Here is a 55,956-nt window from a genome sequence, read left to right on the forward strand (position 1 = left end):
CCCCCTCCTGGCCCCCTGTCAGGCCCCTTTGTGAAACCAGGGACGGCGAAAGGTTGGGGAGCACCGTTCAACCCCGCCGCTCAACTCCCGGCCCGCATTCGGGTGCGGCGGCCAGAGGTGAGGCTTCCCCCGGATGAACGAGACCCGCGCACAACGCGCACAAGCTGAGAACGAGGTCCTGGACCGCCTGCGCGCCGACTTCCCCGGCCATGCCATCTGGCGGTCGACCCGCTATGACGATCAGCCCGGGGACTGGGTGGCGACCCTGCGCGACCCGGCCGCCGGCGTCGACCCGACCTTGATTCGCTCCACGCCTTCGGAGCTGCGGGCAGCGCTGATCAACGAGTACGAGCGGGCACTCACGCGAGACACCGGACCCCGGTGATGGGCCGAGAGGGGAAGTCGGTCCCATCACCGGAAGGGGCCGCTCAAGGGCGAGCGGCCTGGGGGGAACAGGCAGAGGCGGCGCGGCCGATGGGCGCGTCCACCGGCGCATCGGCCGCGTCGTCTCTGTTGCGACGCTGGACGGCCTGGCGGACGAGACGGTTGCTCAGTCGGCTGGCTCGAACGCTGCGGAAGCGGGGCTGGGTGGCTGAATTGCGTTACCAGGAGACGTCGATCCTGCTGCGGGTCTTCTCGCCTGAGGTCCCCATCGTCGGCGAGAGCATCTTCGTTGTGCACGACATAGCTGGCTGGGGCTACCAAGCGAGTACGGGTGAATGGCTCGCTTACTGCTCAGAGCGGGAGCTCGCCGCCGCCAATATCGCGGAACGGTTCGTCTGCTTCGGGCTCTGGCCATCGCCGAACGGGAAACAGCCCTGATGATCACCAAGGAGGTGGGGCGGCGGCGCTGGAACAAGAGTTCGGCTGCGTGTTGTCGGCCTGGTACGGACGTGCCACGGGGAGATGGTGGGCGTTGATCACGGTGCGGCGTGACCTACGTCTGGTGGAAGCGGCCAACCCACGGGAGCTGCGCGAAGTGGTGATTCAGTCGGGCCGAGTATCACGGTCTCGGATAGTGCGCTGATCAACAGGTTGGGGTGGCGTCAACCGCTTCGATGATGTCGCGGGCGGCCTCGGTGACTTCGATTAGGTCGGTGCGGATGACCAGGTCAGCTGGTAGCACCGTCCCGCTGCCGCGCTCGCGTCGCTGCTCGTCGTCGGCCTCGTCCCACGCTCGTAGCCGGGCGGGCGTGTCGATGTCCCCGCGCTGTTGTGAGCGTTCGGTGCAGACTTGGCGGGGCACCCACAGCACGACCTTGCGCCACTCCAGCGGGATGGCCTCGGCAAGGCTTCGCATGTCGGCGAAGCTGCCCATGTGCACGACCGGCACCCGCCCGGCCTCGACCAAGTCAGCGATGTCCTGGCGGTCGACGGCGTAGCGGTTGCCGTAGCGCTCGGTCTCTACCGCCAGGCGCCCCGCATTGCAGAGTGCCTGCAACTCCTCGGGCGCGACGTAGCGGTAACCGGTGCTGCGGCCGCTGCCGACCTTGAGCTTCGTCAGCAGCGTGAACCGGCTGTCAAGGGCCGACAGGGCGACGGTGACGGTGTCCTTGCCGCTGGTCGGTGGGCCGTACAGGATCACGCCTCGGGAGGTCACCCGAGGATTTTACGGAGTGCCTCCCGCGTCTGGTCGGCGATGCTGATCGCCGCGCCCTGCCGGTTGTCGATGGTCAGGTGAACACCGGGCGGCGCGTGCTCGGCATCGACGCCGGCGATGTACTCCTCCCAGTTGGCCAGCTTCCACGCGTCGCGCGGAGCGTCGCGGAACTCGATGTGCTCCCGCATGGAGTCGACGTCACAGCGGACCCAGATCGCCGCGACGTCCATCCCCCTGGCCTTGCACCGGTTGGTGAGACGGCTCATCCACGCCTCGTCGTTCAGCTCGGCGATGAACGGGGCGATCAGGATGGTGGAGATGCCGCAATCGATGTTGTCGTTCGCGGTGTCCATCAGGCACTTGTACTCAAGGGGCCTGATCTCGTTCCGGTAGAGGTCGGTGTGGCGGTCGTGCGGGTCGCCGCCGAGCGAGACGAGAAGGCGCTCGACCAGGCGGCGCGTGAGCGAATCCTTGTCCAGGAACGCCCACCCGGTCACGTCCCCCAGGAAGCGCGCGAACTCGGTCTTGCCTGAGCCGGCGTAGCCCCCGACCAGGACGAGAACCGGGTTCTTCACACCATCGGTGAGCATCCGGCCGCGCCACGCGTTGACCACACGGTCCTTCAGCACCTCACCGGCGGCGGCTTCGTAGTCCTGCGTGCCGTCGGTGACCTGGTCAAGCCCAACAGAGATCGCTGATGCAGCCTCTTCGGTGACGGCCGGATCGGTGGCCGGCCTCGGCACCGGCAGCACAGCACTCGGGGGCGTCTGCTCACTGGGCAACGGAAGGCGGAAGCCGAGATCCGGCTCGGTGGCCTGATACATCAGGCAGTACGCACGGCGATAGTGCGGGCCTGGATAGACGGTGCCGTTCTCGTGCGACCAGATCGTCTGCAAGTTCGCGGCAAGACGCAGGTTGGCGCGGTCGGCGACATGACGCAACTCGTCACCGACGGCCTCAAGGCTCAAACCATGGGCTTCGCGGCGCTCGCGCAACCGCTCGGGATGCCAACCGGGCCGCTGCTTGGTGCTGGTCATGTCCTGCGGCCTTCCTTTCACCGCGGACCGCGCGACGGCTGGCCGCCTGGTCCGCTCGGAATGTGGAGGCGGATGTATAAACCGGCGTGCAAGAACCTAGCGAACTGGCGGTGGTGGAGGTTCGGCAGGCGGACTCGTCGATCACGCTCCGGGGCACGTGCACGTGGTCAGCGAGCAGCTCGTTGAGGACCAGGGGAGCTTCGTCCGCTTCGTCCGCTGGCCAAGGGAAGCCTTGCAAGGGTGCTGTTGGCGATCCTGCTAAGCACGAAGGCCCCTCGCGGTGATCGCGAGGGGCCTCCGTTCTGCTGTGCACCCGAAGGGATTCGAACCCCTAACCTTCTGATCCGTAGTCAGATGCTCTATCCATTGAGCTACGGGTGCCCGCCCCTGACCTTGACCTGGGGCGTTGTTGCCGGTGAAGATTCTAGCAGCTCCGTCCGTGTCGGCCGGTGCGCTCGACTCCTCGTCGGCAACACCCACAAGCATAGGGCACGTCCGGGCGTGCTCGGACCGTACCTCCTTCCTGGCACGGAGCACCGTTGGTTCGGACTATGCTGTAGTTCGCACTTTGCTGGTGAGCACGCTGACCGGTAACCTGTGCTGAGCCTGGAGGATTCGCCTAGTCCGGTCTATGGCGCCGCACTGCTAATGCGGTTTGGGTTTACCGCCCATCCGGGGTTCAAATCCCCGATCCTCCGCCCGTAACCAGGGGCTTCGCCGGAGACGTACGTCTCCGGCGAAGCCCCTGATGCGTTTCTGACGTCCACTCCATGCCCGTGATGGGCACGCCGCGCCTGCAAGGTCCCGTCTGAGCTGCCTGTATCTCAGGCTCGCTGCTCAGGGTCAACCGCTGCAATCCAGCCTGCCGCGCGGCCAGAGAGGGTCATGTTGGCCTCGTCGGCCGTCTCATCTGTGCGCTCGTCGTCGGGGAGGTGCGCTGGCGGCAGGTTTCGGCGTTCGAGTCGGTGGTCCGCTCTGGTGGCTGGGGCTCTTTGGTTGTCGTCGTCGGCTCTACGTCTTGCAGTGCAGTGTCCTGGGACGTGGGTGTGCGTCGGGAATGTGCATTGGGTCGCTTTCGCGTGTTGTGTGGTTAAGGGTGCGTTAGACGGCCAGGTTGAGCAATAAGTTCTTGTGTCCTGAGAAAGGGACGTCAGGGCGGGACTTGTGTCCTTGTGGGCCTGGAAAGGCATCACGGGGTGTTCCCATCGCAAGTGGGACGGGCGTCCCTTCCTTCGTTTGCGGGGTTCGGAACATTCTTGATTCACGGCGGACGAACCGGTCCGCCCCGTCGAGAGGAGAACGCCATGACGGTGGACACCCAGGTCCGGCCCGCGATCTACGTCGGGCAGGAGCGGATGGCGCTGGCGCCGGCGCCCAAGCTGGCGGCGTGGGAGCGCGACCTGATCGAGCGGCTCGACATCGAGTGGGACCTCCACGTCCTGGAGTCGATGCACCCGAACGAGACGATCAGCGGTTCCGGTGACGGCTGGGACGACTGCGACGCCGGCTGACCTCGTCGTACCGCACTGATCACTGATTAGGAGGGTCGCGCTCATGCGTCGCCACGAAAAGTCCGCACGGATCGCCGTCGTCACGCATGAGCGCGACCTGCACGCCCATGCCGTTAAGGCCGAAATGGAACGCCGTTATCCGGCGCGCGTCCATATCTTTGAGAGTGACCATTTCAGTCGGGCGCCTGGGTTGAGCTGGTCGCCTCTGGAGAAAGAGGAGTCGGTCTTTCCCGCCGTTGATGGGACGGCGGTGCGGTTGGGGGAACTCGACGCCATCTGGTTCCGGCGGCTGGGGAACACCCGTACGTCCGCCAATCCCGAGGTGACCGATCCCGTCGATCGTGAGCTCATCCACGTCGACACCAACGCCGCCGCGCTCGGCATGTTGACGACCGAGTTCCGCGGCCGGTGGGTGGATCGGCCCTCGGCGTTCTGGGCCGCGCAGAACAAGGTCGTCCAACTTCGGGCCGCTCATGAGCTTGGGCTGCGGATTCCTGAGACGTTGATCAGCCAGTCGCCTGAGCGGATTCGGGCGTTCTGCCGTGCGCATCCTGGTGCGATCGTCAAGGCCGTGCGTGGGGTCATGCAGGCTCCTGCGGCGACTGCGGTAGTTGGCGAAGAGTTGCTGGGTGATGAGGCGGCGCTGCGGGTCTGTCCTGCTATCTACCAGGAGCTGGTTCCGGGGCGGCGGCATGTGCGTGTTCAGGTCTTTGGGGACCGGGTCTTGGCCGCTTTGCTGGAGTCCGATGATTTGGACTGGCGGCCGAATCTTGATATCCCCGCTGTTGAGCATCGTTTGCCTGAGGGGCTCCAGGACTCGCTGCATGCGCTGTTGAAGCATCTGGATCTGACCATGGGCGTGTTCGACCTCAAGCTCACTGACGAGGGTGAGTACATCTGGCTGGAGGTCAATCCGCAGGGGCAGTGGTTGTTCGTCGAGGGCATGACGGGGCTGCCACTCATTGAGGCGTTCACTGACTTCCTGTACGGACGAGCCGTCCAGTGAACCGGCGGGTGCTGGCGCTGTTCCGGCCGCACGCGCGACGGGTGTTGCTGGTCACGCTCCTAATTCTGGTCGCGGCCGGAACTGGTGCTGCTCTTCCGTTTCTGACGCGGGAGCTGGTCGATACGGGGCTGTTCGCGCCTGATGGGCCGCGGGTTGGTTTGTTGTGCGGTCTGCTGGCGGGGATGGTCGCGCTTACCGCCTTGGGCGGCGGGCTTGGGGTGTTGCAGTCCTATCTGTCTGGGCGGATGGGGCAGGACGTTCTGGAGCGGCTACGTGGTGATCTGTACGCGCATTTGCAGCGGTTGCCGATGGGGTTCTTCACTCGGACGCGGACCGGGGAGATCCAGTCGCGGGTGATCGGGGATGTTGCTGAGGTGCAGACCACGGTCAGTACGACCGTGCCGACGCTGCTGGCTAACGTCGTGACCTGCGTGACCACGTTGGCGGCCCTGTTTGTTCTGTCGTGGCGGCTCACGTTGGTGTCGGTCGCTTTGCTGCCGGTCGCCGCCTGGCTTACGGCTAGGGTCGCCGTGCACCAGCGCCGTGTCATGGCCTCGGTGCAGCAGTCACGGGCTGAAATGAGCGTCATCGCTGAGGAGACTCTGTCGGTCTCGGGGATTTTGTTGGCTCGGGTCTTCGGCCGTGCCGATCATGGTGTGCGGCGGTTCCAGGATGAGAGCCGGCGGCTTTCGGGGTTGCAACTGCGCGCGGCGGTCGCCGCGCAGGCATTGGGTGCGGCGTTGCAGGCGCTATTTCTGATCATGCCGCCTGTGGTCTACGTCGCTGCCGGGTTCACCGATGCCGTTACGCCAGGGACGCTGCTGGCCTTCACGTCGTTGCAGGCGCGGCTCTTCCTGCCTGCGGGCCAGCTCATGCAGGTCACTGTGCAGTTCCGCGCGGCCACGGCGGTGTTCGAGCGCATCTTCGAGTACCTCGATCTGCCGCCGGGGGCTGTTGATCGGCCTGGTGCGCTTGTTGTTCGTAAGGAGGCGGTGCGGGGGGAGGTTCGGTTTGAGGGGGTCACTTTTCGGCATGACGGGCCGCCTGTGTTGCGGGATGTTTCGTTGGTCGTTCGGCCTGGGCAGTTTGTTGCTGTTGTCGGTGCCAGTGGGTCGGGCAAGACCACTCTGACGCATTTGGCCATGCGGCTGCACGATCCGGATCGTGGTTGCGTCGCTCTGGATGGGGTTGATCTGCGCGATCTGACGCGGGATTCGCTGGCTCGGCTGTTCGGTGTGGTTACCCAGGAGCCGGTGTTGTTGCATGCGACGGTCGCTGAGAACCTTCGCTATGCCAAGCCTGACGCCACGGACGCCGAGTTGGAGACTGCTTGCAAGACCGCGCTCATCCACGACCGCATCATGGGGCTGCCTGAGGGATATGAGTCGGTGGTGGGCGAGCGTGGCTCCCGGTTGTCGGGTGGCGAGAAGCAGCGGCTGGCCATCGCCCGCGCCGTCCTCAACGACCCGCGCGTCCTCGTCCTCGACGAGGCGACCTCGGCCCTGGACGCCGAGAGCGAGCGGCAGGTTCGCCGGGCCCTGGCCCCGCTGCTGGCAGGTCGTACGACGATCGCCGTCACGCACCGGCTCGACATGATCCGCGCGGCGGACGTCGTTCTCGTGCTGCACGAGGGGCGGCTGGTCGAGCAGGGCACCCATGACGAGTTGCTCGCCTTGGGTGGGCGTTACGCCGGTCTCCATCGGCTTTGGGTTGCCGATGCTCCTGCGGTCGCCGGGTAGGGCTTGGGCGGCTTCAGCAGAAGGACGGGTTCTTCTCTCGTTTGATGCCTTTGGGGGGACTGGCGGCGGCTCGTTCCAGGGCGGATTCGATCGCTCCTACGCGGTCCGCCAGGAGGCCGATCGTTCCTGCGGTCCGCGCCAGGGGGTCGTTGGACGGGCCGGTCAGGGCCTGGACGCGCTGGTACGCCGTCTTCACTTCGGTCCAGCGGCGGTCCCGGACGGCCGCCATGATGCCGCGCAGCTCCGTCAGCTTCAGCAGGTCCGGCTCGGCCGAGGGGGGCGGCCCGTCCGGGTGGTGGTCGTAGATCATGATCTCCGGTTCGTCGTCGGTCCTCACTGGGATGATCCGGTTCGGCGGCTGGTTCGCGACAGGATGGTAAAACCGCAGGTGGCCAGGTGTTTTCGGGTGAAGTGTGGTGGTTTATTCGCCTCGGTTCGCGCGGTGGGCGCCGTTGGTGGGGTGGGCGATGGCTCGTTCTATGGCGGACTCGATCGCTCCTACGCGGTCTGCCAGGAGGGCCAAGGCGCCTACTGCGCGGGTCAGGGGGTCGTCTGCTGGGCCGCCCAGGGCTTGGGTGCGTTGGTAGGCCGTTTTCACCTCGGTCCAGCGGTGGTGTTGGGGCTCCGTCAGGATGCCGCGTAGCTCCGACAGTTTTAGGAGGTTCGCTTCGGTGTCGGTGGTCAGGGTCTGGGCTTCGCCTTGGTAGTGGTCGTCGATCGTCGCTTCTAGCTCGTCGTCGTTCATGACCGGGACGATGCGGGCCGCCAGCTTGTTCATGTCGCGGTACGAGCCCTGGAGCTTGAACGGTGGTTCGGTGCGGGACTCGTCGGCTTGGGCGGCCGACGCCATGTACGCGCGGTTCACCGCTAGGACGGTTTCCTGGGCGCGGAGGAGTTTCTGCAGGACGGCCAGGGTCTGTTCCAGTTCCGTCCGGGTGTAGGGGTGCGACAGGTCCGCGGAGCGGATCGCGTCGTCGCCGGATGCCATCCGTACGAGTGGTTCGATGTCCGCTCGGTCGCGGGTGGTGAGGGGGGCCAGGGTGGGGTTCGCTGTTAGGGCGTTCTCTATGTAGCTGAGGGCGAAGACCTCTTCCCGGCCGGACAGGACGTCGCCCAGGTTCCAGACGTCGGCCCGGTTCGCCAGCATGTCCGGGATGCGGAAGCGCGTGCCCGACTCCGTGTACGGGTTGCCCGCCATGCACACCGCGAAGCGCTTGCCTCGCAGGTCGTGGCCCTCGATGCGGCGTTGCGCGTCGCAGAGGGGGATGAACTTCTGGAGCAGTTCGGGCGAGGTGTGCTGGATGTCGTCCAGGTAGAGCAGGACGTTGTCGCCCAGCTCGAAGGCCAGGTGGATTTTCTCGATCTCGCGGCGGGCTGTGGTGTTGGGGGCTTGTGTTGGGTCTAGGGATGTGACGTCGTGGCCCAGGGCGGGGCCGTCGATCTTCAGCATCAGCAGGCCCAGGCGTTCGGCCACGTACTCCAGCAGCGTCGTCTTGCCGTAGCCGGGCGGGGAGATCAGCAGGAGCAGGCCCATCTGGTCTGTGCTCGTGCCCAGTTGTTTGGCCAGGTTGTCGCCGATCAGGGGGAGGTACACCTCGTCGATCAGCCGGTTGCGGACGAAGCCGTTCATCGCCTTCGGCTGGTACTCGGACAGGCGGAGGCGCTTCTGTTCGGCGGCGATGAGGGTGTTGCGCTGCTTTTGGTAGGCGCGGAACGCCGGGACTCGTTCGGTGGTGAAGCGGCCCACCCGGGTGAGCGTCTCGTCCAGGCGGAGGGTCAGGGTCGTGTTGGTGATGCGGGGGTGTGTTCCTAGGAGGTTGGTGACGGTTGTTACTAGGGACGCTTCGGAGTTGTAGCGGGGGAACGTTTCGCCGCATAGAGCGATGGCTATTGCTTCGGGGAGGTCGGCTTCGTCGCCGTAGGCGCCTAGCCAGGCTTCGGCTAGCTGGCGGCGCGCTTCCAGGGTGTCCAGGGCTTCTAGGTCTCTGGTGAGGTTCTTGCCTTGGTTCTCTTCGAAGTTGTTGATGAGGGTGCGGGCTGCTGCGCTTGTTACGAAGCCTGTGGGGGTCTGCGCTAGCTCTTCGACTAGGTATTCGGCGGCTTCGTGGCCAGGGATGAGGGTCGCTAGTTCTTCGACTAGGGCACTTACTGTGTTGCGGCCTAGTGCTTCGCGCGCGCGTACGAGGGACGTTGCTCTGGTCGTCCAGGTGGCGCGGGTCTGCTCGTCTGTTTTGAACGCCCAGAAGAGTTGGGCGGCGGCGCGGGCTTCGGCTGAGTAGCGGAGTAGGCCTGCTTCTTCGCGCAGGTGGAGCAGTTCGGTCAGGATTTTGGCGGCGTCGTGGTCGTGGACGCCTCGTTCGTAGCCCTCGTCGTAGCGGGAGGCCGCTGCCGTGCGGACTTTGGTCAAGGGGTCGTCGGTTGGGGTGGTCTCTGGGAGTAGGGAGACCGCTAGGTATTCGGCTCTGTAGACGGTTGCGTCCTCGGACGGGAGGGGGTGTGTCCAGAACGGTTTTGTGGCGGTGAACGACTCGTCTTGTACTGGGGAGCGGTAGGTGGTGCCGGTTACTGTGAACGCTAGGGAATCGGCGTTCGGGACTAGCGTCAGCTCGAACGGGCGTGTGTTTACCGTGAAACGGTGCTTTCCCAGGCGGATCGTGTCGCCGTCGTAGAGGTCGATCCGGTCGCGTAGGGAGCGGCCCGCTTCTTGGCGGGCGGCCTTGATGCGGCCTTCCAGTTCGTCGGCCCGTGTCTGGTCGCCCAGCTCGCGCAGTTCGGCGGCGACCGTGCGCAGCCGGGTCGTCATCGCGTCCGTGGCGAAGAAGGTATTGACCTCTTCGAGTGTCGGCAGTTCGGCTGCGCGTCGTCGTGCCCCGGCCAGGATGCGGTCCGCTGAGTCGGTGAGGCGTTGTGCGCGTCGTTCTCGTTCGTCCAGTAGTGCTTGCTTGCGCGCTGCGAACGCCTCGTAGATGTCGGTGCGCTTGGTTTCGAGATTTGTTAGGTAGTCCTCGAAGTCTGCGAAGCGTGTTTCTAGGGACTCCACCTGGAGTAGCAGGCGGCCTAGGCGTTCGTCGCAGCGTTCGGGGGTGTCGGCGGTGGCCAGCGCGCTTGCGATTGCCTGGTCCAGTAGGGCGAACTCGGCGCCGAACGCGGCGCGGCCTTCCGTGTCGAGCAGGTCGCGGCGGCGGGCCGCCAGCACCGCGCGTGCCCGGTTGACGCCGCCCAGCACCTCGCCGACGTGTTCCAGGATCGTGGTGCGTACGGTCGCGTCGGCAATATCTAGGGAGCCGACGACTTCGGTGACCACTTCTAGGCCCTCGGCTTGGGCGGTGAGTTGGTCCGTTATGGGGGCGGCCTCGGCTGCGGAAGTGATTTCGGCGGCGTCGGTCGCCAGTTGTTCGATCCGATGGTGGTGGGAGGTGAACGCGGTGGTGTCTTGGAGGACGTCTGCTGCTCGGCGGCCGGTGGTCGTCAGGCCCTCGGAGAGGTCCTGTGTCAGAGTGTCGATGCGGGTGGTGTCCGCGTATCTGATTTCTCGCAGGGTTTCTACGCGGCCTTGGGCTCGTCGTAGTTCTGCCAGGAGGGTTACCCAGCCGTCTGCGCCGTTTGGTTCTTCGGTTGTGGCGCGGCGTAGTAGCGCTTCGGTCTGGTTTACGGCCTCGGCTACGGCTTTCTCGGCTTGCTCGGTTAGTGCTTGTACTTTCGCGTGTTCGTCTAGGACGAGGGTGGCGGTTTCGCGTACCTGTTCCAGTGGCGCGTGTAGGTCGCCCAGTTCTGTGTCGCCTAGCCAGTGGTGGCGGTCGGCTGCGCGTACGCATGCGGCTGCTAGTGCCCGGTAGACCTCGGCTGATGGCTCCATTTCGCGTGCGGTGCGTGTGATTGCCAGGCAGTCGGAGACGCCGCGCACCAGGTCGGCGTTGCCGATGCGGTGTAGTGGGCCCGTCCCGGCTGGGCGGGAGGTTGCGTGGGCGTCTGACACGAACGGGGTCTGCCATACCTGGAGCGGGTGCGCGCGGCCGGGCTCGTCGCTGGAGGTTCGCAGGACTGTCAGCGTTCCGTCGTCGAACAGTGCGAAGCCGTTGCAGGGGATTGGGTTGGCGACCTGTTCGCGGATCGTGTTGTAGGGCAGGAGGAGGAAACGGCCGTCGGCCGGGGCGTGGAAGACGTACAGCACGTCCTCGCCGTTCGGCGAGCGCACCACCCGTTCGTACTCCAGGCCGGTGACGTCGGTGTCGAACGTCTTGGCCGCGCCGGTGTCCAGGTAGTAGCCGCCCGGGAAGACGATGCCCCGGTCGTCGGGCAGGCGGCGGCAGCCCTGCGCGATGCCGTCGAGCCGCACCGCCTCCCCGGTGCGGGTGTTGAGGACCAGGTGCCGCCAGGCGGTCTCGTTGTAGGGGCGGACGCGCAGCAGGATCAGCGCGCCGACGCGGGCGTGCAGCACGTCGGCGTCGGCGAGGCTCTGCAACGGTTCGTCCACCGGCTCGCTGTAGACGCCGGTCGCGGTCTCGGTGTCGTCGGCGGTCTTGACGGTGAGGGCGCCGCCGATCGTCGCGACGAACGCCTCGCCGCCGATCGAGATGTGCGGGAAGCGGCCCGGGACGTGGTCGTCGCGGGTGGTCTCGGTCCAGGTGAAGTCGTGCGCGGGCGGGAACACGTCGTCGCGTTCGCCGCGGTTGTCCTCGTAGGCGACGGTGCCGTCCGGCGCGATCCGCCAGCGCAGCACCCGGACGTCGCTCAGCCGGGGGCCGGTCTGGAAGACGGCGAGCAGGCGTCCCTCTACTGGGCGCAGGCGTAGCAGGCGCGCTTGGCGGTAGTAGCGGTACAGCTCGGCGAAGTCGCGTTGGAAGCCTGGGTCGTCCAGTAGGCCTGGTAGCGCGCCGGGTGTAATGCCCTCGGTGGTGACGTGGTGTAGTGCGAATACGTCGGCGATCTGAGTGGCTGATGGTGTGTTCGCGCCGAACAGTAGTCGGCCGCCAACGGCGGCTAGGTCGCGCGGCACGCAGGGCCGTTCGGTGCGGACGGTCCGGGTGCCGGTCAGCCGCAGCTCCGCGCCGCCGAAGGTCTCCAGCCGCCGCGCGTTCAACGCCTCGGCGCGCTCGGCCAGCTCGGCGGCGTGCCCGGCCAGCCGGGCGCGCAGCACCTCGTAGGTGCCGTGGTCCAGGCCGGTGTCGCTCACGCTTCACTCCTCGTAGCAGGGGGGCGGCGGCGTCCCGGTGCCTCCGGGACGCCGCCGGGGTGCCGTCAGTTCGGGACGAGGACGCCGTTGTCCGGCGCGGTGCCGCCCAGCGGGGCGTCGGCGACGCCCAGCCGCCGCGCGGCGTCCAGCAGTTCCTGGAGCCGTCCGGTCTCCGGGCCGCCCGCCTTGATCAGCCGGACCAGCAGGGCCGACAGGGTCAGGTCGCGGACGCCCGCGGTGTCCAGCGAGCCGAGCAGCCGTCCGAGGTCGTCGGTGAGGCTGCCGGTGCCGTCCAGCCACGGGCCCGCGACGCTCCGCGCGACCTGCGAGTGATCGACGAACCCGTCCACGGCCTTGCCCATCGACACCGCCCCGACCAGCCGGTCGAAGAACAGGCTGTCGCCGCCGACGATGTCGATGTCGGCCTTCTCCAGCCCGGCCGCCAGCACCATCGCCTGCGCCTCGGCGACCTGCCGCTGCGCCTCCAGCCCGGCGAGCCGGACGTCCTTGTCGGCTTCCAGCCGCAGCCGGTACTCCTCGTGCTGGCGGGTGGCGTCGTCGAGGGCGGCCATCGCGGCGGCCTTGTCGGTGAGGCCCTCGGCCTCGGCCTTCAGCTTCTCGCGGATCGCGGCGGCCTCGGCGAGCGCGATCTCCTGCGCGGCGGCGGCGTTGGCGCGGCCGACCTTCTCGATGACCTCGGCGTCGCGCTCGCGGACCTGGACGTCGGCGAGGCCCGGCGCGGCGGCCTCGGCCTGCGCGCCCTCGGCCAGCCTGCGCCGGGCGGCGGCGGTCAGCTCGGCGGCCTGCTGCTCGGCCTCGGCCAGCACCAGCCGCTCGCGGGCGCGGTGCTGCGCGGCGGCCTCGGCCGCCTCGGCGGCCTTGATGTCCTTGACCAGGCTCTCCTGCGCCTGCGCCTCGGCCTGGATGACGAGCGCCTGGCGCTCGCGCTCGGCCTCCTCGGTGACGCGCAGCCGCTTGATGTGCTCCTCCTGCTCGGCCACGGTGCGCTCCACCGCGATCCGCTCCCGGACCACGCCCGCGATCTCCCGCTTCTCGACCTCGACCTCCTTGCCGGCGGCGATGCGGGTCAGCTCGGTCTCGCGCTCGCGGGCGATGACCTCCAGCAGCCGGTCCTTCTCGATGCGCTCGCTCTCGATCGCGATGACGCGCTCGCGGTTCTTCTCGGCGACCGCGATCTCCCGGTTCTTGTTCTCCTGCTGCACGCCGAGCTGCTCGTCGGTGCGCAGGTGCGCGGTCTGGGCGCGCAGCCGCTCCTCGGCCTGCACCCGCATGACCTCGGCCTCCTCGCGGGCCCGGACGGTCTCGATCTCGCGCTTCTGGCGCAGCTCGGCGTCGGCCTGGCGGCGCTCCAGCTCCAGGATGGCCTCGCGCGCCTCGACGTTCTGCCGGGTGATCTCCTTCTCCTCGGTGCGGGCGTGCTCGTTGGTGGCCACGTGCTGGATCGCGGTCAGCTCGGTGATCTTCCGGATGCCCTGGGCGTCCAGGATGTTGTTCTTGTCCAGTGACAGGAGCGGCGTCTGCTCCAGGTGGTCGATCGCCGCGTCCTCCAGGCTGTAGCCGTTCAGGTCGGTGCCGATGACCTGGATGATGTGGTCGCGGAACTCGTTGCGCCGGGTGTAGAGGTCCTCGAAGTCGAGGTGCTTGCCGACGGTCTTCAGCGCCTCGGAGAACTTGGCGGCGAACAGTTCCTGCAACGTCTCCTGGCCGCTGGCGCGCTCGGCGCCGATCGCCTGCGCCACCTTGATGACGTCCTCGACGGTCTTGTTGACCCGCACGAAGAAGGTGATGCGGATGTCGGCGCGGATGTTGTCGCGGCAGATCAGGCCGTCGCGGCCGGTGCGCTCGATCTCGATCGTCTTCACCGAGATGTCCATGACCTCGGCCTTGTGCAGCACGGGCAGCACCACCGCGCCGGTGAAGGTGACGTCCACCGCCCGCGTCTTGGAGATGATCAGGGCCTTGCCCTGCTCGACCTTGCGGAACAGCCGGGTGACGACGAGTACGAGGCCGAGCGCGACCAGCAGGCCGACCGCGATCAGCACGCCGATCCCTATGGTGAGGGCGTCCATGAGTAGTCCCTGTCTGTGCAGAGGGGGATGGGGGGTACGCGGGGTGGCGGCGGGGTCAGCCGGCCGGGTCGAGTGCCGTGTCGTACGGCATGACCAGGAACGCCTCTCCGGCCGCGTCGTAGTCGAAGATGAGGGCGGTGGCGCCGCGGGCGAGCACGTCGCCGCCGGTCGCGCGGACCTGCACCACGGCGGTCGAGCCGTCGGGCGCGGCGACCTCGGCCTGCCCGAAGTCGGCGGTCACGCGGCCGGTGCGGATCACGCACGTCCGTCCCACGAAGTCGGTGCGCGACGGCGCGGCGACCTCGGGGAACGCGCGCCGCAGCGGCCGCACCAGCAGGCGCGTGCCGAGCCAGGCCCCGGCCAGGGCGACCAGCAGGACGGGGAGGGCCAGCCAGGTGCGCCCGGCCCCGCCGACCGTCGCGGTGCCCGCCAGCACCTCGCCCGCCAGGCTGAGGAACCACGCCAGCGCGACCAGCAGCGACAGCACCACCGTCACCGGGACGCCGCCCAGCCCCGCGCCCGCCAGCAGGTCGCCGGCCCCGCCGCCCCCGCCGTCGACGCCGGCCCCTGTGTCGGCGTCGGTGTCGAGGACGTCGACGCCCAGCGCGCCGAGCAGCACCAGCACCCAGTACCCGGCGACGACCAGCAGCGCGAAGCTGAAAAGCACGGCCGGAAATGCGAGTGCGGCATTAAGGAATTCTCCCATGAGAACACGCTCTCCCCGAGGAAATGGCAGCGGGCATCGCGCCGATGGCGGCACTGGTGGCCGCCCGGCGGAAAGGAGGTGCCAAAGGCGTCGCCCGCTGGCGGGCATGACCGGAAACGGTCACATGGGATCAGGAAAATCGTGTTCCCGGGGCGCTTGCGCGGCGGGAGTGTGAGAGACAGGTGCCATCGGGATCCTTCGACCAGGGGCATGTCCTCATGACACGCCTCACAATGCCGACCAGACTTCCCGGCTCACCTGAGGTGAATGGTAGCGGAGTCCTTTCGGGAACGGAAGGGGTTATTCCGGAATCGCCGTTGTTCAGCCGTGCAGCGCCAGATAGGGAGCGAGCGCGAACAGGACGATGATCAGGGCGTTTTTCAGGGTGCGGGTCGGCAGGCGGTGCGCGATTTTCCAGCCGAGGAGCACCCCCGCCAACTCCGGAATGCCGACGATCGCGGCCAGCGTCCAGTCCACCGATCCGTGCGCGATGTAGCCCACCGAGCCCACCCCGGCGATGACGATCGACTGCGCCTGCGCGGCCGCCAGCGACTCCAGGACCGGCACGCCCAGCGCGACCAGCAGGGGCACGGTCAGCATCGGCCCGCCGATCCCGACGACGCCCGCGACCAGCGCCACCGCGACGGCCAGTACCGCCACCAGCGGTGCGGGCGGATGGGGACGGGTCGCCGCCGGGCGATGGTGCTCGCGGTACCAGAGCAGCGCCGCCGCGCCCGCGACCAGCGCTGCCAGGACGAGGCCGAAGGCTTGTTCGGAGACCGCCGTGTTGATCGCGACGCCGAGCGGGGTGCCGACCAGGGCTCCGGCGGCCAGGACGAGCGCGGTGCGGCGGGTCTCGGGCTCGCGGAGCTGGCCGGAGCGGGTGTAGGCGGCGGTGCCCAGGGCGCCGGTGGCGATGTGGGTCACGATGGCGGTTCCGGCGACCTCGGCGGGTGAGAGGTCGGTCAGGGCGAACAGGCCGACGGTGGGCAGCACGCCGCCTGGCCCGAGCGCGGTGATGCCGATGCCGCCGAGCAGGCCGAAGAGGGCTAGCGCGATCAGGACCGTCATGGGGTGGCCTCCGGGCTGCGGGGTTACTGGGTGGTCGTCGGGCCTCGGTGGAGGGTGGCGCGTAGCGTCATGCGGTCGGCGCGGATGCGGATCAGTTCCGCGTCCACCGCGCGGCCGTCGGCCAGGTGGGTCAGGCGTTCCAGGGCGAACACGGCTGCTCCCACCGGGATTTGCAGCAGCGCGGCGGTGTCGGGATCGGCCGTGACGGCGTGCACCGCGATCTCCGCTCGTCCCAGCAACTGGCCCGTCGTCTCCTCGATCAGGGCGAACACGTCCCGGCCCGCCAGGTCACCGGCCAGCACGCCCGCGCCGACGTCGGCGGTGAGGTAGGACGTGTCCAGGGAGAGCGGTTGTCCTTCCAGCCAGCGCAGCCGTTCCAGGTGGACGCCGCCCGCCTCGGCGGGGACCTCCAGGCGCTCGGCGAACGCGGCCGGGAGCTCGGCCACCGTCTCGGCCACCCGGACCTCGTTGGTGACGGTGCCGTGGCCCACCAGGGCTTCGGCCAGGCCCGCCAGCCGGTCCAGGCCGTGCCCGTACTTGGGCGTCACGATCGTGGTGCCGACGCCGCGCCGCCGCGTGATCAGCCCTTCGTGGCGCAGCAGGTCCAGGGCCTCCCGCACGGCGTTGCGGGACGCGCCCAGGCGGCGGGTGAGGTCGTGCTCGTAGGGCAGCACGCCGTCGGGGAAGCGGCCGCTGGTGATCTGCTGGCGCAGCACGTCGGCGACGTGGCGGGCACGTTCGGCGCGCGGGCGGGATGACACCGGCCGGTGGTGCTGGTCCATGGTGTGCACGCTAGGCGCGGGCTGTTACGCCGGAGTTACGCCACCCTGGTTGAGCTGGGGGAACGTCTGACCTGGGGTTTTGGGCGTGGGGGAAGGGGTTTCGCCGGGGTGCGGAATTGGGTTGTCCGGTCGGGGCCCGGGTTCGTAGGGTCGGTTTCGTACGTGATCTAGGTCAGGGGGTTGATGAATATGGCTGCCGTCGGCCGTGTTCGGCATGCCCTTGTCCGGTTTGTGTGCTGTTTCTAGCGCGCGGGCCGGTCATCTTCTGACCTGGAGATTCACGTGTCCTCTTTCTCGATCGGCCATGCCGATTTGATCACCGACCGCCTCGTTCTGCGGTCCTGGACCTCAGGCGAGGCCGACGCCGTCGTGGCCGAGGGCCGCCTGCCGCACTGGGCCGGGGACTTTCCCGCCGAGGGCGACCTCGTCGTCGCCGGACTGTTCGCCGACAACCCGGGCTGGCTGGGCGAGTACGGCCACCGGCAGATCATCGAGCGCGACGGCGGGCTCGTCGTCGGCTCGCTCGGGCTGTTCTGGCCGCCGTCCGGGGGTGAACTCGAACTCGGTTACGGGGTGGTGGCGTCCCGGCGGGGGCGCGGCTACGCGCCCGAGGCCGTTCGTGTCCTGACCGAGTTCGCGTTCAGCGCGCCCGGCGTCCACACGGTGTTCGCCAACGTGGAGCTGTCGAACCCGGCTTCGGTGCGGGTGCTGGAGAAGGCCGGGTTCCGGCGGCAGAGCGTTGACGGGGACCTGGCTCGGTTCCGTTCGGTGGCTCCGGAACAGCGGTAGTCCCGTGAAGGGCGGGCGGCGGGCTCGTCGTCCGCCCGCATGACGGTATGCGGTGAGAGCTGCGCTTCTGGGTACGCTAGGTGACAGGTGTGCCGGGAAGTCTGGTCGGCGTCCCATCGTCGACCCTGGAGAACCCGTGGCTACCTCACCGTCCCGCAGCAAGAAGCTCTTCAGCCGTGGCTCATGGCCCGAGGCCAGGCGGATCGGCGAGATCCTCCGCCAGGAGACCGTCGGCGGTGTGCTGCTGCTGGTCGGGGCGGTCGTGGCCGTCGTGTGGGCCAACTCGCCCTGGGCCGATTCCTATGCCTCGGTGCGCGGTTTCACGGTGGGGCCGGCTTCCCTGCATCTGGAACTGCCGCTGTCGGCCTGGGCCGCGGACGGCCTGCTGGCGATCTTCTTCTTCGTGGCGGGGCTGGAGCTCAAGCGCGAGTTCGTGGCCGGTGACCTGCGCGACGTGCGGCGGGCGCTGGTGCCGGTGCTGGCGGCGGTGGGCGGCGTGGTCGTCCCCGCGCTGCTGTACGTCGCGCTGACCTGGGGGAAGCCGGGCGCCAGCCAGGGCTGGGCGATCCCCACCGCGACCGACATCGCGTTCGCGCTGGCGGTGCTGGCGGTGATCGGCCGGTTCCTGCCCGCGGCGCTGCGCACCTTCCTGCTGACGCTGGCGGTGGTGGACGACCTCATCGCCATCGTGATCATCGCGCTGTTCTACACCGCGAAGTTGTCGGTGCTGCCGCTGCTGGGCGCGCTGGTTCCGCTGGGGTTGTTCGCGCTGCTGGTGCAGCGGCGGGTGCGGAGCTGGTGGTTGTTGCTGCCGCTGGCCGCCGCGACGTGGGCGCTGGTGCACGCCTCGGGCGTGCACGCGACGGTCGCGGGGGTGCTGCTGGGCTTCATGGTGCCGGTGGTCCGCAGCGTGCGGGCGGGCGGGCCGGAGGCGGGGCCGGGCCTCGCCGAGCACTTCGAGCACCGGTTCCGGCCGCTGTCGGCGGGGGTGGCGGTGCCGCTGTTCGCGCTGCTGTCGGCGGGGGTGGCGTTCGGCGGGCTGGACGGCCTGGGCGAGGCGCTGACCGACCCCGTCGCGATCGGCGTGCTGGTGGGCCTGGTGGTCGGCAAGCCGCTGGGCATCATGGGCGCGACCTGGCTGGTGGCGCGGTTCACGCACGCCGACCTGGACGACGACCTGTCGTGGACCGACGTGCTGGGGCTGGGCCTGCTGGGCGGGATCGGCTTCACGGTGTCGCTGCTGATCGGCGAGCTGGCGTTCGGCGGCGGCTCGGCGGCCGACGACCGCGTCAAGATCGCGGTGCTGGCGGCGTCGGTGGTGGCGACGGCGCTGGCCGCGATCGTGCTGCGCGCCCGCGACCGCGCCTACCGCCGCATCCACAAGGCCGAGTCACTGGACCTCGACGACGACGGGATCCCGGACGTCTACCAGGAGGGCTGACCGCGCCGGTCACTTCCCGTCGCGGTGCGGCATCATCTCCTGCGCCTTGGCCTTCACGCCCTCCCTGAGCACGCCCCAGCGGCTCTCGTCGCCCTTGATCAGGGTCTCGGCGGTGGCCTTGGCCTGCGCGAACTCGGTGTGCGGCGGGATCGGCGGCACGTCGGCGTCGCAGTGCACGTCCAGGAGGGTCGGCCGGTCGGCGGCCAGGGCGCGGTCCCAGGCGGGGCCGACCTGGTCGGGATCGTCGACGACGATCGCGTTCAGGCCGAGGCCCGCGGCGAACGCGGCGTAGTCCATGTCCGGCAACGTCTGCGACTGCGGGAACTTCGGCGCGCCCTGCATCGCGCGCATCTCCCAGGTGACGTGGTTCAGGTCGTTGTTGTGCAGGACGGCCACGACCAGGCGCGGGTCGGCCCACTCGTGCCAGTAGTGCTTGACGGTGAGCAGTTCGGCCAGGCCGTTCATCTGCATGGCCCCGTCCCCCGCGAACGCGATGACCGGGCGGTCGGGGTGGCCGAACTTCGCGCCGATCCCGTAGGGGACCGCCGGGCCCATGCTCGCCAGCGTGCCCGACAACGAGCCGCGCACGTCGCCGTGGAACCGCAGGTTGCGGGCGTACCAGTTGGCCGCCGAGCCGGAGTCGGCGGTGACGATCGCGCCCTGGGGCAGCCGCTCGGACAGCTCGTGGAACAGCCGCATCGGGTTGACGGGGTCGGCCTCGACCATCGCCTCCTTGCGCATGGTCTCCCACCAGCGCCGCACGTCGTCCTCGACGCCCTCGCGCCAGGAGCGGTCCTGCTTGCGCTCCAGCAGCGGGATCAGCGCGCGCAGGGTGGCGGCGGCGTCGCCGACGAGGTTGACCTCGTAGGGGTAGCGCATCCCGATCATCTTGGGGTCGCGGTCGATCTGCACGGCGCGGGCCTGGTCGAACCCGGGCAGGAACTGGGAGTAGGGGAAGCTGGAGCCGACCGTCAGCAGGGTGTCGCAGCCGTCCATCAGCTCGTAGCTGGGGCGCGTGCCCAGGAGGCCGATGGAGCCGGTGACGAAGGGCAGGTCGTCGGGCAGGACGTCCTTGCCGAGCAGCGCCTTGGCGACGCCCGCGCCGAGCAGGTCGGCGACCTGCTCCAGTTCGGCGCGGGCGTGGCGGGCTCCGGAACCGGCCAGGATGGCGACCTTGCTTCCGGCGTTCAGGACGTCGGCGGCGCGGCGGATCGCTTCGTCGTCGGGCGAGATCGTGGGCCAGTCGACGCCGAGGCTGGAGGGGACCATCTTGATCTCGTGGCCGGGGGCGCTGTACTCCAGTTCCTGCACGTCGGCGGGGATGATGAGCGCGGTGGGGGCACGTTCGGCGAGCGCCACGCGGATGGCGCGGTCCAGCACGTTGGGGAGCTGCTCGGGGACCGTCACCGTCTGCACGTAGGCACCGGCGACGTCCTTGTACAGCGAGGCCATGTCGACCTCCTGCTGGTAGGAGCCGCCCATGGCGCTGCGGTCGGTCTGGCCGACGATCGCGACGACGGGGACGTGGTCGAGCTTGGCGTCGTACAGGCCGTTGAGCAGGTGCACCCCGCCCGGCCCGGACGTGGCGGCGCAGACGCCGACCCGGCCGGTGAACTTGGCGTAGCCGACGGCCTGGAAGGCGCTCATCTCCTCGTGCCGCGCCTGCACGAAGCGCGGCTGGTCACCCGCGCGGCCCCAGGCCGCGAGCAGCCCGTTGATGCCGTCGCCCGGATAGCCGAAGACCGTCTCGACACCCCACTCCCGCAGGCGTCCGAGCAGGAAATCGGCGACCGTCGTCGTCATCGTCAGTGCTCCCTCCGCGTTCGGCGCGCGGCCGTCACCGGTGCGGCGGCCACGGGACGCGTCTACCCGGCTGGGGGCGGGCCTACCGTTGCCGCGCTCGTTTGGGGAAAGGGCGGGCTTCGGGGTTGCCTGGTGGTGCGGATTTTCGTTGCGCACTCCCAGAGGGGCGAAAGGGGCAAGTCCGGCGTGCCATGCCGGTGCGGCATGGGACCGAACGCCGTTCATCGCAACAGGGCGCCCGTTCATCGAGCCGGAGGCACAAGCGCCTGCCGGAAGTGGCGGCGGGCACTAATTTCAACGTCGTCCGCCGCTCGGCTCCGACGCGGAACGTCCTTGACTGGGGGGTGAAGGGCGCGACCGCGTCGTCGAGCCGCGGCCGGACGACGGGGGGAAAGAGGGGGCACGCGGCCGGCGTCCACACCGGCCGCGTGTACTCTCGCCGCTCCGCCGTGCGGTCAGTCCAGCGTGGTGACGGCGGTCCGGAGCCTGCGCAGGTCGCGGAGCCGCTGCTCGTAGGTGGCCCCGAGCCCGAGGACGAGCAGCCCGACGGCGGCGACGGGGACCCAGCCGGGCAGGCCGGTCAGGAACTCCACGACCAGCGGGGCCAGCGCGTGCCCGGCGACCAGGAGCAGGACGCCGCCGCCCAGCAGCAGCGGGGCTTGGAGGCGCAGCCGCGCGCCTACGAGGGTGATGAGGAGTGCGCCTCCGGCCAGCAGGAGCGGGCGGGGGCCGTCTCCGGTCCAGGACGCCGCCATGCTCGGTAGCAGCGTCACCGCCAGGGCGGGGGCGTAGGCGGTCCAGGAGGACGGCGAGGGGCGTTGGGAGCGCCGGATCAGTCCCACGGTCAGGAGCATCAGGGAGATCGGCGCGGTGTAGATCTCGGGTGCTCGCACGTCGGCTGCCGCTAGCAGCACCCACCAGGCGGCTGTCAGGAGCGCCGCGCCTGCCCATCCTGCTTGGCGTCGGTCGCTCCGGAGGGCGGTGGCGAGGGCGATGCCGCCCGTGAAGGCCAGTCCTAGGCTCAGCGTTGTCGGGTGGCCGACGGTCATGACCAGTCCTGCGACGGCCACGGCTCCGGTGGCGATCTCCGCTGGGACGCTGCGCGCCCACGTCGCGATACCGGCGCCGAGGGCCGCTGCGGCAAGGACGCCGAACGCCGCCAGATGGATGGGGGCCGACGCCGTTCCCAGCGTCGCGGCGAAACCGGCCAGCGAGAGGATCGTGAAGGTGGCCGCCGGGCTGCGGAGTTCCCGGACGATGGCGCAGTAGACGGCACCGGCGGCGGTCATCGCTCCGAACACGAAGGGGGTCTGGCCGGACGGGACCGCCAGTGCCGTCCAGCAGGCGACGGTGACGGCGGTGGCGGCGGCGGAACGGAGGACCGTACGGTCGGCCGCCGCCCAGGTCGCCAGGGCGATGGCCAGCAGCACTCCGGCGCTCGGGTGCGGCAGCTCGATCACTACGGCCAGCGCGACGACCGGCGGGGCGAGAACCCGTCGCGTCAGAAGCAGTGCGCCTGCTGCTAGTCCCAACACGATGGGGGCGGCGGGTAGGGCTTCTGGCAGGTCGGCTGTTCCGTAGGTGAGAGGGGCAAGGAGCTTGCTGGCCGTGCCGGGCAGCACCCAGATGATGGCGGCGGCGAAGGCTGCTCCTGCTCCGGTTGCGGTTGTGCCTCGCAGGTGTTGAGGGAGCAGGCGTGTTCCGGCCAGGATCGTCAGCGCTGCTCCGGCTAGTCCGGCTGCTGTCCAGCCGTTGGGCAGCGGCAGCGTGGCTGCGAGCGCGATGGACCAGGTCAGGCCGCAGACGATTCCGAGGATGCGGTCCAGTCGCCATCCCCACAGCAGTGCGGCCCCGCCTGCCAGGAGGAGGGACGGCGGAGCCCATGGGCCGGTCACCAGCAGGCTCAACGCGGCGATCAGGCCGACCGCGCCGCTTCCCAGGCCGGTGAAGGTGGCGACTCCGCGCACTGCTCCGGTGGAGATCTCTCGCACGCCCAGGTCTGCCACCGATGCTGCTAGTGCGACCAAGGCCAGCAGCATCGGCGGCACGTCCAGGGCGATCACCAGGAGTAGCGGCGGCGCGTGCCAGAGCGCGACGGCCATCGGCTTGGGGAGTCGTAGTGGGGCGAGGTGCGCGTAGGCCGTCCAGGCTGCGGCGAGGATTGTTGAGGCTGCTGCTGCGTACCAGGCTCCGTCGAGGGTTTTGAGGCCAAACAGGTCGCCCGCGTGGGCGGCGTAGAACTGGAGGGCGCCCAGCATCAGGCCGACGATGGCGAGCGTCTCGGCGGTGGCGGGCAGTCCGCGCCGCACCAGCGGCCACGCTCCGCCGAGCAGCATCGCCGTGAGCGACACCAGGATCAGCGCCCGTGCGCCCATGCCGAGCGAGCCCCAGCTGATCGCGGTGAACGCCAGCGCCGCGATTCCGAGCAGCGCCCCGCCCAGCGCGAGCAGCGCGTTGCGCACCCCGAACCGTGACACGTCTCGGGCGGCGCGCACCGGCAGGGGCTCGTAGACCGGCACTTCCCGGGTCGGCTCGGCGTGCAGTCGGGCGAGCAACCATCCGCGCCGCCGGGTGAGCCGCAGGATCTCGGCGTCCACCCAGCGCAGCTCTTGGGCCACAGGGCCGACGAGGACCACTCCGCACCGAGGGCAGGCGTACCTGAACGCCACGGTCAGGGGCGTCGCGCAGGAAGGGCAGGGAGGTCGCATGGCCTCAGCCTCGTCGGCGGGCGGCTCGTTGGCATCCGCTCTGGTACTCAGTTCCGCTGAGCGTGCGGGCCTGGTGGGAGGGGTGCATGCCCCAGAGCGTCCGGTTTCAGTACGCTCGCCGCGAGAGGGGGGGAGCCGTGCAGAACATCCGATCGCGCCAGGCCGCCCGTCAGGCCGCCCGCCGCATCGCGCGCCAGGCCGGACGCCACGTCCGGAGCCGCGCCGCCGCCTGGGGCTACATCGGGGCGCTGGGCGCCGCCGAGGCCGCGTACGTCCTGCTCGACGAGGACGACCGCGCCGCCGTCGCCGCCTGGGCCAGCACCAACCTCGCCAACCTGGCCGACCACCCCGTCGGTTCGCTGGTCGCCTCGGCGCTCATCCCGACGGAGTACCCGCTGTTGTGGCTCGGGCTCGCCGGGGCCGGGCTGCTGCCGGTGGACGCGCGGCTCGGCAGCGGGCGCGCCGCCGTGCTGTTCGGGCTGACCCATGTCCTGGGCACCGCCGTCAGCCAGGGGATCGTCGCCTGGCGCACCTCCGTCGGGCAGCTCCCCGAGACGGCGCGCCACCAGCTCGACACCGGGCCCTCGTTCGTCGTCGTGCCCGCGCTGGTGGTCGCGGTCGGGTGCGCGCCCTGGCGGTGGCGCGTTCCGGCGGCGCTCGGGTTGGCCGGGGTGCTGCCGTACATGTTCATCGGGTTGCGGGATCTCGATGTCGCGGCGGTGGGGCATACGGTGTCGATGGGCGTGGCGGTTCCGCTCTACCTGCTGCTTCGCGGGCGTCCGCCTCTGCCGGTCAGCCGGGCTTCGGTCGGCTGAGCCGTTGGGTTCAGGGACGCTGCGCCATGCCTGCGTGGGCAGGGCCGAGCTGACGTTCAGGAAGCGCCGCACGCCGCAAGGCGGGAGGCATGCTGCGCGGCGGGCGGCGGCGCGACGGTTGACCGCGCGCGGCGAGTGATCGCGCGGCGGGCGGCTCAGGTCGCGCGGCGCAGGACCCGGGGGCGGACCCGGCCCAGGCCCTGGAGCGGTCGCGAGCGCAGGCCGGAGACCTCGTAGGCGTCCTGTTCCGCCAGCTCGGCCGCCAGCCCCCCGTCGATCAGGACGGTGCCGGGCCGCGCCGTCGCGGTGAGCCGGGAGGCGAGGTTGACCGGCGTGCCGAACACGTCGCCGTGCCGCAGGATCACCTCCCCGCACGCCAGGCCGACCCGCACCCGCGGGAAGTCGGGGTCGTCCTCGCAGCGCTCGGCGATCCGCAGCCCGATCTCGGCCGCCGCGGCCGGTTCGGACGCCACGAACAGCACCTCGTCGCCCAGCGTCTTCACCACCCGGCCGCCCTGCTCGGCGACGGCCTCGGTGGCGGTGCCCTCGAACCGCTCCACGAACGCGGCCAGCTCGTCGCCGTCCATCCGGCGGCTCATCCGCGTGAACGACACCACGTCCGCGAACCCCACCGTCAGGTGCGCGACGCCCGCCGCCGGGTCGGCGGTGGCGGCGGCCGTGCCCGCGGCCGCGCGCAGGCCCGCCGCGGCGAGCTGGCGCCGCCAGCCGTGGATCATCAGGCGCTCGAAGGCGGGCTGCAACTCCTGGGTGGCCGCCAGCGCCGCCAGCACCACGTCGGGCGTCACCGGCTGGTCGGCCGGGAACTGCTTGCTGAGCCGCTGCAACCACACATCGCCCAGCCAGCTCGCCAGCCGTCCCATCGTCTGGCCGACCGCGCGGGACAGCTGGAGCACCATCTCCTCGTCCACGACGTCGTGCGCCAGCAGCTCCTTGATCTCCAGCAGCGCCGCGACGTCGCCGTCGGTGAAGGCGGGCTCGTCGTCGGGCTGGGTGGGGAAGCCGAGCGCCTGCCAGATGCGCAGCGCGTACTCCTCGGACATCCCGGCCCGTTTCTCCACCTCGGCCCGGGTGTAGCGGAGCGGGGCGCCGAGCAGGGCCTCCTCGATATCCTGGGACAACCGGGGGTTCGCCATGGGCACCTCATATGTGACATCGGACGATGTCGCAATCGTGCCGAGTAAGATCCAACCGGTCAAGGAAGACGAGTCCGGCGGGCGGGGCATGGCCGAGTACCGAATCGACGAGCTGGCCCACGCGGCCGGCAGCACCGTACGCAACATCCGCGCCTACCAGGACCGGGGCCTGCTGCCGCCGCCGCGCCTGGAGGGCCGGGTCGGCATCTACGACGACTCCCACCTGGCCCGGCTGCGCCTGATCGGCAAGCTGCTGGCGCGCGGCTACTCCTCGGTCATCATCAAGGACCTGCTGTCGGCCTGGGAGACGGGCAAGGACGTCAGCGACGTGCTGGGCCTGGAGAAGGTGCTGACCGACCCGTGGTCGGACGAGCTGCCCGGCACCGTCACCGTCGAGGAGCTGATCGCCACCTTCGGCACCGGGCTGCCCGAGGAGGAGGTCGCGCGGGTCCTGGAGCGCACCGTGGCGCTCGGCCTGATCGAGCCGGAGGGCGAGCACTACCGGGTGCCGAGCCCCCGGCTGCTGCACGTGGGCGCCGAGCTGGTGGCCGCGGGCATCCCGCTGGACGCGGTGCTGGACATCGCCCAGGAGATCCGCGACGACTGCGACGTGATCGCCGGCCGGTTCGTCAACCTGGTGCACGAGCACGTCTTCCTGCGGCTGGAGGCCGACCCCGACCTCACCGGCGACGACGTCGGCGAGATCGCGGCGGTGGTGACGCGGATGCGGCCGCTGGTGAAGATGGTGGTGGACCCGTTCATCGCCCGCGCGATGGAGGTCCGGGTGCAGGCGGCGCTGGGCGCGCAGCTGGAGACCATCCGCGACCACCTGGCCACCCGGCACTGATCACAGCAGGGACGCGCCCCACTCCACCGTGACCTGGTGCTCGGCGCCGGTCTCGTCGGTGAACGTCAGCGTGCCGCTGCCCGCCGGGTTCAGCAGCGTGGTGCGGAGCTGCACCGTCACCGCGCCGGAGGAGTTCTCGGCCAGGCCCCCGGCGGTCTGCGACACCTGGAGCTGGTCGGTGGAGGAGGTGACCTTCCAGTCCACCGGTCCGCTGGCGGCGGTGAGGGTGAGCCGGCCGGGCTTGTTCCAGACCAGCGTCACCTTGGCGGGCGCGACCTGGAGCATGCCCGGCCGCGGCGAGGGCGAGGGCGACTGCTCGGGCAGCGAGTAGCCCGGCGGCGGCGAGATGCCGGGCCGGGTCGGCGCGGGCGGGGTCGTCTGGCCGGGCTTCGGCGGGGACGGGGTGGTGTTGAGCTGCGGGTCCAGCGGCGGCGCCGCGCCGTGACGGCCGGACTGCCCCGGCGCGCGCGGGTCGCCGCCGGAGGGGACCAGCGCGTCGGGGGACGGCGGGTTGCTGATCGTAGGGCGCGGCTTGGCGCCGGGCGGCCACAGCAGCGTCGGCGTGCCCGGCGGCGGACCCATGACCATGACGGCGAGCAGCGCGGCGGCCAGCGCCCCGGCCATGCCCCCGCCCGCGAACAACCAGCGCCGGGTGTAGGGCGAGGGCACGTCCGGCTGCACCGGCATGCCCTCGGGCGTCAGCTTCCCGCCGCGCGCGACGATGTCGGCGCGGTGGTCGGCCAGCTCGGGGTCGGCCGCGGTGTGCATGACCCGGTGCCGCAACGCGGCGGGCAGGACGGGCGCGGGCGGCAGCACGAGCAGCGCGGCGGCCTGGACGCGCCCGCGCCTACGGCACGCGTCACAGCCGTCCCGATGCCGCTCCAGCCGCGCATTCCCGAGCCCACCGCCCCCGGTGGCCGCGCCACGATCGGCAGGACCGGCGGAGTCCTGAGTGGGGGCCTGGGGGCCGGTGGTGGAGGAGTGGGATCCGGCGCTTGGGGTGTGGGAGGCCGGGCCGGGTGGGGCGAAGGGGTGCGGGCCTGCGTCGGGGGCACGGTTTGTTGAGCGGCGGGCGGTCAGTACGGCCACGGCGCGGCGGGAGAGGCCGGTGGGCTTGGCCGTCACCAGGTCGGGGGCCGCTTCGGGGGTGGGCTCTGTTTTAGGTGCGGTGTGGTCGGCCGCGCAGCTGGCGGCGACGCGGGCCAGCTCCTCGGCGAGGGCGTCACCCAGCAGGGCGTGGGTCTGGGCCGCCAGGGCGGCGGCGCGGCGGGGCGACACGCCCAGCACGACGCCCAGCTCGGCCGGGCGCAGGCCGTGCCGCGTCACCAGCAGCAGCACCTCCTGATCGACCGGGGCGAGGCGGGCCATCGCGCCGTGCAGCAGCGTGCGGAGTTCCGGCGGCGGCGGGGTTTCGGTCCGGTCGAGGGCCGGGAGGGGCGAGAACTCGCCGTCGGGATCCCAGTAGGCGACGTCGGCGCGGCCCCGGCGCAGTGCACGCCGTCGCGCCGCGCCGTACAACCAGGCGCGCAGGTGCAGGTGGTCGCGCATGCGGGGGGCGCGGCGGGCGGCGTCGATGAAGGTGTCGTGGACGATGTCGGCGGCCGCGCGCGAGTCGGCCGTGACCGACAGTGCGTAGTCGTAGAGGGACTCAGCGTAGGCGTCGTACAGGTGGCCCAGAGCACGGTCGTCACCGTCGTTCAACCCCTGGACCAACCGGCGGTCAGTCGCGGAGTCGATGGGGGTCCACCTGGGCATACGTGCTCCCGGCACCGGCAAGAGTGGATCGGTCGGGTCGTCCGGACAATTCGGCCCACCCTGCATACACCCATGCGCACCGTCCTCACCACTGGGTCACCCGAAAAGGGCGGGAAGGGTGACCCGAAGGTGACGATCCCCTGTCAGCGCCAGAACAGGAGTTTGGCGGTGCCCGCGACCGTGCCGGCGGTCGTGCCGTGCTGGACGACCTGCACCCGCAACCGCCAGCCCGCGCCGATGGTGTCGGCGGGCACCGAGTACAGCAGCGCGCTCTCGCCGGACGCGGCGGTGAACTCCTGCACGGGGCCCGAGGCGAAGTTCGCGGTGTCGGCGGCGTCGACCTCCACCGAGCGGATCTGGCCGCGCGTCCCGGCGGGCAGGCCGCGCAGCGCGAGCCCCACCGTCAGGGCGTACCGGGCGGGCCCATTGAGGATGCTGGGCCCGCCCTCGTCGACGTGCTGGCCGGCGGCGTCGGCGTACTCGCGGTCCCAGACGACCGTGGTCCACTCCCCCGGCGGCAGCGGCTGGGGCCCGGTGGTGCCCACCGAGACGTAGTCGGGCACGGCGACTCCTCTCAGTCCACGCGTTCCACGGTCAGCTCGCCGTCGTGGTAGCGGCGGCGCAGGGTGATCTTCGAGAACTTGCCGACGCTGGTCTTGGGCACGCTCTCCACGAACGCCCAGCGCTCGGGGAGCTGCCAGTGCGGGACGCGGTCGGCCAGGAACGCCTTGAGCTGCGCGGCCGTCACGCGCGCGCCCGGCGCGAGCACCACCGAGGCGAGCGGGCGCTCCTGCCAGCGGTCGTCGGGCACGCCGACCACGGCGGCCTCCAGCACGTCGGGGTGGGCCATCAGGTGGTTCTCCAGCTCGACCGAGGAGATCCACTCGCCGCCGGACTTGATGACGTCCTTGGCCCGGTCGGTCAGCACCAGGTAGCCGTCGGGGGACAATCGGCCGACATCGCCGGTGCGCAGCCAGCCGTCGTGGAAACGGTCCGGGTCGGCGCCGCGGTGGTAGGCGCCGGTGATCCACGGGCCGCGGATCTCCACCTCGCCGACCGCGACCCCGTCGCTCGGCAGCACCGTGTCGCCGTCGCCGACGATGCGGATCTCCAGCCCGGCCACGACGCGGCCCTGGGTGACCACGTAGCGCCAGGCGTCCTCGCCGGCCGTCCCGGCGGGGGCGTGCGCGACGGTGGCGACCGGGGAGGTCTCGGTCATCCCCCACGCCTGGACGATGAGCACGCCCAGCTCGTCGAAGGCGCGCATCAGCGACTCGGGGACCGCCGAGCCGCCGCACGGGACCAGCCGCAACGACGACAGGTCGGTGCCGTGCTCGCGGACGTGCCGGAGCAGGTCGGACCAGATGGTGGGCACCGCGCCCGCGATGGTCGGCCGCTCGGTCTCGATGATCCGCGCCAGCGGCTCGGCCTGGAGGAAACGGTCGGGCATCACCAGCGACGCACCCGCCATGACCGCCGCGTACGGCAGGCCCCAGGCGTTGGCGTGGAACATGGGGACGACCGGCAGGACGCGGTCCCCGGTGTGCAGCCCGAACATGTTGCCGGTGCAGGCGGCCATCGAGTGCAGGTACGCCGACCGGTGCGAGTAGACGACGCCCTTGGGGTCGCCGGTGGTGCCGCTGGTGTAGCACATGGCGGCGGCCTGGCGCTCGTCGATCTCGGGCCAGTCGAACGCGGCGGGCGCGGCGGCCAGCAGGTCCTCGTAGGAGTGCAGCTCCTTGCCCGAGCCGGCGAGCGGCGCGGCGTCGCCCGCCCCGACGACCACGACGTGCCGGACGGTCTTCATGTTCGGCAGGATCGGCGCGAGCAGCGGGACCAGCGAGCCGTCCACCAGGAGCACGTGGTCCTCGGCGTGGTCGGCGATGTAGACGAGCTGGTCGGCCGACAGGCGCAGGTTGAGGGTGTGGAGGACCGCGCCCATGGCGGGGATCGCGAGGTAGGCCTCCAGGTGCTCGGCATTGTTCCACATGAAGGTGGCGACGCGCTGGTCGGCGTCCACGCCGAGCGCGCGCAGCGCCCCGGCGAGCCGGGCGGCGCGCTCACCGACCTCGGCGTAGCTGCGGCGGCGGGCGCCGTCCCCGGTCCAGGTGGACACCTCGGCGGTCCCGAAGACCCCGGTCCCGTGGCGCAGGATCGAGGTGATGGTCAGCGGGAAGTCCTGCATCGTGCTCAACACGGCGCACCTCCGGGTCGGCGTATCCAGAACCGGATTCTTGCCGGTGAACGTACGGTTTGTCAGCATCCGCCGACCACCGATATGCCCGGCCGTCCACGCTGCGCCTTCTGCGCGTGAGCCGGTCCGGCCGACCCGGGACGCGGCGGGACGGGACAGGGCGGGACGGGACAGGGCGGGATGAGACAGGGCGGGATGAGACAGAGCGGGATGAGACAGAGCGCGGCGGGACGCGGAAGAGGGCGAGGCCGGGGGCGGGACGGGCGTCAGGAGGGTTGTGGGGGTACCGAGGGGAAGTCCGCGCCCAGGCCCGCGTCGTCGCGGAGTCTCGCCACGGCTCGGGAGACCGTGCTCTTCACCGTGCCCACGCTGATGCCGAGCACTTCGGCGATCTCGCTCTCCGGCATGTCCTCGTAGTAGCGCAACATCACCGCCAGGCGCTGGCGTTCGGGCAGCCGGCGCAGGGCGCGGCCCAGGGCGTCGTGCATCCCGCTGCGGTCGGTGTGGTCCTCCACCGGGCTGTCGGGCAGCTCGTCGGTGGGGTAGACGTCCAGCTTGCGGCGGCGCCACCAGGAGATCTGCGTGTTGACCATGGCGCGGCGCACGTAGCCGTCCACGGCGGCACGGTCGTTGATGCGGTCCCAGGCCAGGTAGGTCTTGGCCAGCGCGGCCTGGAGGAGGTCCTCGGCCTCGGCACGGTCGCCGGTGAGCTGGAGGGCGGCGCGCATCAGCACGCGCTGGCGGTCGGTGACGTACGCGCGGAACTCCTCGTGCCGCGTGTCGTTCAAGAGGACCACCGAACCAGGGGTTGCGGGCCCCCGCGGAGCCGAACGTGCCGGAACGCGGGCGTGCGCACCCGGCCCTTCCGACGATCCCACGGGGACCGTAATTCTGGGTCAACTCAAAAGACATATTCGGGTCAACCAGGGGAGGTTGCTCCTCCCGGGTGGAACGATCCTCCACCCTCTTCTGACTTATCCCGACAAATCCATCGACAGCGGGAGGGGTGCGCATGACTCTTGACTCACTGTCCTAACAACCGTGACCCTGACCGCAGGAGTGCCGCCATGCCGTTGCACCGCCGCCGCGCCGAGCGCCGCCGCCTCCGGGAGGCCGTCCTCGGGAGCGAACCGCGGCAGCCCGCGCCCCCGGTCGCCGGAACGCCCTCACTGCGCGTCCTGACCGGACTCGTCCTGGACGCCAGCCCGCACCTGCTGGTCGTGCGGACGCCCGCCGGCGAGGCGCGGCTGCCGATGACCGGCGCCACCACGGTCTGGCACGGCGGGCGCGGGGGCCTCGCCGCGCTGCGGCCGGGGCGCGAGGTGGTCGTGCGGGTGGGCGGCGACGGCCTGGCCGCCGAACGCGTCTGGGTGGACGCCGGGCGGGTGACCGGCACGATCCTGGCGTGCGGGCGGGACACCGTGGAGGTGGACATGGGACCGCACCGCGGGAGGGCCCATGTGGTGATCCCGCCGCACGCCCTCGGCGCGGTGCTGGTCCGGCACCCCCGGATGGAGCCGGGCTACCTGTTCGACGTGATCTGCGTGCGCTCGCCCGACGGGCCGCGCGCCGTCCGCCCGGGGACCTCCCAGCCCGGCCACCGCGCCGACCAGATGGCCGACGCCGCGCTCCCCGGCCACGTCGGCGGGCCTGCCGGGCCCGCCGGCGGGCCGTCGCGCGGCACCGCCACCTGGTTCGGCGGCGGGGAGTACGGGATGGCCTATCCGGCGGTCGATCCCGAGGGCCAGGCCGGGGGATGCGCGGACGCCCCGGCCGGGTGCGTGCGCCTGCCGCTGCTGTCGCTGGGCAGCGACGTCGCGGTGCGCAACGAGTGCACCGGCCGCGCCGCCACCGTCCCCGTGGTCGAGTGCGGCTGCGTGGCGGCCCGCTACTGCGACCGCTGCGTGGAGTGCGGCGTGTCGCCCCGGGGCCGCGTCGCCGAGCTGTCGGCGGCGGTGTTCGTCGGACTCGGCGGCGACCTGGAGAACGGCTGTTTCAACGCCACCGTCCAGCCTGCGATGGGAGACGCGCGATGGTGACCGTCGTCCAGAACGCCCAGGTGCTGCTGCTGGCGGCCGTGCTGCTGGCCGCCTGCCTGGCCAAGCTCGCGGTGCGCGCGCCCGCCGAGGCCGACCACGTGCACGGCGTCCCGCTGCCGGCCGGGGCGCGGCAGGCGACGGTGTTGCGGAACTCCCGGTCGGCCGGTGTGGGGCTGGGCGTCATGGAGGGCGTGCTCGGGCTGGCGCTGCTGGTGACCTCGCACGTGTCGGTGCGGATCGCGACGGCGGTGGGGTTCGCGGTGGCGACCTGGGCGGTCAGCGAGCTGCGCGCCCACCGGCCGGACGCCGGATGCGGCTGCTTCGGCGGGCTGAGCACCAAGCCGGTGGGGCGGCGCACGGTGGCGCGGGCGATGTTGCTCACCGCGGCCGCGGTGGCGTCGTTGTGGGCGCCGTACGCGGGCCTGGACGTGCTGCGCTTCGACCAGGCGCGGGTCGGGCTGGCGCTGGTGCTGGCGGTGGAACTGGCGCTGTTCGCGGCGCTGTCGCCGGAACTGGCGACGCTGTTCGGGCGGCACGCGCGGCCGCGGACGTCCTGCGCACGGCGGCGCAGCCCGCTGGCCGAGACGTACGCGACGCTGCGCGACAGCCGGGCCTGGGCGCGGCACGAGAACGCGGTCACCAGCGCGGTCCCGGTGGACGTGTGGCGGGAAGGCTGCTGGCGGTTCCTGGTCTTCCCGGGGCGACGGGGCGAGCAGGCGCTGGAGATCGTCTTCGCGGTCTCCACGGCCGAGCGCGACCGCGAGGTCCGGGCCGCCGTGGTGGACGCCGGAGTGGAGCTCGGGGCGGGGGCTGGAACGGGGGCCGACCATGACGTCCCCCGCGCCGGTGACGATCCGGAGACGCGGACGTCGTTGGCCTCTGCGGCTCTCTAGAGCTCGCTATCGCCCTTGTTAGAGGGCTGTAGAGAGGTCCTGCTCCGGCAGATGTCCCGGCCTGCCGGACAGGTTCCATGGCGAAACCTACGTCCGTCTAGCGTGCAGGCAAGACAGCTTGATACAACGCCAGAGCGCGTGGCCGATCAGAGAATCTATGGCTTTCTAAGCTCACTACTAGAAAGCCGTAGATTTGCTTAGCGCGGCGACCGCCCTGATCTGGCCTGCACTGATGCCAGCCATTGAGCTTTATATGTCTCTCTTCAGTTGACACTAGAAACGGTTAGCGACCGGTAGCGGCCCTCGTTCGAGCAGGTCTGGAGCGGCTCCAGAGCCGATCCGGGACCGGCTTCTCGACGTTCGCCGAGGCCGGGTCGAGCAGGAGCGGCGGGACCGCGCGGCCTGGGTGGCCGCGGGTGGGCTCCGTCGCCCGGAATCAGGTGCTCACACGGGCTGCGCCCGCAGGAAGCGGCCGAAGTGCGGGACGGTGAAGGCCACCAGGCCGCGTTCCGCGCTGTAGATCAGTCCTTTCTTGATCAGGCCGTCGCGGGCGGGCGACAGGCTGGAGGGTTTGCGGCCCAGCTCATCGGCGACCGCGCTGGTGGGGACCGGGTCGTCGCCCAGGGCCGCCATCGCCCGCATGTAGTCGCGCTCGGCCGGGGTGGCGCGCTCGTAGCGGCTGCCGAAGAAGCCCACCGCCAGCTCGCTCTCGGCCTCGGGCGCGGCCACCTTGATGTCGTCGACGGTGATCGGGCTGTCGGGGGCCACGTCCCAGACGACCTTGGCGTACGCCTGCACGAAGTAGGGGTAGCCGTCGGCCGCGCTGTAGAGGGCGTCCAGCGCCTCGGGGGTGAAGGTCACCTCCTCGCGCTCGGCGGGGGCCAGCAGCGCCACGTCGGCGGACTCGCGGTCCAGGCGGTCGATGCGGGCGTAGCGGAACAGGCGCTCGGAGTAGGACTTGCTCGCCGACAACACCGCGGGCAGGTGCGGCAGGCCCGCGCCGACCACGATCAGCGGGCCGCCGCTCTGGGACAGCTCGTGGCAGGCCGCGCACAGCGCCGAGACGTCGTCGGCCGGGATGTCCTGCATCTCGTCGACGAACAGCGCGATGCCCACGCCCACGTCGGTGGCGACCGAGGCGGCGTCCGACAGCAGCTCGGTCAGGTCGATCTCCAGGTCGCCGGAGTCGGCGCGGCCCCGCGCGGCGGGCACGTCGATGCCGGGCTGCCAGCGGTGCACCCGGGCCCGGCCCTTAGCGTCCTCCTCGGGGCCCGCCTGGGCGAACGCCTTCAGCACGCCGAGGAAGCCCTCGATGCGGTCGGGCGCGCGGTGCCGGGGCGCCAGCTCGCGCACGGCCATGTGCAGCGCCGAGGCGATCGGGCGGCGGATCGACTGGTCGGGCCGGGCCTCGATCTTGCCGGTGCCCCACAACCGCTGGATGGCCATCGAGCGGAAGGAGTTGAGCAGCACGGTCTTGCCGACGCCGCGCAGCCCGGTGATGATCATGCTGCGCTCGGGGCGGCCGCGCGCCACGCGTTCGAGCACGATCTCGAACTGCTTCAGCTCGCGGTCGCGGCCGGCGAGCTCAGGGGGGCGCTGCCCGGCGCCCGGGGCATAGGGATTGCGCACGGGGTCCACGGTCTCGGACTCTATGAGCCGGTATAGCTGCGGCCGTAGATTTCCGTAGAAAGCACTGTGGCGTGTCGCGGGCGCGACCCTGCGCCCGCAGCGCGCCGCCCCCAGCGCCGCGCGTTCCACCGTGGCCACCATGCCGCCTCCCCAGGCGAGCGTGCTCGAATAGGCAGTCGAACCTCTGTTCGACTATTCGAACACACTAGCGCACGGGGTAACGCCCGTCACCCCGTTCCCGGGCAATGAAACGGCCATGGAACGCCACCCGTGAGGGCAGCGGTCCATGGCCGTCGGGTGAACAACCTCAGGCGGAGGCGCCGAGGGCCTGCTGGCCCGCCCGGAACGCCCGCGCAACCTCGACCATGCGGGTGACCTGGAACGACACCGCGTCCAGCTCGACCTCGCCGGGCATGGTCTCGCCGTTGTTGGAGGTGTGGCTGGTGCCGTAGGGGTTGCCCATCTGGAACTGGACGGGGTCGGCGTAGCCGGGCGGCACGACGATCGCCCCCCAGTGGTAGAAGGTGTTGTTGATCGCCAGGATCGTGGACTCCTGGCCGCCGTGCGCGGTGGCGGTCGAGGTGAACGAGCCGGCGATCTTGTCGACCAGCCGGCCCTGCGCCCACAACCCGCCGGCGGTGTCGATGAACTGCTTGAGCTGCGCGGCCGGCAGCCCGAAGCGGGTGGGCGAGCCGAACAGGATGACGTCGGCCCACTCCAGGTCGTCCAGGGTGGCCTCGGTGACGTTCTGGGTGGCGGCGTGGTGGGCGGCCCAGCCCTGGTTGGAGGCGATGGCCTCCTCGGGCGCCAGCTCGCGGACCTTGCGCAGCCGCACCTCGGCGCCGGCCTTCTCGGCGGCGGTGACGGCGGCCTTGGCGAGCTGGAACACCGTCCCGGTCGACGAGTAGTAGATGACGGCGACCTTGATCGGACGGTCGAAAGCCATGGTGTCCCCCTGTTCGAGCAGTGCCGCCCGCGTCGTTGCGGACGGGATGGTGCTAGGTGTCGTCGGTGAGCGCCCCGGACGTGGCCGCCGGCGTGCACGGCTCGGCCCGGGGTCGCGCGGTTCCGGGGGGCCGCTCCCCTACGCGGCCCCCAGGACGGGCACACCCTCTTACGGGCGGGCCCGTCCCCCGTCGGGCCCGGCCCCCGGGCCCCGCGATCAGTCGAGTTCGGCGTCCGCGCTGGACAGGTGCGGCACCTTCTCAGCCGGGATCGTTCCCATCCGGCCCGCCTGGAAGTCCTCGAACGCCTCGACGATCTCCTGGCGGGTGTTCATGACGAACGGTCCGTACCGCGCGATCGGCTCGCGCAGCGGCGTGCCGCCCAGGATCAGCACCTCCCAGCCGTTCCGGCTGGCCAGCGGCTGGTTGTCGGCCGCGCGCAGCACCAGGCCGTCGCCGTCGCCCTTGTGGTGCGAGCCGCCGAACATCGCGAACTGCCCCTCGTCCAGGCCGATCTCCTCGACGCCCGCGGTGCCGCGCCCGGACAGGACGTAGGCCATCGCGTTGAACTCGCGCGGCCACGGCAGGGTGAGCCGCGCGCCGGGCGCGATCGTGGCGTGCAGGTAGTTGATCGGGGTGTAGGTGACGCCGGGGCCGTCGTGCCCGCCGACCGACCCGGCGATGATCCGGACGATCGAGGAGCCGTCGTCGGCGCTGACCAGCTTGACGTCCCGCGCGCCGATGTCCTGGTAGCGCGGGTTGACCCACTTCTGGGCGCGCGGCAGGTTGACCCACAGCTGCACGCCGTGGAACAGCCCGCCCTTGGCGACCAGTTCGGGCGGCGGCTGCTCGATGTGCTGGATGCCGGAGGCGGCCGTCATCCACTGCGTGCCGCCGTCGGCGATCAGCCCGCCGCCGCCGGTGGTGTCCCGGTGCTGGAACGCGCCGTCGATGATGTAGGTGACGGTCTCGAAGCCGCGGTGCGGGTGCCAGGGCGTCCCCATCGCCTCGCCCGGCGCGTACTCGACCGCGCCCATGTGGTCCAGCAGCAGGAACGGGTCGGCCTGGGCCAGGCTCGCGGTCGGGAAGGGGCGGCGGACCTGGAAGCCCTCGCCCTCCACGTGCCGCTCGGCGGTGACGACCTTGGCCACGCGCCGCCAGTCGGTGGTGCCCTCCGGCAGCCGCGGCAGCCGCGGGAGGGTCAACGGGTCGGCCATGACGGCGGGCATCGGGTGCCTCCTGGTTCGGGTGGAGAGGTGAACACCCGCTCCAACATGATTGAAAAATAAACTATTCCCGGAGACGAACCCCCTGCCCACCACCGGTGCCGCCGACCCTAGCCGATGACTAGTTGAAAGTTCAACGGACCGGCTATACTCGGGGCATGACCGAACCACGCTGGCTCGACGCCGCCCAGCAGCGTGATTGGCGGGCCTTCGTGGACGGCAGCGTCCGGCTCACCGACCTCCTGGACCGCGACCTGAAGGCCAAGCACGGCCTGTCGGTGTCGGAGTACGAGATCCTGGTGCGCCTGTCGGAGGCCCCCGAGCGCCGCCTGCGCATGGCCGAGCTCGCCGCCAACGCCAGCCAGTCCCGCAGCCGCCTGTCGCACACCTGCTCGCGGCTGGAGTCGAAGGGCCTGGTGTTCCGCGGCGGCTGCCCGAGCGACAAGCGCGGCGTGTACGCGCACCTGACCGACGACGGGTTCGCCGCCCTGGACAAGGCCGCCCGCGACCACGTCGAGACCGTCCGCGAGTACTTCGTGGACGCGATCGACCCCGGCGACCTGGAGGCGATCGGACGCGCGTTCGCCGCCGTCATGAAGCGCCTGGACAGCGCGGGCTGATCCGCCTCGTACCGGCCCGTCATGGGCCGGTCCATGACGAACCGCCGCATCCCGTCCCCCGCTACAGGCTCGTCAGGCCGGTCAGGAAACCCAGGGAGACCAGGGTCAGGAACACCCACGAGGCCATCATCCCGAGGGCGAACGGCCGCCAGGCCCCGCCGACCTTCCAGATCAGCAGCCCGCCCAGCCCGAACGCCAGCACCAGCAGCGTCACCATCTGCGGCAGCAGGCTCGGCCGGTGGCTGTTCATCAGCGGCGCCCACATCATGATCGCGTCCACGAACAGGAACACGCCGAACCCGGCGCCCCCGGCGCCCAGGTCGCGGCGCGGCACGGCCGGCGCCCGGTCCCAGCGCAGCGGCGGGCGCGGCGCGGCGGCCGGGACCTCCTCCACGGTGGACGCCATGGCGAAGATCTCGTCTTCCAGACTCGGCGGATTCCTCTCCTGAGGATCGGCCATCTCGGCTCCTCGGAGGTCGGACGGCAGGGCGGCGCGGGCGCGCTCCCAGACGCACCGTAGCGAATCGAGGGTCCGACGCGAAGACGCGCGCCCGTGCCATCCTGCTGGAATGCCAGGCAGACGACTGCGGAACGGCGCGGTGTTCCTCGCCGCGTTCGCCACCGTGACCGCCGGGACGACCGGATGCGGACAGGGCTCGTCGGGGCCGGACGACGGCGCGACGTCGGCCCGCCCGCCGACCGCGCAGTCCCCGTCGGCGGCCCCCTCGCCGGGCGCGCCGTCCTCGGGCGCGCCGACGACCCAGGCCCCGCAACGCTTCGCGGCCGAGGTCAAGAAGGTGACCGCCGCCGACCTGAAGAGCTCCTGGCGCAAGGGTTGCCCCGTCGGGCCGTCCGGGCTGCGGATGATCGAGATGACCTACTGGGGCATGGACGGCCGGCCGCACGCGGGCGGGCAGTTGGTGGTGAACGCCAAGGCGGCCGACGACCTGGTCAAGGTGTTCCGCAAGCTCTACGACCAGCGGTACCCGATCCGGAAGATGGAGCCGGTGGACCGCTACGGGAGCGACGACTGGAAGTCGATCGAGGCCGACAACACCTCGGCCTTCAACTGCCGCAACGCGACCGGCGGCAGCAACTGGTCACAACACGCCTACGGGCTCGCGGTGGACATCAACCCCTGCGAGAACCCCTACGTCACCAGCAGCGGGTACGTGGACCACAAGGACTGCGTGAAGTTCCGGGACCGCAAGCGCCGCGACCCCGGCGTCATCCACGCGGGGGACAAGACGGTGAAGGCGTTCGCCTCGATCGGCTGGGGCTGGGGCGGCGAGTGGAGCGGCACCAAGGACTACCAGCACTTCTCCAGCACCGGCCGCTGAGCGGGCCCGCGCTCAGACCATCATGAGCGCGACCACGGCGATCGCGACGACGACCACGACGGCGACCAGGCCGACGATGAGGCCGGTGTTCATGCCGCCGGTCTTCTCGGGCTGGGCCTGGCCCTGCTTCTGGAACGCCTCGAACTGGTGCGTCGTGCCGGCGGGGTCCTGCGGTGTCTGCGACATGCGGATGAGGGTAACGGATGATTTCAGGGGGATAGCGGAGTTTTTCGGATGATGGGGTGGCTCACGCTGCCGGGCTGTGCTGCTATGGCGACACTCGGTCAGAGCCTCCCCAACCTTCGGAGGAGTTGCCATGCGCAACCTCCGCACCACCCTGTTCCTCGGAACGGCGACGCTTCTCCTGTCCGCATCCCCGATGTCCCCGGCGCACGCCGCGCCGGGCGACGGCTACGTACGGCTGGCGCACCTGTCACCGGACACGCCCGAGGTCGACGTGTACCTGTACTCGGCGGGCAAGAAGACGCCGCGCCTGGTCCTGCGGCACGTCGGCTACGGGGCGCTGTCCCCGTACCAGCGGCTGGGGACGGGCTCCTACACGGTGATGATGCGTCCGGCGGACGCGCCCGCCACGTCCAAGCCCGTCCTTTCCACCAACGTGCGCGTGCAGAGCGGCGACTCGTACACGGTGGCGGGGATGGGCCCCTACAAGGGCATCAAGCTCGACATCCTCAAGGACACGGCCGACCTTCCCGCGGGACGTGCCGGTGTCCGGGTCATCGCCGCTTCGCTCAAGCAACCGGCCCTGAACGTCACGGCGGGCGGTCAGTCGTTGGCGGACGGCCTGCAACTGGCGAACGCCACGCCGTACCGCGTCCTGGACGCCGCTCCCAAGACGATCCGGGTGCAGGGCCGTAAGGGGGACGCGGTCAGTCTCCGGCTTCCGCTGAGGGCGGGAGCGCTGCATACGGTCGTCGTCCTGGACGGCAAGAAGGGGCTGCGCCTGCTCGACCAGCGCGACGCGCGGCAGAGCGCGCAGACGCCCAAGGGCGGCGTGGACACCGGACTGGGCGGGCTGGCCGTTCAGACGCCGTGGTGGCAGGCGCTGGCGATGGCGGGCCTGGCGCTCTGGTTCAGCGGACGCGCGCGTGCGCGCGGGTTCGATGGACGGTCGCGTGCGCGCTGGTTCAGCGGACGGGCGCGTTCGGCCGACGGTCAGGCGCGTCCGCAGCCGTGAAACGCCTGGTTCTCGCCCTGCTCGCCGCCGCCGCGCTGACAGGCTGCGGCGGCGAGCAGGCAACCGCGCCGCCACCGGCGAACTGGAAGGCCGTCCCCGGCCAGGTAGCCGAGCCGTCGCCCACACCGTCCGCGCGCGCCTACGCCGACCCGGTCGAGATCCGTATCCCGGCGCTGGGCGTACGGTCCCGGCTCGAACGGCTGAGAACCGACGCGCACGGCGTGCTGTCCACCCCGCGCGATCCCGCACGCGCCGGGTGGTTCGCCGGTGGGGTGCGGCCGGGCGAGCAGGGTCCGGCGGTCATCGCCGGGCATGTGGACTCGCGGACGGGGCCGGGTGTCTTCGCGAAACTGCGGGACCTACGTCCGGGCAGTGAGATCCAGGTCGTGGACGCGAAGGGAAGCGTCGTCCGCTTCGCCTCGCGCGAGGTACGCGTGCACCCGAAGGCGCTGTTCCCGAGCGCCGACGTCTACGGGCCCACGCCCGACGCGGAACTGCGGCTGATCACCTGCGGCGGAGCGTTCGACCGGGCGCGCGGGCACTACGCCGACAACGTGGTGGCCTACGCCGTCCGGGCCTGAACGATCACGCCCCAATAGTTATGTTTTTAACTGTTCTTGACCATTATGGTGCCCTCATGGCGGACGACCCGCGCGGGCGGCTCCTCGCCGGCCAGTACCGCCTGGCCGAAGAGCTGGGCCGGGGCGGCTTCGGCATCGTCTGGCGCGCCTGGGACGAGCGGCTGCACCGCGCCGTCGCGGCCAAGCAGCTCCACCTGCCCGACCACCTGCCGGCCGAGCGGCGCGCCGAGCGGCGGCAGCGCACCCTGCGCGAGGCCCGCTCGGCGGCGCGCATCGACCATCCCTCCGCGATCACGGTGTTCGACGTGGTCGAGGAGGACGGCATGCCGTGGATCATCATGGAGCTGGTCGACGGCCTGGCGCTGAACACGCTGGTGCGCAAGGAGGGCGCGCTGTCGCCGCAGCGCGCGGCCGAGGTGGGCCTCGCCGTTCTGGAGGCCCTGTGCGCCGCGCACGCCGCCGGGGTGGTGCACCGGGACGTGAAGCCCGCGAACGTGCTGATAGGCAGCGGGCGGGTGGTGCTGACCGACTTCGGGATCGCGACCATCGAGGGCGACATCTCGCTCACGCACTCTGGCTACGTGATGGGCGCGCCCGCCTACACGGCCCCGGAACGGGCCAGGGGCGAACCGGCGGGGCCCGCGTCAGACCTGTGGTCTCTGGGAGCGACGCTGTTCTACGCGGTGGAAGGGCACCGCCCCTACGGGGGAGACAACCCGAACGCGGTCTTCCACGCGATCCTCAGCGAGAAAGCGCCCACGCCGAGGTCGGCTGGCCCACTGACACCCGTCATCATGGGGCTTCTCCAGGCCGATCCGAAAAACAGGCTTCCGGCCAACAAAACCGCGCTGCTCCTTAGGGAAGTGGCCGAGGGCCATATGCCGCGCGGGACGTCCCTACCGCCGCTGTTCGGGAACCGTCGCCGTAAGCCGCTCCACCTGCTGGCCGCCAGCGTTCTGGGAATCGGGCTGATAGCGGGCCTGCTGTGGACGAGCAAACCGACCCAGCAGGCGCACCCGAAACCCCCGCCTCCCGTCGGGCCCAGGCTGCTGGCCACGCTTCCTATGGGAAACCGCGTCTACGCCGTCGCGATAAGCCCGGACGGTCGCATGTTGGCCGCCGCCGGGGAGGACCCGGACGTTCGCCTGTGGTCCATGGCAGACCGCCAACCACTGCCTGTACTGCGCGGACACGGAAACGCCGTCTTCACGCTCGCGTTTGCTCCCGACTCCAAAACGCTGGCGACAGGCGGCTACGACACCAAAGTGCTCCTGTGGGACACCGCGACACGCCGCCGAACGGCCACGCTCAGCCCTTCCCAGGGAACCGTGGGAACGGTGGCGTTCAGCCCGGACGGGGCGCGTCTGGCGACGGCGGGCACGGATGCCGTGCAACTGTGGAATCTCGCTGACCGGACCCGTCTCAGGAAATTCACGCGCGACGGGGAGAGCCAGTTCGTCACGGCTTTCAGCAAACGGGACTGGTTGGCCATCGCGAGCGCGGACAACCTGCGGATGTGGCGTCCCAAGGCCAAGGAGACTCCACTCGGCACTGTCACTTCCCTTACGCGGACGATGGCATTCGACGCGTCCGGCCGGTTCCTGGCTATAGGCGGCGACGACGGCATGGTGACGCTGTGGGACTGCGCAGCCCGGAAACGCTTGGGCGTGCTCCGGCACCGTCAGGGCGTGTACGCGGCGGCGTTCAGCCCTGACGGCCGGACCCTGGCGACCGCGTCAGGCCGCACCGTCTCGCTCTGGAACCTCAAGACCCGCACCAGCACGACCCTGCCGGACCGCCGCGACGTCATCAGCGCGCTGTCCTACGCCCCCGACGGCCGGACGCTGGCGATCGGCAGCTACGACGGCGCGATCGAACTGTGGGCCCCGTAGGTCTCGACGACGAACCCGCCGTCCTCCGGCTCGATGCGCACGGCGACGGGCCCGAGCGCTCCCGTCCGCTGGACGTGCGTGCCGCCGCAAGGGATCTCGCCTGTGCCCTCGGGCAGCTCGCAACGCCACGTCCGGCGCGCGGTCAGCGCGGGGGAGGGCGAGACGACCTGCACGGGCCCGTCGGCGGCGACCCATCCGGCCAGCGTCTCGTTCACCGCCTTCGCGACCTCCGGCAGCTCCTCCTCCAGCCCGTCGGCGACGAACCCCTTCTTCCGGAGCGACTTGCCGATCCGGTAGACGTCCCGGCTGCCCCCGGGGACGATCCGCGACGAGACGATGGCGAGCTGGTCGAAATCGGGCCGTCCCAGGCTGTCGGCGCGGACGTCCTTGCGCCACCGCTCGGCCAGCGCGGCGTTCAGCGCCAGGGCCATCAGATGGCACGCGGTGTGCCCGGCGGACAGGCCCGCGCGCCGCTCCTCGTCCACGGCGAGCACGGCCTCGTTCCCCTCCGGGACCATGCGCTCGACCTCGTGGACGACGAGCCACGCCCAGCCCTCGTCACCGCGCCGCGCCGGGATCTCCTCGCCCAGCAGCAGTTCCCCGCCGCCGGGCGGCACGGCCCCGGTGAGGCAGTCCACGACCCGCATCTCGACGCCGTCGGCGCGCAACACGCCGATGTCCCCGGGCTGGTCCGGCCAGGTGTGATCGAGCGGATGGAACGGCGTGCGCGCGACGACGACGCCGTACCCGCCGTCCAGCGGCACCGACGCCAGCACCCGCGACCGCCCGGCCGTGTCCCCCGCCGGAAAGGTCACCTGCGTGGATTCCCCGATTCCCACGACTTCCCCCATTGCACCGACGCTACCAACCGCCCCGGAGGCCGCCCCGGAAAGCCCCGTGAACCGGACCCGCCCGACCCGCTATCGTGGTGCTCGCCCAGGAGGCTTCGCATAGTGGACGAGTGCGACGGTCTTGAAAACCGTTGAGTCGGTGACCCCGGCTCCGTGGGTTCGAATCCCACAGCCTCCGCCAACCAGGGTCTTCCCAGCTCACACCCGTGCCCGCTGCGAAGACCCATGCCCACCACGCGCGGCCGTGCGTCGGAGTTCGCGGGATGAAGGGTCGGCCATAACCGTAGGTCAGGCCGGAAAAATCTCGCAGCGTCCGACGGCCAGGTCTTTCGCCTGATCACCACGGTCCCTCACCGAACCCGCACTCCATGACGGTCGCGATGTGCTCGTACAGCATGTGCAGGTTGGGCGTCTGGCCTTGAGCCTTGGCCCAATGGCCGATCAGGTGCAGCTCAGGCAGGAAGTAGCGGCGGTGACCGCCGGAAGCCTCCTGCGTGGCAGTGATGACCCCACGCTCCGCCCAACGCCGCAACGTGGCTGAAGGAACCCCGACCACCGCAGCGGCGCGATGTGGTTCGGTCCACGGTCCTGAAGAGCTGTCGTAGTGCATTACGGCGATCCATCCCCAGCGAAAGGGACGATCGACATCAGAACCGGTCACCGCACCGACCAGTGGGCACGGGGCCATGGCCAGGTGGCCGCGTTGGCGATCGCTTCGCGCAGCTCCTTGGGGCTATGGGCCTCTACGAGCCGTAGCGGTCCACGGTTCACCGGCACCAGCGCCCACCATGTCTTGGTGAACTGGCCGTACCAGGCCGTCAGCGCGCCAGGGAACTCCCGCTCGCTCGTTGTGACCTGGCGGACCATCGTTGGAGTGACCGACACCGGAGGCACGTTCCATCACCCTTGGTCCAGGTCGGCGTACGGCACCGCCAGCACCTTCGCGATAGCGTCCGCCGCCCGCTCAGCCTCGCTCACCGGACACAGCGGTTCCAAATCCGGAGGTGATCCCCGCTCCGGCCCCGACCAGGCCCAGAACCACCACAACGTTCCGTCCCCGTGGGGACGGCACAGCACCTCTTGCCGCAGACCGGGAGCCATCTGCGCCCCGAGAAGGTCGTTCGGGTCCGGTTCACCGGCGGGATTGCGAGCCGCCACGGCCGCATGGCTCCGCGTGGTAGCCGTCAGTCCGTACTTTTGCAGCTCAGCCACCAGCAGCCGAGCCGCTTTCGGCCAGTCGGCCGCCACGGCCGCCGTTGCTGTGATCCGGTCGTACTTGGGCATCGCGGGGCTCCCTAGGTGAAGCGGGACCGGCGACGCAGGGATGTAGCTGTTCTCTCCCTGCTCGACCCGGCACGGGGGAAGCAGCCGAGCACCCCAGCTCATCCCAACCGCGTCACCGGTCCCGCGCTCGTTACGCCGCCTCAGTCCGATCAGCGCCAGGGCAGCGCAAGCAAGCGACCTTGCGTCGCTCAAGCCCTGGCGCTACGCCATCCCGCAGAACCAGCAGGCCACTCCGCGCCGTGATCCATTTCCAACCACGTCCGCCGCAGTGGGGACAATGTTGAGTAGGCCGCGCTTCACTCATAACTAAAGATTGCTAGTTGATCGGCTTGTGTCCCAGGTCACGCCCCCGCCTCAGCGCTGAACTTTCGCTGAACCAGGGCCTGTGGACAGGCGTTGGGCCCTGACAGACTGCTGCCATGGCAGAACTCAACGGCGCTCCTGTCACACCTGACGAACTCAAGTCCCTAGCGCTGGTGAACTACGGTCACTTCACCTCTATGCGCGTCGATGACCAGCAGATTCGCGGCCTCTCGCACCACCTACAACGGCTTGTCCGAGACTGCCGCACAGTATTTGCAGCAGATCTGGACGAAGAGGAAGTTCGGGGATACATCCGTCAAGCCATCGAAGGGCGCGGGGGGTCATTCGTCACGCGAGTGACGATCTTTGATCCAGCTCTTGAACTCGGACATCCAGGATCAGACGCACGACCGGGCGTGCTCGTCACGACCCGTCCCGCCGGCACCTTGCCCATGCCACCGATCCGCGTGCAGTCGGCGACGTACACGAGAGACCTGCCAGAGGTGAAGCATGTGGGTCTCTTCGGAGCCCTCAGGCACCGGCGGATTGCCCAACGCAACGGCTATGACGATGCCGTGTTCACGGACCCCGAGGGCTACATCTCCGAGGGCGCTACGTGGAACATCGGTTTTTTCGATGGCGATCGGGTCATCTGGCCGAACTCCGAGGTCCTGCTAGGCGTGACGATGCGTCTCTTGCAGCAGGTGCACGAACGTACGGCTCTCAACTCAGTGAGCTTGAAGGATCTTCCACAGATGGAGGCCGCTTTCGCGACCAATACCGCCGTTGGTGTTCGACCAGTCACCGCCATCAACGACGTGGAGTTTCCTTCGGACCACCCCATCCTCGGAACGCTCCGCAAGGAGTACGAAGAGATCCCCGCCGAAGCGCTCTAACTCTGCTTCCCCAACGGAGCCCCCAGGATGCCCATCACGATCAACGAGTGGTCTCAGCAAGAGATCCGAGCGCTACGCACGGCCCGGCGTCTCAGCCTCCGCGACTTCGCCGCCAAACTCGGAGTGAGTGAGCGCATGATCTCGAAATGGGAGGCCGGAGAGAACAAGCCTCGCGCGTTCAACCAGCAGGCTCTCGATACGTTTCTCCAAGCAGCCGCCCCCGAGGAGCAAGTCAGGTTCGCCGACATGCTAGGTCTAAGCGTGCCCGTGTCCCCGATCCAGGATGAGCACGTGAACCTTCCCAACTCTGCCGATCCCTCTGACGAGGTCTTTCCTGTCGGGGACGAGAACCAGGTCAGACACCCCGTTGATGGCAAACTTATGACGTTGGTAGAAGCGGGGGTGTACTTCGCCGGTGCCGACGACGAGCCGGTCTATCTTAGGGCGTTCTACATCGATGTTTTCCCGACGACCAACGGCGACTACGCCCGGTTCGTTACTGCGACCGGCCACGAGCCGCCGCAGCACTGGGAGAACGGCAAGCCGCCTGGTGACCTCCTTGATCACCCGGTTGTCTTCGTGAAATGGAACGATGCGCACGCTTACGCCCAGTGGTGCGCGAAAGCTCTACCGAGTAGCCAGCAGTGGGAGAAGGCCGCCAGAGGAACCCGAGGTGACATCTACCCTTGGGGTAGCCAACGCACCCCCGCCAAGGTCAACTGCCGAGAGAGCGGGCCAGGGACGACGACGACTCCGGTCAACTGTTACGCCAGCGGAGTAAGCCCCTACGGGGTGTACGACATGTGCGGCAACACCTGGGAATGGTGCGCGACCGAGAGCACGTCCGGACGCTATGAGCTGAAGGGCAGCGCGTTCACGAGCCCGTTCCTTCGCTGCACCCCGTCAACATTCAACGACGCGAACGCCAGCATGTACGACGACGACACCGGCTTTCGCTGCGTCACTCCAGCCGAAACGATGCGAACACTGCTGAACATGAGGAAATGATCTCGGCGCCCGACGCGCTGGCCCGCGCCCTCCAGCCATGGGCGGACACCGAATGCGTTCGCCGTCTGGACGACCGTCTGTACGGCTGGCAGACGACCCTTAGCGCTCTGCGGCGTTGAATTCGGCAATACGCCCCGGAAGCTCAGACAGCGAATCGATCCGCATCGTCGGAAGGCTGTCGGCTTCCGGGGCGTCCTGCTGGATGATGCCCCATGGGCCCCGCCGGATCAGAGCCGTCTTGAGCCCGGATGCAACGGCTGGCGCGATGTCGTTGTCCAGCCGGTCACCGACATACAAGATCTCTCCGGCCTGGCATGGAGCCGTCTCGACCACGCAACGGAAGAATCCGGTGTCCGGTTTGGAGACGCCCCAGTCATCCGAAGTGGCGATCATGTCGCACGGCAGGTCCAGCGACCGCAGGATGCCCCCGGCCCGTACCGTCTGGTTACCCGCGATACCGACCCACAGTCCCTCGTCCCGAAGCTTGCTCAGCGCCGGACGCGCATCTGGGTACAGGTCCTCTTCCCCGAACGTCTCCGGCTTCCCGGCCTCGGCCCGCTTCTCCCGCTGCTCCGTCAGAGCGAAGCCCGGCGCGAACACCTGGAACGTCTCCCGGTAGTCCAGCCCCCGCGCGATGATCGCCCCGAACATCGCCGAGAACGTGTGGCGTGGGATGCCCAGCCAGTCAGCCCACGTCCCATACTCGGTCGTTTCGTTCACCAGGCACTCACCGACATCGAACACCACAGCTCGGATCATGCCGCCCAGCCTATGAGAGCCCGCCCCAACGCCGTGGCCTACGCAGTGTTCAGCGCCCCCGAGCATTGCCGAATTCCGCCGTTTGTAATCAAGGGCGGCGGCGCTCGCGCTACGGCGCGGCCCGCCGCTCGCGCCGTCCGGCGTGTGCGGCGTGGGCGCCGTTCCCCGAACGGCGCGCGGTGGGCCGCGCGTAGGCGACGCCCCCGCCGGCCCCACCGGTGAACGGCGGTCACGGGGTCGCGCCGCCGCTCACTGTCGTAGGTGCTTGTTACCGTCGCGCCCACTGCTCTCGATCAACGGGCGTGGGCTGCCGGTCAGGCCGGTAAGCGTGCGATCGGGTTTTGCGGGAGGACTACGGGGCGCGCAATAGGTCCCGTGCGTGGTGCGGTTGTCGGCGCGCCCCGTGTCCCGCCTCTGCTGCCCCCGCTGAGGTCGTGCGACAGTTTCCACCGACGAGGGCGAGGCGGTGAAGGTGGGGAGCAGCAGGGGGTACGCCGCCCACCCAAGCCCTTACGGGAATCGGGCAGCGCGCGGTTATGAGCCCGCACCCCTGTCCGAGGGGTCTTCCGACGGATGGAAGTAGATGGTCAGGCTCACCCATGGCCCGTCTTCGGTGATCTCTTCGTGCATGACGAGGTCTTGGACCACCACCGGTCCCAGCTCTTGAATGGAGTCGGCGACGCGCCGTAGCAGGGCAGGGACATCCCCTTGGCCGGGGCCCTTGGGATTGGACTGGGAGAAGTGCCGGACCGGCCAGGAGTTCGCCATCGGATCATGGTCGCAGTCCGAGGGCTTCCCTTCCACGGGATATATGCGGGATGGCATCGCTACTCGGCTACACGATGGAGACCATTCGCCCAGGTCAAGCGCCTGGAACTCCAGAGATTGCCAGCCCTCTTGAAAACCGTTGAGTCGGTAACCCCGGCTCCGTGGGTTCGAATCCCACAGCCTCCGCCAACCAGGGTCTTCCCAGCTCACACCCGTGCCCGCTGCGAAAACCCATGCCCACCACGCGCGGCCGTGCGCCAACTCAGCTGTCACACCTCCGCAGCGCCCCGGTCTTTCGCCTGATCACCACGGTCCCTCACCGAACCCGCACTCCATGACGGTCGCGATGTGCTCGTACAGCATGTGCAGGTTGGGCGGCTGTCCTTGAGCCTTGGCCCAATGACCGATCAGGTGCAGCTCAGGCAGGAAGTAACGGCGGTGACCGTCGGCTACTGCACGCTCGTGCGACTGGCCGAGTCCCGATGGCCGTGGGTCGGCAAGCTGCTCGGCGCAGCCCGGCGCCCCTCATACGGGCCGCAGGGCGACACACAGTGGTTCCGAGCCCGCCCCCCTGAACACGTCGCCCCCGGTTCCTCGCCCGTGTGCGGGGAACCGGGGCGTTCTTCGTCGTTTCTAGGCGGACAAGTCCCAGGTGACCGGCTTACCGCCGGACAGGAACCAGACCGTTTGTGTGTGGCCGTCGGTGCGGATACGGAACCGCTCTTGCGGCGGGCTCCCGGCCTCGCGCCACCGGACGACGGCCGTCTCGACGTCATCCCACAGCCGCGCCGGCCCGGTCTGCCGCACGGTCCAACCGCCGCCGGGCTCGGGGGTGAGCGAGGCGGCCGACCCGGCGTCGACGTCGACGAAGTAGTCGACCCAGGGACCGCCGTCGACGCGCCGAGCCTTCCACTGCGCACCGGGCGCGCCGAGTTGCGCCACGAACGCGCCGGTCCAGTCCGCGCGAATGTCCGGTTCGATGACGGCCGGCCGCGGCTCGGCGCCGGCGAGCGCCTCGATCGTCCCGGTCCAGTGTTCGTCGCCGACCGGGGGCGCCGCCTGCGGTCGGGCGATCATGAAGCTGATCGTTCCGGGCAGGAACCGGCCTTCGGCCGTGCCATCGTCGGCGACCTCCAGCACGGCGAGCCCGTAGCCGTGAAGCCATCCGGCCACCGTGACCAGGATGCGCCCGCCCGGTCGGGTCTGGTCGAGCCATGCCCGCGGGATGTGCCGGACCGAACAGGTCGCGATCACTCGGTCGTAGGGCGCGTTCTGCGGGTCGCCGAGCAGGCCGTCGCCGATCACCAGGTTCGGGGACAGGCCGGCGCGGCGCAGGGCAGCGGCGGCGCCGGCGGCGACGTCGGGGTCGACCTCGACCGAGGTGACGTGGTCGTCGCCGAGCCGGTCGCACATCAGCGCCGTCGAGTACCCGGTGCCGGTCCCGATCTCCAGCACGCGCGTGCCGTCGTCGACGGCGAGATACTCCAACATCTCCACGACCAGGCCAGGGAGCGTCGAGGATGACGTCGGGTTGCCGCTGACCGGTTCGGTCAGGTCGTGCGGGGTGAGGTGTCCGTCGAGCTGGGTGACCCACGTTTCGTTGCGGTAGGCGAGGTCGAGCCATCGGTCGAGCTCGTGTTCACGGCTGACGGGTTCCCACAGGGTGCCCCGGTCGCTGTCGGCGCGTCGGAAGAACTCGGGCACGAAGAGGTGCCGCGGCACTCGTTCGACGACGCGTCGCCACTGGGGCGAGTACAGGTCGCCGGAACGTTCGAGCTCGTCGGCGAGGATGTGCCGCAGGGCCGCAGCTTGTGCGTTGGTGTCGTTGGTCATGCGATTCCCCGTTCGAGGAGATCGGCGAGCGCTGAGGTCATGGGGAGGCCGGTCTCGTCTTCCAGCCATGCCCATTGGCCATTGGGGTTGATCTCAAGGAACACGGGCTCGCCGTCTGGACGAAGCACGAAGTCGAAGCAACCGAACATCAGGCCGAAGCGGTCGAGGTAGGCGGCGATCCGTTCGGTCAGACCGGGCGGCGGGTCAGTGACGGTGTAGGTGAGTGCGTCGTAGTCCTGTCTCCAATCCAAGAGGTCAGCTGAGTCGATCCGTACGCAGAACACGCGGTCGTCGATCGCGGTCACGCGCAGATGACCGGCGGCCGGAACACGGGCTTGGAACAGGTGCGCGGTTGTCTCGACCGATTCGTCGAGCTCGGCGGGGTCGACCTCGGTGACCCAGATCGTTCGGCCCTCGCCATCCTCGCGGTACGGGCCGGCGCGCACCGGCTTGTAGATGATCGGCCCGTGCTCGGCGGCGAACCTGCGGGCCTGGTCGAGATCGTTGGTGATCAGGGTTGGCGGGATGGTGAACCCGAGATCGGACGCGATGGTGAGTTGTGCGGACTTGAACTCGGCGTCGGCGTTGGCGAACGGGTGATTGACGTACAGACAGTCAGGGAGCGCGGCGAGCACGCCCCCCAGCCCGTAGCGGGCTTGCAGGGTGGCGAACCGGGCCTCTTGCTCGTCGAGTCCGGGGAAGGTGAAGCCGCGCGGTCGCCGGTAGTACAACGACCGCACCGCGCCGAGCTCGGCCCGGCGCGAGGGGGTCGTCACGGTTCCATGCAGCCCGTAACCGTCGATCCCTGCTGACAGGGTGAGCGTGTGGGGGAAGTCCGCGGGGTCGAGCCGCAGCAGGGGCACGCCGCGCCGGTTGAGCTCGGCGACAACGGTGTCGGCGGTCACGTCGTCGGGTTGCGTGACCACGAGTACGGGGCGATGTCCGGTCATCAGTCCTGGTCGCTGTCTTGGGAGTGGTCTTCGTCTGACCCGGCGTCCTTGCCGTCGCCCCTGCTGGTCTGGGTCTTGTCCTCGGTGCCGGTGTTGGACTTCTTGTGTTTGGCCTCGACGAGCTCGCCGTCACCGGCGGCGCCCATCTGGGTGGCGGGATCGATCTGCGTTGCAACGATCCCGACATAGATCGTGTGGCGGTAGGGCGCCATGCGCCGCAGTCCCCACGGCCGCGCAACGAGGGGGGCGTCGGCGGCCGGAGGGGCGGAGGGGAAACGGTCGGCGTTCTGGAACACGGGGAACACTCCCTACGGGTTGGGGCCGGGCGTGCGTCCTGTCTCCGATGATGTGCTGAGGTCGCAGCCGTGGCCGTCGTCGATGCGCACGCGAAAACCGCGCTTTCGATGGCGGGCTTGCAGACCCGGTCGGCGAGTCCTTCCCGGATGGCTTGCGCGGCCATCCGCTCGGCGACGACAGGCCGAACTGAACGAACGGGAAGACCTCTTCGTGGATCTGCTCGACCTGGTCGGGCGTGATGCCGCGCGACCACCACGTGCGGGGAAGCCGCTCCATGGTCGCCGTCGTCATGGCCGCCCCTTCACGACAAGCGGCTTCTCGCCGGCCTGCGCGCGGCGGCACTGGTCTTCCAGCGCGGCCCGCAGGGTCGCGGCCGTCGACGTGATGATGGTGGGGCCTACTCCCACCTCCGCGTTGCGCAGGCCGGCGACCCATGATGCGGACACTCCGTGGCGCCGCCCGCGGTTGATGGCGTATCCGGGGAAGTCGAGCCGCAGCTCGGCGAGCGCGATCTCTTCACGTTCGAGCTGCCTGACGAGCGCAGGGGTGACGTTCTCGTCGCCAGGTATCGTCATCGTTGCCTCCTAGCGAGGTGAAAGCCGCGCGGTCGGGGGAGGTCTCCCAATCTCAGCCCCGACCGCGCGGCGGCTCTTGAGTTGTCTCGCCGCTCCACACGTTGCGCGCAGAACCGGGCGAGGTCGAACCATCGCGTTCAGTGGACGAACGCGGAACTCGACTTTAACGCTTATCGCGATAAGTACTCAAGAGGATCGCCGAGAGAATCACGATGCCCGCACAAGCTCAGGCATCCTGCTCGTAGACGAGTTCGTACAAGTGAGAGCCCTTGACCAGCACGGACACTTCAACGGGACGGCGTTCGTCAGAGTGGACGATCCGGAAGGTTCGCAGTACCGGCACGTTGGGCAGCGACAACAAGTCGGCTTCCTCGACCGTGGGCATCCGTGCCGACACCGCGTCGACGTAGCCGCGTTGCGGGTGACCCAACTCCGCCAAGACCCGAGGGGCGCCGCCCCGAATCCTCCGGGACTCGGACAGTTCGGTCCCGTGCACCAGCGCGAGCGGATAGTACGACCAATCAATCTCGACCGGCCGCCCGGCATGGCGCAGCAGCCGTTGACGCAACTGTGCCCGCTCTCCCGGACCCAACGCGAAGGCCCTGGCGACTTCGGTCGGCGGCTCTGCCTCGGCGACCTTGAGCAGTTCATATGAGTAGCCACCCGGCGCCGGGTCGAAGTACGTCCCCACAGGCACCCGGAAGGGCTGGCGCTCTCGGACGAACACGCCCTTGCCCTGGCGGCTGGTGAGGTACCCCTCGCCCTTGAGCTCGGCCAGCGCCTTCTGAACCGTCGTGTTGGAGACTCCGAACTCTTCGACAAGACGGGCCGTCGACGGGAGCCGTGTCCCCGGCGCCAGGTCGCCCGCCATGATGCGGGCTCGCACGTCCGCCGCCATCTGCTCATACGGCGGACGTTCGTCAGCTCGTCGCGCCACTGGTCAACCTGCCTTCACCCGGTAGCGGAGATTGCGCCCCGGAACGTTCACCATGACCGACACCTCGAACGGCTTCCCCTCTGCGGTCAAGCTCGTCCGACGCAGGACGAGCACCGGCGCGCCTTCCTCGATCTCCAGTTCCGCGGCCTCCTCGGCCGAAGCTCCGCGGGCCGCGACCTCCTCTCGCGCGTCATCCACGCGGTAACCGAGGTCGGCGAGCAGGGTCACCGCACCGCCCTTGATCTTTCCGAGCTCGGCCAGGGCGGTACCTCGCGCGATCTCGGCCGGATACCACGAGTCGGTCAGCTCGACCGGTCCGCCGTCCAACAGCATCGTTCGCCGCCTGACGACGGCCCGCTCATCCGCTGCGATCCCCAGCGCCACCGCCACCTCAGCCGGCGGCACCTCCTCAGCTACATCGCGCAGCTTCTGCGTGCCGACCCGACCCGCTTGTGCCGCCTCTTCCGACCAGGCATCAAGCTGCCCTGCTTGTCGAGGGGTCAGGTACGGCACCGACGTTGTGACCCACACAGCGCACTCCTTGCCGGTTGACTGCTTCTCGCGAAATCCATTATGGACGCGCGGCGACGTCTTCGGCGGGGAGAAGCCCGGCCGGTGCCGTGACACGGCGAGCAAGATCAGCGCTGTTGCGATATCGCAGCAGCGCTCGTCGATCTGGTGTGATCGCGTCTGGACCCGTCGGCCGCTGAGCTGCTGATTTCACAAAACCAAAGCTCAGACAGGGCGGGCGAGGCGGGCTCGAATCCCACGGCCTCCGCTCATCCAGGTCTTCCAGCGCACACTTGTGCCCGCTGCAAAAAACTCACACCCGCCATGCGCGGCCGCGCGTCGCGCGACAGGCACCCGATCGGATGGCGATCGCCTTGACCGTGCCGTGGGACATGTCTCCTGAGCAGGAAAAGGAACTGCGGGCGGCCGAGGCGTTCTGGGCGGTGTTGCACGGCAGCGTCGCCAAGCTCGCGTTGGACGGTCGGGCGCAGATCGCCGATCCCGACGTCGACGAGTGCTTCCTCTTCGACATCGGCTACTCGGTCATGTGGCGCTTCAGGGAAAGGGGATGGGTCGGCGGGGAACTGGACGTCCGTCTCTCCCGGCTCGATGGGCTGCTGGACCGGCTCAGTGACGACCGTGGCGCGTGGAACGATGAGGCGATCGTGTCGATGCCGCTCTGGGAGGAGGTCCGCGTTGAGGCTCGGGCCTGCCTTCCCTTGATGGCCGACGAGCCCTACTTCGACTTCATGGGGTCTGGGCCTGAGGCGTAGGGCGGGTGAGGGTGTTGGTGCAGAGGAGCACGCACTCGTCGATCAGTTCCTCTTGGGTGATGCTCAGGTCGCCGTTCAGCCAGGTTGTGAGTAGTTCTTCTACGCCGCCTACGCAGAACAGGGCTGCGTGCTGTACGGCGGCGGGGTCGGTTCCATCGTCGGGGCGGGCCAATATTCCGCTGGTCAGGAGGTTGGCGTAGAGCGCGACGGTTTCTCGGCGGCGTTGCTCCAGTGCTGGGCTTCCGGCCGGTTCTGCCATCGCTATCCGGGCGAGGCCCGGGTCGGCGGCCAGCGTGTTCACCAGGACGGTCAGGGCCGCGCGCACTTCCGTGCCTTCTGGGGCATTGGCCGCTGCTTGCCAGACGGCGTTGGCCACCGCGTCCCGGCCCTCGTCGTAGGCGGCGAACAGCAGGGTCTCCACGTCGGCGAAGTTCTCGTAGAAGTACCGGACGGTCAGGCCCGCTCGGGCGCAGACGCCGCGCACTGTGACGGCGGTCCAGCCTTGGTCGCCCCATATTTCCAGGGTCGCCTTCAGGAGGCGGGTCCGTCGCTCCGCCCGCCGCTCGTCCGCGCTGCGTCCTCCGTAGGGACGCGTCGTCGCCGTCACTCCTACATGTTGACATCGCTCGGTGACCGACGGAATCTGACTACAGGTGTTGTCAATTTCTGGAGGGCCGATGATGGCTGAGTCACCAGCGGCGCGCGCTGCGGCTGTGCGGGAGGCCGCCGTACGGCACGCGCCCCGGCACAACCGCCTGTTGCGCTCGGCCGAGGACGGCAAGCGGCTGAGCGACATGATGCTGCCGTTCTTCCTGCTCAGGCCGCCGACTGGGTTCGGCGTGCTCACCACGCTCGGGCGGCGGACGGGGAAGGCGCGGCGCAAGTGCGTCCGTATGGTCCAGCGGGGTGACGAGGTCTTTCTGGTTCAGCTTCTGCCGCCGGCCGTGGCCATTGTGCGGCCGGACGCCGTCGCCGCCTGGTTGTGGAACATCCGCGCCGAGCCGCGCGTGCTCGTGCGGCTTCCGAGCGGGACGTTCACGGGCGTCGCGCGGGAGATCACCGACCCGGCGGAGCTGCGGCGGGCGCGGGAGGTGCTGTGCGAGACCGTCGACCCGTTCGACTACGCCGAGTGCGCCGCCCACCTGCGCGGGCTGCCCAGCCGGAAGAAGGTCAAGGAGCTGCGCCGGTACTGGTTCGACACCGGGAACCCGCTCGTCATCGAGCTGACGGGACGGCGTGGCCCGGCGTTGAGGGCCAGCGGACCGTCATGACGACCGACTCCTGCTCGGCTCGCCAGGAGTGGTCCACCTGGTGCCAGACCACGTAGTCGCCCTGCTGCGTCAGCGGCACCTCGCCGTCGGGGAACTCCATGACGAAGTGGCCGCTGATCAGGACCAGCAGGGCGCTCCGCTCGTCGCCGGTCGTCCACTGCGCGCGGCGCTCGCCCGGCTCGTGCACGCCCCACTTGATCTCGACGTCCGTGCTGTGCCGCGGGTCGCCCTCGGGCTTGAAGTGGCCCAGCAGCCAACCGCGGTCAGCGGCGGCGTCCGGGGCGGCCTTGCCGGTGTAGACGTTTCTCACCACGGGTGGCGACTCTAGTCCCCTCCGCGCCGGAAGGAGGGGACCAGA

Annotated in this window: 54 protein-coding genes and 3 tRNA genes; 22 read left to right on the forward strand and 35 right to left on the reverse strand. The window is 70.0% G+C overall.

Annotated features, from left to right (window positions below; translation table 11 throughout):
• The first annotated feature begins 133 nt into the window (after positions 1-133).
• Positions 134-385, forward strand: coding sequence for a hypothetical protein (locus AH6_RS27300; protein WP_067485482.1), 252 nt, complete (start codon positions 134-136; stop codon positions 383-385).
• Between the two features lie 203 nt (positions 386-588).
• Positions 589-822 (forward strand): hypothetical protein, encoded by a 234-nt coding sequence (locus AH6_RS27305; RefSeq protein WP_067485484.1) that lies wholly within the window; start codon positions 589-591, stop codon positions 820-822.
• 205 nt (positions 823-1,027) lie between these two features.
• On the opposite strand, the gene AH6_RS27310 is transcribed toward AH6_RS27305, so the two are convergent.
• The 3 genes from AH6_RS27310 to AH6_RS27320 form a co-directional block, all read right to left on the reverse strand.
• A complete protein-coding gene (locus tag AH6_RS27310; protein WP_067485486.1) occupies positions 1,028-1,600 on the reverse strand; it encodes a hypothetical protein in 573 nt (190 codons plus the stop codon).
• A complete protein-coding gene (locus tag AH6_RS27315; RefSeq protein ID WP_067485488.1) occupies positions 1,597-2,637 on the reverse strand; it encodes an AAA family ATPase in 1,041 nt (346 codons plus the stop codon). Before AH6_RS27315 ends, AH6_RS27310 begins: the two co-directional genes overlap by 4 nt.
• Positions 2,638-2,945: 308 nt before the next feature.
• Positions 2,946-3,018, reverse strand: a tRNA-Arg gene (locus AH6_RS27320).
• Positions 3,019-3,245: 227 nt separating this feature from the next.
• Here AH6_RS27320 and AH6_RS27325 point away from each other — a divergent pair.
• The 4 genes from AH6_RS27325 (at position 3,246) to AH6_RS27340 (ending at position 6,893) form a co-directional block, all read left to right on the forward strand.
• A tRNA-Ser gene (locus AH6_RS27325) sits at positions 3,246-3,335 on the forward strand.
• A 606-nt stretch (positions 3,336-3,941) separates the two neighbouring features.
• Positions 3,942-4,148 (forward strand): hypothetical protein, encoded by a 207-nt coding sequence (locus AH6_RS27330; protein ID WP_067485490.1) that lies wholly within the window; start codon positions 3,942-3,944, stop codon positions 4,146-4,148.
• A gap of 43 nt (positions 4,149-4,191) precedes the next feature.
• On the forward strand, positions 4,192-5,154 hold the full coding sequence (locus AH6_RS27335) for an ATP-grasp domain-containing protein (RefSeq protein ID WP_067485492.1): 963 nt from the start codon (positions 4,192-4,194) through the stop codon (positions 5,152-5,154).
• An 8-nt stretch (positions 5,155-5,162) separates the two neighbouring features.
• Positions 5,163-6,893, forward strand: a complete 1,731-nt coding sequence (locus AH6_RS27340) for an ABC transporter ATP-binding protein (protein ID WP_169807920.1) — start codon at positions 5,163-5,165, stop codon at positions 6,891-6,893.
• A gap of 13 nt (positions 6,894-6,906) precedes the next feature.
• Here AH6_RS27340 and AH6_RS27345 read toward each other — a convergent pair whose 3' ends face one another.
• The 6 genes from AH6_RS27345 to AH6_RS27370 form a co-directional block, all read right to left on the reverse strand.
• Positions 6,907-7,230, reverse strand: coding sequence for a hypothetical protein (locus AH6_RS27345; RefSeq protein WP_067485496.1), 324 nt, complete (start codon positions 7,228-7,230; stop codon positions 6,907-6,909).
• A gap of 84 nt (positions 7,231-7,314) precedes the next feature.
• On the reverse strand, positions 7,315-12,066 hold the full coding sequence (locus AH6_RS27350; RefSeq protein ID WP_067485498.1) for a DNA repair ATPase: 4,752 nt from the start codon (positions 12,064-12,066) through the stop codon (positions 7,315-7,317).
• 65 nt (positions 12,067-12,131) lie between these two features.
• A complete protein-coding gene (locus AH6_RS27355) occupies positions 12,132-14,156 on the reverse strand; it encodes a flotillin family protein (RefSeq protein ID WP_067485500.1) in 2,025 nt (674 codons plus the stop codon).
• 55 nt (positions 14,157-14,211) lie between these two features.
• Positions 14,212-14,823 (reverse strand): OB-fold-containig protein, encoded by a 612-nt coding sequence (locus tag AH6_RS27360; RefSeq protein WP_157431753.1) that lies wholly within the window; start codon positions 14,821-14,823, stop codon positions 14,212-14,214.
• A 360-nt stretch (positions 14,824-15,183) separates the two neighbouring features.
• The gene (locus tag AH6_RS27365; protein ID WP_067485504.1) at positions 15,184-15,933 is read right to left on the reverse strand and encodes a sulfite exporter TauE/SafE family protein; all 750 of its coding nucleotides are present in this window, start codon (positions 15,931-15,933) and stop codon (positions 15,184-15,186) included.
• A gap of 23 nt (positions 15,934-15,956) precedes the next feature.
• Positions 15,957-16,715 carry a GntR family transcriptional regulator gene (locus AH6_RS27370; RefSeq protein ID WP_067485628.1) on the reverse strand — a complete coding sequence of 253 codons (759 nt, stop codon included), beginning with the start codon at positions 16,713-16,715 and terminating at the stop codon, positions 15,957-15,959.
• Between the two features lie 282 nt (positions 16,716-16,997).
• Here AH6_RS27370 and AH6_RS27375 point away from each other — a divergent pair, with 282 nt between their 5' ends.
• Positions 16,998-17,504, forward strand: coding sequence for a GNAT family N-acetyltransferase (locus AH6_RS27375; protein WP_067485506.1), 507 nt, complete (start codon positions 16,998-17,000; stop codon positions 17,502-17,504).
• A 136-nt stretch (positions 17,505-17,640) separates the two neighbouring features.
• Positions 17,641-18,945 (forward strand): Na+/H+ antiporter NhaA, encoded by a 1,305-nt coding sequence (gene nhaA, locus AH6_RS27380; RefSeq protein ID WP_067485508.1) that lies wholly within the window; start codon positions 17,641-17,643, stop codon positions 18,943-18,945.
• Positions 18,946-18,954: 9 nt separating this feature from the next.
• Here nhaA and AH6_RS27385 read toward each other — a convergent pair whose 3' ends face one another.
• A complete protein-coding gene (locus AH6_RS27385) occupies positions 18,955-20,748 on the reverse strand; it encodes a thiamine pyrophosphate-requiring protein (RefSeq protein WP_067485510.1) in 1,794 nt (597 codons plus the stop codon).
• Positions 20,749-21,203: 455 nt separating this feature from the next.
• Positions 21,204-23,366, reverse strand: a complete 2,163-nt coding sequence (locus AH6_RS27390) for an SCO7613 C-terminal domain-containing membrane protein (protein WP_067485512.1) — start codon at positions 23,364-23,366, stop codon at positions 21,204-21,206.
• A 227-nt stretch (positions 23,367-23,593) separates the two neighbouring features.
• Between AH6_RS27390 and AH6_RS27395 the strand changes: the two genes are divergently transcribed.
• Positions 23,594-24,271 (forward strand): rhomboid-like protein, encoded by a 678-nt coding sequence (locus AH6_RS27395; protein ID WP_067485515.1) that lies wholly within the window; start codon positions 23,594-23,596, stop codon positions 24,269-24,271.
• Positions 24,272-24,426: 155 nt separating this feature from the next.
• Here AH6_RS27395 and AH6_RS27400 read toward each other — a convergent pair whose 3' ends face one another.
• Positions 24,427-25,425, reverse strand: coding sequence for an adenylate/guanylate cyclase domain-containing protein (locus AH6_RS27400; protein ID WP_067485517.1), 999 nt, complete (start codon positions 25,423-25,425; stop codon positions 24,427-24,429).
• A gap of 37 nt (positions 25,426-25,462) precedes the next feature.
• Between AH6_RS27400 and AH6_RS27405 the strand changes: the two genes are divergently transcribed.
• Entirely contained in the window at positions 25,463-26,272 is an 810-nt protein-coding gene (locus AH6_RS27405; protein ID WP_245679492.1) for a MerR family transcriptional regulator, read from the forward strand.
• Here AH6_RS27405 and AH6_RS27410 read toward each other — a convergent pair whose 3' ends face one another.
• From AH6_RS27410 to AH6_RS27425, 4 genes are all read right to left on the reverse strand, one after another.
• On the reverse strand, positions 26,273-27,973 hold the full coding sequence (locus AH6_RS27410) for an RNA polymerase sigma factor (protein WP_169807921.1): 1,701 nt from the start codon (positions 27,971-27,973) through the stop codon (positions 26,273-26,275). It lies immediately after the preceding gene.
• Between the two features lie 197 nt (positions 27,974-28,170).
• On the reverse strand, positions 28,171-28,590 hold the full coding sequence (locus AH6_RS27415) for a hypothetical protein (protein ID WP_067485524.1): 420 nt from the start codon (positions 28,588-28,590) through the stop codon (positions 28,171-28,173).
• Positions 28,591-28,601: 11 nt separating this feature from the next.
• A complete protein-coding gene (locus AH6_RS27420) occupies positions 28,602-30,212 on the reverse strand; it encodes a long-chain fatty acid--CoA ligase (RefSeq protein ID WP_067485530.1) in 1,611 nt (536 codons plus the stop codon).
• 275 nt (positions 30,213-30,487) lie between these two features.
• Positions 30,488-31,009 carry a SigE family RNA polymerase sigma factor gene (locus tag AH6_RS27425; RefSeq protein ID WP_067485631.1) on the reverse strand — a complete coding sequence of 174 codons (522 nt, stop codon included), beginning with the start codon at positions 31,007-31,009 and terminating at the stop codon, positions 30,488-30,490.
• Positions 31,010-31,288: 279 nt separating this feature from the next.
• Here AH6_RS27425 and AH6_RS27430 point away from each other — a divergent pair, with 279 nt between their 5' ends.
• Together AH6_RS27430 and AH6_RS27435 are read left to right on the forward strand one after the other, a co-directional pair.
• Positions 31,289-32,260 carry a hypothetical protein gene (locus AH6_RS27430; protein ID WP_067485533.1) on the forward strand — a complete coding sequence of 324 codons (972 nt, stop codon included), beginning with the start codon at positions 31,289-31,291 and terminating at the stop codon, positions 32,258-32,260.
• A complete protein-coding gene (locus AH6_RS27435; protein ID WP_067485535.1) occupies positions 32,254-33,153 on the forward strand; it encodes a MauE/DoxX family redox-associated membrane protein in 900 nt (299 codons plus the stop codon). The genes AH6_RS27430 and AH6_RS27435 overlap by 7 nt, the downstream gene beginning before the upstream one ends.
• Positions 33,154-33,597: 444 nt before the next feature.
• On the opposite strand, the gene AH6_RS27440 is transcribed toward AH6_RS27435, so the two are convergent.
• From AH6_RS27440 to AH6_RS27450, 3 genes are all read right to left on the reverse strand, one after another.
• Positions 33,598-34,782 carry an ATP-binding protein gene (locus AH6_RS27440; RefSeq protein ID WP_245679493.1) on the reverse strand — a complete coding sequence of 395 codons (1,185 nt, stop codon included), beginning with the start codon at positions 34,780-34,782 and terminating at the stop codon, positions 33,598-33,600.
• 307 nt (positions 34,783-35,089) lie between these two features.
• On the reverse strand, positions 35,090-35,728 hold the full coding sequence (gene wrbA, locus AH6_RS27445; protein WP_067485539.1) for an NAD(P)H:quinone oxidoreductase: 639 nt from the start codon (positions 35,726-35,728) through the stop codon (positions 35,090-35,092).
• A 216-nt stretch (positions 35,729-35,944) separates the two neighbouring features.
• The gene (locus AH6_RS27450; RefSeq protein ID WP_067485541.1) at positions 35,945-36,955 is read right to left on the reverse strand and encodes a pirin family protein; all 1,011 of its coding nucleotides are present in this window, start codon (positions 36,953-36,955) and stop codon (positions 35,945-35,947) included.
• A 155-nt stretch (positions 36,956-37,110) separates the two neighbouring features.
• Between AH6_RS27450 and AH6_RS27455 the strand changes: the two genes are divergently transcribed.
• On the forward strand, positions 37,111-37,572 hold the full coding sequence (locus tag AH6_RS27455) for a MarR family winged helix-turn-helix transcriptional regulator (RefSeq protein WP_067485543.1): 462 nt from the start codon (positions 37,111-37,113) through the stop codon (positions 37,570-37,572).
• 61 nt (positions 37,573-37,633) lie between these two features.
• On the opposite strand, the gene AH6_RS27460 is transcribed toward AH6_RS27455, so the two are convergent.
• A complete protein-coding gene (locus AH6_RS27460) occupies positions 37,634-38,032 on the reverse strand; it encodes a hypothetical protein (RefSeq protein ID WP_067485549.1) in 399 nt (132 codons plus the stop codon).
• A 109-nt stretch (positions 38,033-38,141) separates the two neighbouring features.
• Here AH6_RS27460 and AH6_RS27465 point away from each other — a divergent pair, with 109 nt between their 5' ends.
• Positions 38,142-38,912 carry a M15 family metallopeptidase gene (locus AH6_RS27465; RefSeq protein WP_067485551.1) on the forward strand — a complete coding sequence of 257 codons (771 nt, stop codon included), beginning with the start codon at positions 38,142-38,144 and terminating at the stop codon, positions 38,910-38,912.
• A gap of 12 nt (positions 38,913-38,924) precedes the next feature.
• On the opposite strand, the gene AH6_RS44800 is transcribed toward AH6_RS27465, so the two are convergent.
• A complete protein-coding gene (locus AH6_RS44800; protein ID WP_169807922.1) occupies positions 38,925-39,098 on the reverse strand; it encodes a hypothetical protein in 174 nt (57 codons plus the stop codon).
• A 130-nt stretch (positions 39,099-39,228) separates the two neighbouring features.
• On the opposite strand from AH6_RS44800, the gene AH6_RS27470 reads away from it, so the two are divergent.
• From AH6_RS27470 to AH6_RS27480, 3 genes are read left to right on the forward strand one after another with little or no spacing between them, the layout of a single operon-like run.
• Positions 39,229-40,110 carry a DUF4397 domain-containing protein gene (locus AH6_RS27470; RefSeq protein WP_067485553.1) on the forward strand — a complete coding sequence of 294 codons (882 nt, stop codon included), beginning with the start codon at positions 39,229-39,231 and terminating at the stop codon, positions 40,108-40,110.
• A complete protein-coding gene (locus tag AH6_RS27475; RefSeq protein ID WP_067485555.1) occupies positions 40,107-40,691 on the forward strand; it encodes a class F sortase in 585 nt (194 codons plus the stop codon). The genes AH6_RS27470 and AH6_RS27475 overlap by 4 nt, the downstream gene beginning before the upstream one ends.
• Positions 40,692-40,747: 56 nt before the next feature.
• Complete coding sequence (locus tag AH6_RS27480) at positions 40,748-42,583, forward strand: WD40 repeat domain-containing serine/threonine protein kinase (RefSeq protein WP_067485557.1); 1,836 nt, start codon at positions 40,748-40,750, stop codon at positions 42,581-42,583.
• Here the strand turns inward: AH6_RS27480 and AH6_RS27485 are convergent.
• Positions 42,550-43,422, reverse strand: a complete 873-nt coding sequence (locus AH6_RS27485; RefSeq protein ID WP_245679494.1) for an alanyl-tRNA editing protein — start codon at positions 43,420-43,422, stop codon at positions 42,550-42,552. The two genes, AH6_RS27480 and AH6_RS27485, sit on opposite strands and share 34 nt — an antisense overlap.
• 100 nt (positions 43,423-43,522) lie before the next feature.
• On the opposite strand from AH6_RS27485, the gene AH6_RS27490 reads away from it, so the two are divergent.
• Positions 43,523-43,615, forward strand: a tRNA-Ser gene (locus tag AH6_RS27490).
• A gap of 156 nt (positions 43,616-43,771) precedes the next feature.
• On the opposite strand, the gene AH6_RS44155 is transcribed toward AH6_RS27490, so the two are convergent.
• Genes AH6_RS44155 through AH6_RS27500 form a run of 3 tightly spaced genes read right to left on the reverse strand, consistent with a single transcriptional unit; the run spans position 43,772 to position 44,718 of the window.
• A complete protein-coding gene (locus tag AH6_RS44155; RefSeq protein WP_169807923.1) occupies positions 43,772-44,044 on the reverse strand; it encodes a MerR family transcriptional regulator in 273 nt (90 codons plus the stop codon).
• Between the two features lie 47 nt (positions 44,045-44,091).
• On the reverse strand, positions 44,092-44,319 hold the full coding sequence (locus AH6_RS44160) for a hypothetical protein (protein ID WP_157431758.1): 228 nt from the start codon (positions 44,317-44,319) through the stop codon (positions 44,092-44,094).
• A 15-nt stretch (positions 44,320-44,334) separates the two neighbouring features.
• A complete protein-coding gene (locus tag AH6_RS27500) occupies positions 44,335-44,718 on the reverse strand; it encodes a hypothetical protein (RefSeq protein ID WP_067485563.1) in 384 nt (127 codons plus the stop codon).
• Positions 44,719-45,137: 419 nt separating this feature from the next.
• Here AH6_RS27500 and AH6_RS27505 point away from each other — a divergent pair, with 419 nt between their 5' ends.
• A complete protein-coding gene (locus AH6_RS27505) occupies positions 45,138-45,917 on the forward strand; it encodes an aminotransferase class IV family protein (RefSeq protein ID WP_067485565.1) in 780 nt (259 codons plus the stop codon).
• A gap of 27 nt (positions 45,918-45,944) precedes the next feature.
• Entirely contained in the window at positions 45,945-46,925 is a 981-nt protein-coding gene (locus AH6_RS27510; protein WP_067485567.1) for an SUMF1/EgtB/PvdO family nonheme iron enzyme, read from the forward strand.
• A gap of 99 nt (positions 46,926-47,024) precedes the next feature.
• Here AH6_RS27510 and AH6_RS27515 read toward each other — a convergent pair whose 3' ends face one another.
• The 8 genes from AH6_RS27515 to AH6_RS27550 all read right to left on the reverse strand — a co-directional run bounded on the left by AH6_RS27515 (position 47,025) and on the right by AH6_RS27550 (position 53,575).
• Positions 47,025-47,684, reverse strand: coding sequence for an HAD family hydrolase (locus AH6_RS27515; RefSeq protein WP_067485633.1), 660 nt, complete (start codon positions 47,682-47,684; stop codon positions 47,025-47,027).
• Between the two features lie 534 nt (positions 47,685-48,218).
• Positions 48,219-48,452 (reverse strand): hypothetical protein, encoded by a 234-nt coding sequence (locus AH6_RS27520; protein WP_067485569.1) that lies wholly within the window; start codon positions 48,450-48,452, stop codon positions 48,219-48,221.
• Between the two features lie 633 nt (positions 48,453-49,085).
• A complete protein-coding gene (gene tgmC, locus AH6_RS27525; RefSeq protein WP_067485571.1) occupies positions 49,086-50,285 on the reverse strand; it encodes an ATP-grasp peptide maturase system methyltransferase in 1,200 nt (399 codons plus the stop codon).
• Positions 50,282-51,235 (reverse strand): ATP-grasp ribosomal peptide maturase, encoded by a 954-nt coding sequence (gene tgmB / locus AH6_RS27530; protein WP_067485573.1) that lies wholly within the window; start codon positions 51,233-51,235, stop codon positions 50,282-50,284. The genes tgmC and tgmB overlap by 4 nt, the downstream gene beginning before the upstream one ends.
• Entirely contained in the window at positions 51,235-51,531 is a 297-nt protein-coding gene (tgmA, locus tag AH6_RS27535; RefSeq protein WP_218005944.1) for a putative ATP-grasp-modified RiPP, read from the reverse strand. Before tgmA ends, tgmB begins: the two co-directional genes overlap by 1 nt.
• Before the next feature lie 288 nt (positions 51,532-51,819).
• On the reverse strand, positions 51,820-52,107 hold the full coding sequence (locus AH6_RS27540; RefSeq protein ID WP_067485575.1) for a hypothetical protein: 288 nt from the start codon (positions 52,105-52,107) through the stop codon (positions 51,820-51,822).
• 226 nt (positions 52,108-52,333) lie between these two features.
• A complete protein-coding gene (locus AH6_RS27545; RefSeq protein ID WP_218005945.1) occupies positions 52,334-53,005 on the reverse strand; it encodes a GntR family transcriptional regulator in 672 nt (223 codons plus the stop codon).
• Positions 53,006-53,047: 42 nt separating this feature from the next.
• Positions 53,048-53,575 carry a UTRA domain-containing protein gene (locus AH6_RS27550; protein WP_067485579.1) on the reverse strand — a complete coding sequence of 176 codons (528 nt, stop codon included), beginning with the start codon at positions 53,573-53,575 and terminating at the stop codon, positions 53,048-53,050.
• 341 nt (positions 53,576-53,916) lie between these two features.
• On the opposite strand from AH6_RS27550, the gene AH6_RS27555 reads away from it, so the two are divergent.
• Complete coding sequence (locus AH6_RS27555; RefSeq protein ID WP_067485581.1) at positions 53,917-54,327, forward strand: hypothetical protein; 411 nt, start codon at positions 53,917-53,919, stop codon at positions 54,325-54,327.
• On the opposite strand, the gene AH6_RS27560 is transcribed toward AH6_RS27555, so the two are convergent.
• Positions 54,302-54,934: a TetR/AcrR family transcriptional regulator gene (locus tag AH6_RS27560; RefSeq protein ID WP_067485583.1), complete on the reverse strand. Its 633-nt coding sequence runs from the start codon at positions 54,932-54,934 to the stop codon at positions 54,302-54,304. The two genes, AH6_RS27555 and AH6_RS27560, sit on opposite strands and share 26 nt — an antisense overlap.
• 70 nt (positions 54,935-55,004) lie before the next feature.
• On the opposite strand from AH6_RS27560, the gene AH6_RS42815 reads away from it, so the two are divergent.
• On the forward strand, positions 55,005-55,598 hold the full coding sequence (locus AH6_RS42815; RefSeq protein WP_083983506.1) for a nitroreductase/quinone reductase family protein: 594 nt from the start codon (positions 55,005-55,007) through the stop codon (positions 55,596-55,598).
• On the opposite strand, the gene AH6_RS27570 is transcribed toward AH6_RS42815, so the two are convergent.
• Positions 55,543-55,908, reverse strand: coding sequence for a cupin domain-containing protein (locus tag AH6_RS27570; RefSeq protein WP_067485637.1), 366 nt, complete (start codon positions 55,906-55,908; stop codon positions 55,543-55,545). The two genes, AH6_RS42815 and AH6_RS27570, sit on opposite strands and share 56 nt — an antisense overlap.
• Between the last annotated feature and the right edge of the window lie 48 nt (positions 55,909-55,956).

It is taken from the genome of Actinomadura hibisca NBRC 15177, from assembly GCF_001552635.1.
Taxonomy (GTDB): domain Bacteria; phylum Actinomycetota; class Actinomycetes; order Streptosporangiales; family Streptosporangiaceae; genus Spirillospora; species Spirillospora hibisca.

Excerpts from the sequence above, each read along its gene's own strand:
- AH6_RS27455 (WP_067485543.1), top strand. The coding sequence starts at position 37,111 with ATGACCGAACCACGCTGGCTCGACGCCGCCCAGCAGCGTGATTGGCGG.
- AH6_RS27370 (WP_067485628.1), bottom strand. The coding sequence starts at position 16,715 with ATGGACCAGCACCACCGGCCGGTGTCATCCCGCCCGCGCGCCGAACGT.
- wrbA (WP_067485539.1), bottom strand. The coding sequence starts at position 35,728 with ATGGCTTTCGACCGTCCGATCAAGGTCGCCGTCATCTACTACTCGTCG.
- AH6_RS27500 (WP_067485563.1), bottom strand. The coding sequence starts at position 44,718 with ATGCCCAAGTACGACCGGATCACAGCAACGGCGGCCGTGGCGGCCGAC.
- AH6_RS27515 (WP_067485633.1), bottom strand. The coding sequence starts at position 47,684 with ATGATCCGAGCTGTGGTGTTCGATGTCGGTGAGTGCCTGGTGAACGAA.
- AH6_RS27460 (WP_067485549.1), bottom strand. The coding sequence starts at position 38,032 with ATGGCCGATCCTCAGGAGAGGAATCCGCCGAGTCTGGAAGACGAGATC.
- AH6_RS27400 (WP_067485517.1), bottom strand. The coding sequence starts at position 25,425 with ATGGCGAACCCCCGGTTGTCCCAGGATATCGAGGAGGCCCTGCTCGGC.
- AH6_RS27365 (WP_067485504.1), bottom strand. The coding sequence starts at position 15,933 with ATGACGGTCCTGATCGCGCTAGCCCTCTTCGGCCTGCTCGGCGGCATC.
- AH6_RS44155 (WP_169807923.1), bottom strand. The coding sequence starts at position 44,044 with ATGCACTACGACAGCTCTTCAGGACCGTGGACCGAACCACATCGCGCC.
- AH6_RS27545 (WP_218005945.1), bottom strand. The coding sequence starts at position 53,005 with ATGGCGGCGGACGTGCGAGCCCGCATCATGGCGGGCGACCTGGCGCCG.
- AH6_RS27540 (WP_067485575.1), bottom strand. The coding sequence starts at position 52,107 with ATGACGATACCTGGCGACGAGAACGTCACCCCTGCGCTCGTCAGGCAG.
- tgmB (WP_067485573.1), bottom strand. The coding sequence starts at position 51,235 with ATGACCGGACATCGCCCCGTACTCGTGGTCACGCAACCCGACGACGTG.
- AH6_RS27355 (WP_067485500.1), bottom strand. The coding sequence starts at position 14,156 with ATGGACGCCCTCACCATAGGGATCGGCGTGCTGATCGCGGTCGGCCTG.
- AH6_RS27470 (WP_067485553.1), top strand. The coding sequence starts at position 39,229 with ATGCGCAACCTCCGCACCACCCTGTTCCTCGGAACGGCGACGCTTCTC.
- AH6_RS27450 (WP_067485541.1), bottom strand. The coding sequence starts at position 36,955 with ATGCCCGCCGTCATGGCCGACCCGTTGACCCTCCCGCGGCTGCCGCGG.
- AH6_RS27315 (WP_067485488.1), bottom strand. The coding sequence starts at position 2,637 with ATGACCAGCACCAAGCAGCGGCCCGGTTGGCATCCCGAGCGGTTGCGC.
- AH6_RS27465 (WP_067485551.1), top strand. The coding sequence starts at position 38,142 with ATGCCAGGCAGACGACTGCGGAACGGCGCGGTGTTCCTCGCCGCGTTC.
- AH6_RS27300 (WP_067485482.1), top strand. The coding sequence starts at position 134 with ATGAACGAGACCCGCGCACAACGCGCACAAGCTGAGAACGAGGTCCTG.
- AH6_RS27555 (WP_067485581.1), top strand. The coding sequence starts at position 53,917 with ATGGCGATCGCCTTGACCGTGCCGTGGGACATGTCTCCTGAGCAGGAA.
- AH6_RS27420 (WP_067485530.1), bottom strand. The coding sequence starts at position 30,212 with ATGCAGGACTTCCCGCTGACCATCACCTCGATCCTGCGCCACGGGACC.
- AH6_RS27435 (WP_067485535.1), top strand. The coding sequence starts at position 32,254 with ATGGTGACCGTCGTCCAGAACGCCCAGGTGCTGCTGCTGGCGGCCGTG.
- AH6_RS27480 (WP_067485557.1), top strand. The coding sequence starts at position 40,748 with ATGGCGGACGACCCGCGCGGGCGGCTCCTCGCCGGCCAGTACCGCCTG.
- AH6_RS42815 (WP_083983506.1), top strand. The coding sequence starts at position 55,005 with ATGATGGCTGAGTCACCAGCGGCGCGCGCTGCGGCTGTGCGGGAGGCC.
- AH6_RS27510 (WP_067485567.1), top strand. The coding sequence starts at position 45,945 with ATGCCCATCACGATCAACGAGTGGTCTCAGCAAGAGATCCGAGCGCTA.
- AH6_RS44800 (WP_169807922.1), bottom strand. The coding sequence starts at position 39,098 with ATGTCGCAGACACCGCAGGACCCCGCCGGCACGACGCACCAGTTCGAG.
- AH6_RS27520 (WP_067485569.1), bottom strand. The coding sequence starts at position 48,452 with ATGGCGAACTCCTGGCCGGTCCGGCACTTCTCCCAGTCCAATCCCAAG.
- AH6_RS27335 (WP_067485492.1), top strand. The coding sequence starts at position 4,192 with ATGCGTCGCCACGAAAAGTCCGCACGGATCGCCGTCGTCACGCATGAG.
- AH6_RS27505 (WP_067485565.1), top strand. The coding sequence starts at position 45,138 with ATGGCAGAACTCAACGGCGCTCCTGTCACACCTGACGAACTCAAGTCC.
- AH6_RS27385 (WP_067485510.1), bottom strand. The coding sequence starts at position 20,748 with ATGACGACGACGGTCGCCGATTTCCTGCTCGGACGCCTGCGGGAGTGG.
- AH6_RS27430 (WP_067485533.1), top strand. The coding sequence starts at position 31,289 with ATGCCGTTGCACCGCCGCCGCGCCGAGCGCCGCCGCCTCCGGGAGGCC.
- tgmC (WP_067485571.1), bottom strand. The coding sequence starts at position 50,285 with ATGACCAACGACACCAACGCACAAGCTGCGGCCCTGCGGCACATCCTC.
- AH6_RS27330 (WP_067485490.1), top strand. The coding sequence starts at position 3,942 with ATGACGGTGGACACCCAGGTCCGGCCCGCGATCTACGTCGGGCAGGAG.